Origin of the sequence: Streptomyces sp. NBC_00209 (assembly GCF_045206345.1) — a bacterium.
Classification (GTDB): domain Bacteria; phylum Actinomycetota; class Actinomycetes; order Streptomycetales; family Streptomycetaceae; genus Streptomyces.
Genome location: NZ_CP108121.1, coordinates 4322781 through 4380451 on the forward strand (window position 1 = coordinate 4322781; position 57671 = coordinate 4380451).

The window sequence follows — 57671 nt, forward strand, 5'->3', positions numbered from 1 at the left end:
CGGAAGAACGCGTGCGCGCTGTTGCCGATCAAGTTGATGGTCGTCTCGAAGCCCGCGAAGAGGATCACGAAGCACATCGCGGCGGCCTCGTTCTCGGTGAGGTGTTCGCCGTGGTCGCTCGCCCGGATCAGTGCTGAGATCAGGTCGTCGCCGGGGTTCTCCCGCTTGCGGTGGATCAGCTCCGCGAGGTAGGCGCGGATCTTCTTCACGGACCGGGCGACCCCACCGCGCGGGCCGCCGCCGTGCCGGATCATCATGCCTGCCCAGTCCCTGAAGTCGTCCTGATCCTCCTCAGGTACGCCGAGCAGATCGCAAATGGCGTAGATGGGAAGCGGAAAGGCGAAGTCATGGATCAGATCCGCCTCCCCCTTCTCCGCGAAGTCATCGATGAGCCGGTCCGCCAACTCCTGTACGCGAGGCCCGAAGGCGGCGATCGTCCGGGGCGTGAACGCCTTGGACACCAGTCGACGCAGCCTTGTGTGGTCGGGCGGGTCGATGTTCAGCAGATGCGTCATGAGGTTGGCACTGCGCTCGCCCGGGATGCCGGTCTTGCTCTTGCCCTGGGCGTCCTTCGCGTGGTGTGCCGGATTCTTCGAGAGACGGCTGTCCGCGAGGGCCTGCCGCGCGTCCGCGTAACGGGTGACGAGCCATGCCTCCACCCCGCTCGGCAGGGTTGTCCGGTGTACGGGGCTGTGCTCCCTCAGCCAGGCGTAGGCGGGGTACGGGTCGGTGGCGAACGCCCAGGTGAAGAGTTCGGGCGGCGGGGTGCGGTTCACAACGACGACGGTATCCGGCCCCGTGGCTCCGGTCGTGCCGCAGTTGGCCGCGGGACGAGGCCGACGATCGCTCCACACGAACGAGTGATGGGCCGCCTCTTTCCACAGAAAGTGCTCGTATGCGCAGCATATTCTCTTCTGAAAATGGCACCGGCCTCACAGCGCTTGGTAGAGCGCCATGAGGCCGAAACCTTCCCGGCGGTGCATCAACACCCCGGGGACGGAACAGTCTCGGAGGACTGAACATGCCCATTGTGGCACGCCTACGCCTGCCCACTTCAGCTGTGATCGTCGTGGCGAAGTACGCACGAGTCTCCACCGGAGAGCAACTCGACGGCTTCGGCCTCGAAGACCAGAACCAGATCTCCAACGGTTGGCTCGCCCGTCATCCTGAGGCCACGGTCTACGACGAGTACGTGGACGAGGCCGTATCCGGTGCGCTGGAGAGCCGACCCGAGATGGACCGCCTCGTCCATGACGCGCGGCGAGGGTACTTCAACCGCATCCTCGTCCCCGCAGTGGACCGAATCGGCCGCACGGCGCGTGCCGCGTACCAGTGGGCCTGGGACATGGCAGACCTGGGTGTCCATTTCCTCTCGGCCAGTGAGGACATCGACACCAGCACGGAGACCGGATGGTCCCAGTTCGTGCGGCACGTCACCCTGTCCGAAATGGAGTGGCGGCGCATCAGGGAACGGACATGCGCCGGTCGCGAACTGAAGATCAGCTACGGAGGCTGGCCCGGCGGCCCCGCCCCGTACGGCTACAGGCTCGCGAAGGACACGACGGTGGTTGGCGGGCGGCAGAAGACGTTCAGTGTTCTGGTCACCGATGACTACGAGTCCAGGGTGCTCTTCGCTGCCACCGAGTGCATCGTCGACCGGTGCATGAACATTTCCGAGGCGGCGGAGGAACTGAACGCGCGGGGCCTCCTCACCCGCAGCGGCGTGCCGTGGGCTGCGGCGAATCTCCGCAACCGCCTGCACAGCGAGACCATCCACTGCGGCTACGTCGTCTATCGCAAGACCAACCGAGGTGCCGGTAAGAACAACACTCGGCTCCGCGAGGACGGCAGCCCCGTCCATGGTGACCCGGTCAGGATCGGTGTTCCGCCCATTCTGTCCGAGGAGCGCGCCGGACTGCTCATGGAGACGCTCAGAAGGATCGGGTTCCAGAACGGCCGCATCGACGACCGGATCTATCCCCTGAGCGGCCGGATCGACAGTCTCTGCGGGTCGGTCTACACCGGCATGGGGCGGGGGAGCAGGAAAGCGCGCGGCTACCGCTGCAAGGGCTCGTCCGGTGAGGAGGGTTCCTGCCAAGAGCCGCACTTCGACGCGGCGGAGTTCGAAGCTGCGGTCTGGGCCGAACTGGCCCAGCTCATGGAGGAGAAGGACCAACTGCGGGCGATGGCAGCCGGATGCCTCAGCAGCCTGCAGGGGGACAGGGAGAAGTACGAGAAACGGGTGCTGCTTCTTGCCGACGACATCGCGGTGCGAGAGAACCTCATTCACCGGCAAGTGCCCGCATACCTGGAGGCCGGCATCGATCCCCTGGTGCTCAAGGCCGGGCTCAAGGTGATGGAGGAGGAGCTGGAGGAGTACAGAAGGCAGAAGGACGTCGGCGAACAATGGCTGCGGACACAAGCGGATCACCAGCGGCAGGCGCGGAAACTTGCCGCCATCGCGAGCAATGCTCGCGAGTGCCTCGACAGCATGACACTGGACGAGCGCAAGGACCTGTGCGAGTTCCTCAACGTCCGTGTCACACCCCGGGCGATGGGGAAGGCGGCCAGATCGGGCATCAGGTGCGAGGTCAGGGAGTGGCATCACGAAACGGGGACTCTGGTGCCTCCCGACCCGACGGGTGAGGAGTGGGAGGCGGTTATGGCGATGTTGCGCGGGTTCCTCCCCGAGAAGTCGAAGAAGCACTTCATCTCGAAGTACGACGTCCGCGTGCAGTTCTCCGGCATGCTCCACAGGTTGCGGAGCGGCTTGTCATGGGTCGAGATGCCGCTCACCTGGGGTCCGATCAACCCTATGAGGGAGCGCCAGCTCTTCTGGTGGAAGCGGGGAGCCTGGCCGGAGATCATGGCCGTTCTGGGAGCGGACCACCGAGGTGTGGAGGCGTACCGGCATGCCGTGCTGCCGCAGCTCACGGTCACCGTTCAACCGCGTGAGGGTCTGCCGGTGCAAGGGCGCGGAGAGGCTCTCGATGCCAGGCCGGCGTTGTGATGCGGCAGGTCCGGGCCTTCTCCGTAGCTGTGAAGCGAGGCATGTGCAAGCCGGCGAAAGTGACCCTCCGTCAACTCTGTGACTTTCGCGTGATCTCTACTGCATCGACTTGTGACTCACGTTCGAGTTTCGCTAGGTTCACCGTTCGACTCTCCAGTCGCTTGTCAGTCACACGGAAGGCATCTCCCATGGGCTCCGCGAACGGCAGACACCGCCGCCCTCGTCAGGCACCCGCCATCGTGGTCGCCGCAGGCGTCACCGGCTCGGCCATCGCCATCCCGCTGCTCGGCGCGGCGAGCGCACACGCCGCGGACACCGCGACCTGGGACCGGGTGGCCGACTGCGAGAGCGGCGGCATGTGGAGCGCCGACCTCGGCAACGGCTCCTACGGCGGTCTCCAGTTCACACCGGAGCTGTGGAAGGCGTACGGCGGTGAGGCGTACGCCGAGCGCGCCGACCTCGCCAGCCGCTCGCAGCAGATCGCGGTGGCCGAGCGGGTCCTGGCCGCCAAGGGCCCGAAGGCGTGGCCGAGCTGTGCGGTGATCTCCGGGCTCACCAAGGCCGCCGGCAAGGCGGATGTGGACCCGGGCGACAAGGACGAGGACGAGCCCGCCCGGAGCGCCGACTCGGGCCTCGACGCCGGTCTCGGCGCCGACCCGGTGGACGACGCCTCCTCGGACTCGTCGGCCACCCCCTCGGACGAGGCGTCCGGCGGGGCCACCACGGGCAAGGGGGCCGGCAAGGGCTCCGGCAAGCACGCGGGCAAGAGCGCCGAGGAGAAGGCGGATGCCTCCGCCTCCCCGTCGGGCGATCCTTCGGCCGACCCCTCCGGCACCCCGTCCGCCTCGGACGACCCGTCCACCACGCCCTCGGCCGACTCCTCCGCGGACCCCTCGGCCGGCGCGACGGACGACGCGCGGGCGCAGGGCGGCAAGCACCGGGGCACCCCGGCCGCCGACGACGCCGCCGGGACGGCCGACGGGCGCGACGCGGGCCGGCACGCCTCGCGGGGTGACGGCGACGCACGCGACAGCGCCACGGGGCCGGCTGACGGCACGTACACCGTACGGGCGGGGGACAACCTCTGGGCGATCGCCGACGCGCAGGACCTGCCCGGCGGCTGGCCCGAGCTGTACGAGGCGAACAAGGACGAGGTGGGCTCCGACCCGGACCTCATCCTGCCCGGCCAGAACCTCGATCTGGGCCTGGGTGGCCTGGCCCCGGACAAGGTCGCCGAGAGCGCCGGATGAGCCGTTAGAGCCCTCTGCGCTTTGGGTGGTTTAAGAGGCCCATGTCCCACTTTTGACCGAGTGAGACATGGGTCTCTTCGCGTGAACTCACGCCCCTTGTCCGGGAGGTCCCGCCGCATCCGTTCCGACCTGCATAAATGAGGGTTCATCGGATGCTCTTACGGGATGATTATCCGGTATGTCCTTCTTTGAATATGACCAGTGGGTGTGATTACGGTCAGAACCGCTCGCACCGCGGGCCCCGTCGACCGTCACGCCGAATCCTGCCGTCGGTCGAAGGGAACAGACGCGAAAGCGCCGTAGGCAGGAGCGGGGGACCCAGGTAGGCGCTGGGCCTGATCGTCGGGAGACGACTCGGGGCCGGCTAGGGGTGAAGTCGCGCCAGGGGCGCGGCCGGGCAACTCACTTGGCCCGAACCCGACAGCTCACCTCGCAGGCGTCGGTGAGGAGAAGACTCGATGCTGCTCAACCGCAAGGGCAACAAGCACCGCCGCCCCTCCAAGGCCATCCGTGTCGCGACGCTCGCCGGTGTCGCCGGTGCCGCCGTCGCCGTGCCGCTGATGGGCGCGACCAACGCCTCCGCCGCCTCCGTCTCCACGTGGGACGCGGTCGCCCAGTGCGAGTCCGGCGGCAACTGGTCGATCAACACCGGCAACGGCTACTACGGCGGCCTGCAGTTCTCCCAGTCCAGCTGGGCCGCCGCCGGCGGTACGCAGTACGCGCCCCGCGCCGACCTGGCCACCAAGGCCCAGCAGATCGCCACCGCCGAGAAGCTCCTCGACCTGCAGGGCCCGGGCGCCTGGTCCTGCGCCGGTGCCGGCAACCTGACCAACGACGGTGTCGACCCGGGCGTCGACACCGGCTCCGGTGCCGCGAAGCAGGAGGCCGCCCCCAAGCAGGAGGCCGCCCCGAAGAAGACCGAGCGCACCGAGGCCCCGGCCACCAACCGCTCCGACCGCTCGGACGCGCCGAAGAAGACGGTCACCACCCCCACCGGCAAGAAGGTCGCCAAGGGTGACGGCGAGTACAAGGTCGTCACCGGTGACACGCTGAGCAAGATCGCCGCCGAGCACCACGTCAAGGGCGGCTGGGAGCGGCTGTTCAAGCTGAACAAGGGCATCGTCCAGGACGCCGACCTGATCTACCCGGGCCAGCAGCTCCACCTGACGAAGTAACGAAGCAACCGCGATCCCTCCTCGCTGATCGCTCAGGCCGCCCCGGCCCGGCACGCACCTTCCCCCCGTGTGTGCCGGGCCGGGGCACGCCGCGTTGAGGGTGCCGGGCGGCCGGTGATCGTTCAACTGTTGTAGTTACTTGTCAGTAATTACCTGGTCTTTCAGACCGGTATGCCCGCTCTTGGTTCCTTTTTCGTCCCAGGGGACGGGCGGTCGGCCGACGCAGACGGCCGGGCCGGTTAGGCTCTTGTCGCAAGGCCAAAGCGACCCTGCACAACCAGCGTCATATCCCAGAAGGAGATGCCTCGTGCCGTCCATCGACGTCGTCGTAGCCCGGGAAATCCTCGACTCCCGGGGCAACCCCACGGTCGAGGTCGAGGTCGGCCTCGACGACGGCAGCACCGGTCGTGCTGCTGTTCCGTCCGGCGCCTCCACCGGCGCGTTCGAGGCCATTGAGCTTCGTGACGGCGACCCCAACCGTTACCAGGGCAAGGGCGTCGAGAAGGCCGTCCTCGCCGTGATCGAGCAGATCGGCCCGGAGCTCGTCGGCTACGACGCCACCGAGCAGCGCCTCATCGACCAGGCGATGTTCGACCTGGACGCCACGGAGAACAAGGGCTCGCTCGGCGCCAACGCCATCCTCGGCGTCTCCCTCGCCGTCGCCCACGCCGCCTCCGAGGCCAGCGACCTCCCGCTGTTCCGCTACCTCGGCGGCCCGAACGCGCACCTGCTGCCCGTTCCGATGATGAACATCCTGAACGGCGGCTCGCACGCCGACTCCAACGTGGACATCCAGGAGTTCATGATCGCGCCGATCGGCGCCGAGTCCTTCTCCGAGGCCCTGCGCTGGGGCGCCGAGGTCTACCACACGCTGAAGAAGGTCCTGAAGACCAAGGGCCTGTCCACCGGCCTCGGCGACGAGGGCGGCTTCGCGCCGAACCTGGAGTCCAACCGCGCCGCCCTCGACCTCATCATCGAGGCCATCAAGGAGGCCGGTTACGCCCCGGGCAAGGACATCGCGCTCGCGCTCGACGTCGCCGCCTCGGAGTTCTACAAGGACGGCACGTACGAGTTCGAGGGCAAGTCCCGCTCGGCCGCCGAGATGACCGAGTACTACGAGGAGCTCGTCTCCGCGTACCCGCTGGTCTCCATCGAGGACCCGCTGTACGAGGACGACTGGGCCGGCTGGAAGATCATCACCGACAAGCTGGGCGCCAAGGTCCAGATCGTCGGCGACGACCTCTTCGTCACCAACCCGGAGCGCCTGGCCCGCGGCATCGAGGAGGGCTCCGCCAACGCCCTGCTCGTCAAGGTCAACCAGATCGGTTCGCTGACCGAGACCCTGGACGCCGTCGAGCTGGCCCAGCGCAACGGCTTCAAGTGCATGATGTCGCACCGCTCCGGCGAGACCGAGGACGTCACCATCGCCGACCTCGCCGTCGCCGTGAACTGCGGTCAGATCAAGACCGGCGCCCCGGCCCGCTCGGACCGCGTCGCCAAGTACAACCAGCTGCTGCGCATCGAGGAGATCCTCGACGACGCCGCGGTGTACGCGGGCCGCTCGGCGTTCCCGCGGTTTCGCCCCGCGAACTGACGAACACAGCAAGGGCTGACCACAGCCCGGCAGGGCGACCGCCCCCGCCTCCGTCCGTCCCCGCGCCCGGTCACGTACCGTGTGCGGGGACGGACGTCGTAATGGGGAGGCGGGAACATGGCCGTGAAGGACAGGGACCGGTTCTCCACCGCGACCCGGCTGCGGCTGCTCGGTGAGCAGACCGCCGCCCGCGTCTACCGGTCCCAGAACCGGCGCCAGGCCCGTCGCTCCCGGCTCACCGGCCGGGCCGCCTTCCTGGCCCTGGTCGTCTGCTCCCTGGTCGTCGCCCTCGCGTATCCGATGCGGCAGTACGTGTCGCAGCGCGACGAGATCGCCGACCAGCGCAGGCTGGCCCGCGAGGCCGAGGCGCGCACCGAGGAGCTGCGGGACCAGAAGGCCCGGCTCCAGGACGACGCGTACATCAAGCGGCTGGCCCGCGAGCACCTGCACTACGTTCTTCCCGGGGAGACCGGCTACACCGTGGTCGACCCCGACGCGGCCAAGGAGCGCAACGGGAAGCCGGCCGAGACGGACCGGCCCTGGCACTCCAACCTGTGGGACGGCGTCGACAGCGCCGACCGCGGCTGATGCCCGTCCCCACCCCCGTACCTCTGCAGAACCCGTGGTTCGAGCAGTCCGATCAGCACCCTAGGCAGGCATGGAAACGCCCCCTCCCCAGACCGAGCCCACCGTCCCCACCGAGGCGGACATCGCCGCGTTCCGGCAGCAGCTGGGCCGCCCGCCGCGCGGGCTGCGCGCCATCGCGCACCGCTGCCCGTGCGGCAACCCGGACGTGGTCGAGACGCAGCCCCGGCTGGAGGACGGCACGCCGTTCCCGACGACGTTCTACCTGACGTGCCCCCGCGCCGCGTCGGCGATCGGCACGCTGGAGGCGAACGGGGTCATGAAGGAGATGACCGAGCGCCTGGGCAAGGACCCGGAGCTCGCGGCGGCCTACCGGGCGGCGCACGAGGACTACATCGCGCGGCGCGACGCCATCGAGGTCCTGGAGGGCTTCCCGAGCGCCGGCGGCATGCCGGACCGGGTGAAGTGCCTGCACGTGCTCGTCGGGCACTCGCTGGCGGCCGGTCCCGGGGTCAACCCGCTGGGCGACGAGGCGATCGCGATGCTCCCGGAGTGGTGGCGCAAGGGGCCGTGCGTGTCGCCGTGCGGCGAGCAGGGTACGGACGAGGGCTGAGGGGGCGGCAGACATGACGCGCGTGGCCGCCATCGACTGCGGCACCAATTCGATCCGCCTGCTGGTCGCCGAGGCCGACCCGGTCACCGGGGAGCTCGTCGAGTACGCCCGGCGCATGGAGGTCGTGCGGCTGGGGCAGGGCGTCGACCGGACCGGCCGGCTCGCCCCCGAGGCGCTGGAGCGCACGTTCGCCGTCTGCCGGCAGTACGCGGCGGTGATCGAGGAGCACGGCGCCGAGAAGGTGCGCTTCGTCGCCACCTCCGCCTCCCGGGACGCGGAGAACCGGGACGACTTCGTGCGCGGGGTGCTGGACATCCTGGGCGTCGAGCCCGAGGTGATCAGCGGGGACCAGGAGGCCGCGTTCTCGTTCGCCGGGGCGACCAAGGAGCTGACCGGGCGCGACGACCTCGCGAAGCCGTACCTGGTCGTGGACATCGGCGGCGGCTCCACCGAGCTCGTCGTGGGCGACGACCGGGTGCGGGCCGCCCGGTCCGTGGACATCGGCTGCGTCCGGATGACCGAGCGCCACCTCGTGCGCGACGGCGTCTTCGCCGATCCGCCCTCGTCCGAGGGGATCGACGCGGTCCGCGCCGACGTGGCCGCCGCCCTGGACCTGGCGGAGGAGACCGTGCCGCTCGCCTCGGCGGCCACGCTGGTGGGCCTGGCGGGGACGGTCACCACGGTGGCCGCGATAGCGCTGGGCCTGGAGGAGTACGACTCCGAGGCGATCCACCACTCCCGCGTCTCCCTGGAGCAGGTCCGGGAGATCACCGCGCGGCTGCTGGCCTCGACCCATGCGGAGCGCGCGGCGATCAGCGCGATGCACCCGGGCCGGGTCGATGTGATCCCGTCCGGTGCGCTGATCCTGCAGGCCGTGATGGAGCGGACCGGGGCGCGCGAGGTCGTGGTGAGCGAGCACGACATTCTGGACGGAATCGCCTTTTCGCTGGCGTGAGCCGGGCGCTCATGCGTTGCCCCGCCCGCACCGTTGAGAGGGCGGGACGTGCCTGGTGGGGCGGCTTTCGGGCCGCCTCGCCACCAACTTCGTGAACTTCTTCACAAGGAATTGCCCACCCCGGGCCCCTCTTCTGCTCCGGATGGGTCGCGCAGGAGGTGAGCGGGGTCACTCGGGGGCCGGACCGACAGGTTCCGGGAGTGTGACGTCCGGATGGACCGGGAGGCCCCTTCGCCCGGGGCCGAGGGCCAAGGGCCAGCTCGCAGGCGGTGAACAACGTTCACCACTGTAACGGGATTCCCGGTGTGGGCCATGACCTGGGTCACGTGGGCGGCGAACTATAGCAGAGGGTGGCCACAACCTTGTGAAGGGGCTCACGAGCATGCCCCCCGAGTGGGGTGGATACTCGATGGCATGAGCACCACGGAGCGTCCCAGGATCCTCGTAGTAGGCGGTGGGTACGTAGGTCTGTACGCAGCTCGGCGCATCCTCAAGAAGATGCGCTACGGCGAGGCGACCGTCACGGTCGTCGACCCCCGGTCGTACATGACCTATCAGCCCTTCCTCCCCGAAGCTGCCGCCGGCAGCATCTCCCCTCGGCATGTCGTCGTCCCGCTGCGACGCGTCCTGCCCAAGGCCGAGGTGCTCACCGGTCGCGTCACCACGATCGACCAGGACCGCAAGGTCGCCACGGTCGCGCCGCTCGTCGGCGAGGCTTACGAGCTGCCCTTCGACTACCTGGTCATCGCGCTCGGCGCGGTCTCCCGCACCTTCCCGATCCCCGGCCTCGCCGAGCAGGGCATCGGTATGAAGGGCATCGAGGAGGCCATCGGCCTGCGCAACCACGTCCTGGAGCAGCTGGACAAGGCCGACTCCACGACGGACGAGGACGTCCGCCGCCGGGCTCTCACCTTCGTCTTCGTGGGCGGCGGGTTCGCCGGTGCGGAGACCATCGGCGAGGTCGAGGACATGGCCCGCGACGCGGCCAAGTACTACACCAACGTGAAGCGCGAGGACATGCGCTTCATCCTGGTCGACGCCGCCGACAAGATCCTCCCCGAGGTCGGTCCGAAGCTCGGGACCTGGGGCCGCGAGCACCTGGAGTCCCGTGGTGTCGAGGTCTTCCTCTCGACCTCCATGGACTCCTGCGTCGACGGCCACGTGGTGCTGAAGAACGGCCTGGAGGTCGACTCCAACACCATCGTGTGGACCGCCGGTGTGAAGCCGAACCCGGCGCTGGCCCGCTTCGGTCTGCCGCTCGGCCCCCGCGGCCACGTGGACACCACCGAGAAGCTCCAGGTGCAGGGCACCGACTACATCTGGGCCGCGGGCGACAACGCCCAGGTCCCGGACATGGTCGGCCGCAAGGCGGGCAACCCCAACGCCTGGTGCCCGCCGAACGCCCAGCACGCGCTGCGTCAGGCCAGGGTCCTCGGCGACAACGTGATCTCCGGGATGCGCGGCTTCCCGCAGGCCGACTACAGCCACGCCAACAAGGGCGCGGTCGCCGGTCTGGGCCTGCACAAGGGCGTGGCGATGATCGTCATGGGCAAGATGAAGATCAAGCTCAAGGGCCGCCTCGCCTGGTACATGCACCGTGGCTACCACGGTCTGGCGATGCCGACCTGGAACCGCAAGATCCGGATCTTCGCCGACTGGACCCTCGCGATGTTCCTCAAGCGCGAGGTCGTCTCCCTCGGCGCCATGGAGACGCCGCGCGAGGAGTTCTACGAGGCCGCCAAGCCGGCCCCCGCGCCGGCCGCCGCCAAGCCCGTGGGCGAGAAGGCCAAGGCTTCCTAGCCCGCCGCTCCCGCCGGAGCGAGCAGTACGACGCCCGAAGGGGCCGTCCGCCATCCGTGGTGCGGACGGCCCCTTCGGCGTATCCGGGTACGAAAGGGCGCCGCGGGGAAAGGGCCGCACCCCCGGCGGATGCGTGTGCCGTGCACGCATTTTGCCGTTCCCTTGCCCGGTAGCGGGATGACCGGGCCGCCGCAGACTGTTGTGGGGGATGAACCACGCCAAGGCGCCCCGGGTGCCGGGGCGTGGTCCGGGACATGTGTGGGCATGTCTGGGCACGTCGGGAAACACCGTCACGGAGGTGTGCGCCATGGCAGACGCCGCATCGCGGCTGACCGCTCTCGCCCAGCAGTTGCTGGGCCAACCCCTACCGGTCCGCGTCCGGGCCTGGGACGGCAGCGAATCAGGACCGCCCGGAGCCCCCGTCCTCGTCATCAGGAACCGCCGGGCCCTGCGCCGGCTGCTGTGGAAGCCGGGCGAACTGGGCCTGGCCCGCGCCTGGGTGGCCGGCGAACTCGACATCGAGGGCGACCTCTACGAGACCCTGGACCTGATGGCCGGACTCATCTGGGAGCGCACCGCCGACGCGTCGGGCGGCCTCCAGGCCCTGCGCGACCCGAAGTCGCGCGCCGCCGCCGCGGACCTGCTGAAGCTGTCCGGGCCCTGGCTGCCGCCCGCCCCGCCGCCCGAGGAGGTGCGCCGCCGCAGCGGTCCCCTGCACACCAGACGCAGCGACAAGGAGGCCATCAGCCACCACTACGACGTGGGCAATGATTTCTACGAACTGGTGCTGGGTCCGTCCATGGTCTACTCCTGCGCCTACTGGGAGGACGCCGGGACCCTGGAGGGCGCCCAGCGCGACAAGCTCGACCTCGTCTGCCGCAAACTGGCCCTCAAGGAGGGCGACCGCCTGCTGGACGTCGGCTGCGGCTGGGGCTCCATGGCCATCCACGCCGCCCGCGAGTACGGCGCCCACGTCACCGGCGTCACCCTCTCCACCGAACAGGCCGCCTACGCCCGGAAGCGCATCGCCGACGCGGGCCTGACCGACCGCGTGGAGATCCGGGTCCAGGACTACCGGGACGTCCGCGACGGGCCCTACGACGCCATCTCGTCCATCGGCATGGCGGAGCACGTCGGCTCCGTCCGCTACCGGGAGTACGCCGACGACCTCTTCGCCCTCCTCAGGCCCGGCGGGCGCCTCCTCAACCACCAGATCGGGCGCCGCCCGGAGAGGGACGAGTCGGCGTACGAGATCGACGCGTTCATCGACGCCTACGTCTTCCCGGACGGGGAACTGGCCCCGGTCGGCCGGACCCTCGCCCTCCTGGAGGAGGCCGGCTTCGAGGCCCGGGACGTCGAGGCGCTGCGCGAGCACTACGCGCTGACCCTGCGCCAGTGGGTCGCCAACCTGGAGCGGGGCTGGGGGAGCGCCGTGAAGATGGTCTCGCCCGGCCGGGCCCGCGTCTGGCGGCTCTACATGGCCGCCTCCGCGCTCTCCTTCGAGCGCAACAAGATCGGCGTCAACCAGATCCTCGCGGTGCGCCCGGAGACGGACGGCGCCTCGCGCATGCCGCTGCGCGCCCGGGCCTGGAAGGCCGACGGGACCGCCTGAGCGCCGTGGAACACGGAAGGGGCCGGTGTCCGCGGACACCGGCCCCTTCCCTCGTACCGCTCCGGTTACTCGGTCTTGATGGCCGTCAGCATGTTGAGTTTCGCGGCGCTGCGGGCGGGCCACAGGGCGGCGAGCACGCCGACCGCACCGGCCAGGAGCAGGAAGACCGCGATCCGGCCCCACGGGATGACCAGCACGTACTGCGGGATGCTCGCGGCGACGGTCTGCCCGATCGCCCAGCCGAGGAACAGCCCGAGCCCGATGCCGACGAGTGCGCCGAACAGCGCGATCACCACCGCCTCCAGCCGGATCATCCGCTTCACCCGGCGCCGGTCCAGGCCGATCGCCCGCAGCATGCCGATCTCCTGCTGCCGCTCGAACACCGACATGGCCAGGGTGTTGACGACCCCGAGCACCGCGATGATCAGCGCCATGCCGAGCAGGCCGTACATGATGTTCATCGCGAGGTTGACGCCGCCGCCGAACATGTCCCGGATGTCCTGACGGTCCATGATGCTCATGCCCGGGTTGTCGCCCAGCGCGTCCACCAGCGCCTGCTCGTGGGCCGCGCTCGCGCCGCCGCCGGTCTTCACCCAGACCTCCTGGATGTCGCCCTTGCCCTCGTGCGGGGCGACGGTGGCGCGGGGGATCAGGACCGGCGAGAGGAACTCGTTGTCCTTGTAGAGCGCGCCGACCTCCAGCGTCTCCTTCTTCTTGTCCTTGTACGTGACCGAGACGGTGTCCCCGGGCTTCCAGCCGTGCGACTTCGCGGTCTTCTCGGCGACCGCGATCTGCCCCTTCTCCAGGGTGTCCAGGGAGCCCGCGACGGTGTCGACGGTGAGCACCCGCTGCACGTCGCCCGGGGTGACGCCGGAGGCCGAGACGCCCTGCCCGCCGATCGTCAGCCAGACGGCCTGCTGGGGCGAGGCGGCGGTGACGCCCTCGGCCTTCTCCAGGGCGGTCAGCGCCGACTCGTCGAGCGCGTCACCGCTGGCCATCGAGACCATGTAGTCGGCCTTGATGTTGTCCGTGGTCACCTTGTCGACCGCCTGGCCGAGGGTGACGCCGAGCACCGAGATCCCGGTGACGAGGGTGAGGCCGATCGCCAGCGCGGACGCGGTGGCACCGGTGCGCCGGGGGTTGCGGACGGCGTTCTGCGCGGCGAGCTTGCCGGAGACCCCGAACAGCCGGCGCAGCAGCGGGCGGACCAGGGCGATCGCCGGGCGGGACAGCAGCGGAATGAGGACGATGACGCCGATCAGCGCGAGGAACGTACCGCCCGCGATGAGCAGCTGGCCGTCCGACCCGGCCTTGGCCGCGCCGCCGACGATGGCCGCCGTGCCCAGCAGCGTGATGACGCCGCCGATCGTGTTGCGTACGACGAGGGACTTGACCGTGGCCACCGCGTGCGCGCTGTTCATCGCGGCGACCGGGGGGATCTTCGCGGCCCGGCGGGCGGGCAGCCAGGCGGCCAGCACGGTGATCAGGACGCCGACGGCGAACGCGGCGATCACGGTGACCGGGGCGATGACCAGCGGCCCGGCCGGGATCTTGCCGCCGAGCAGGCTCATCGCGGAGCGCAGCCCGGTCGCGAGGGCGCAGCCCAGCGCGAAGCCGACGACGGAGGCGATGAGGCCGACCACGGCCGCCTCCAGGAGCACCGAGCGCTTGACCTGACGGCGCGACGCGCCGACGGCGCGCATCAGGGCCAGCTCCTTGGTGCGCTGGGCGACCAGCATGGTGAAGGTGTTGGCGATCAGGAAGACGCCGACGAAGAGGGCGACCCCGGCGAAGGCGAGCAGCAGCTTGTTGAGGTCGCTGAGCCCCGCCTCGATGTCCGACGCCTGCTCGTTTGCGCGCGCCTCGCCGGTCTTGGCCTCGGCGTCCTTCGGCAGCAGCGGCTTCACGGCCGCCAGCAGCTCCTGGTCGGAGGCGCCGGGCGCGGCGGCGACGGAGACGTCCTTGAACTCGCCGGGGCGCAGGAACAGCTGCTGCGCGACCGGGGTGTCGAACAGGACCAGGCTGCCGCCGGCGTTGACCGCGCCGTCCTCGGTGGTGAACACCCCGGACAGGGTGTACTCCTTCACCGGCCCGTTGGTGGCGACACGGACCTTGTCGCCGACCTCGTACTTCCCCTTCTCCGCCGTGTCGCGGTCCAGCGCGATGCCGCCGGGCTCGGTGGGGCCCGCGCCGTCGGTGAAGGCGTACGCGGGGTCCTTGCCGTCCTTGCCGGGGGCGAAGTTGGAGCCGGAGTTGGACCAGCCGTTGCCGATGAGCTTGCCGTCGGGGTCGGCGACCCCGGCGAAGCCGTCGACCCGGCCGGTGACGGACGCGACGCCGTCCAGGGCCCGGATCTTCTTCAGGGTGGCCTCGCCGACGGCGGGGGTCTCCGTGTCGCGCTGGTCGGCCTGGGTGGTGACGGCTACGGCGATGTCGTCGTAGCTCTTGGCCGACTGGTTGCGGAAGGCGTTGCCGAGGGTGTCGGTGAAGACCAGGGTGCCGGAGACGAAGGCCACGCCGAGCATCACGGCGAGGATCGTCATCAGCAGTCTGGCCTTGTGCGCGAGCACATTGCGCAGGGCGGTACGGAACATGTCAGTCAGTCCTGGGTGTCTGCCGGCCCGGGGAGCCAGGCGCCGGAGGAAGGGGTACGAAGCGCCGGTACGGGCCGGCTCAGCTGGTGCGGCCCTTGGCGTCGAACGCCTTCATCCGGTCCAGCACCCCGTCGGCGGTGGGGTGGATCATCTGGTCGACGATCGCCCCGTCGGCCAGGAAGATGACCCGGTCCGCGTAGGAGGCGGCTACCGGGTCGTGGGTCACCATCACCACGGTCTGGCCCAGTTCGCGCACGGAGTTGCGGAGGAAGCCCAGGACCTCGGCGCCGGAGCGGGAGTCGAGGTTGCCGGTCGGTTCGTCCCCGAAGATGATCTCGGGCTGCGAGGCCAGGGCGCGGGCCACCGCCACGCGCTGCTGCTGGCCGCCGGAGAGCTCGGTGGGGCGGTGCTTCAGCCGGTCGGAGAGGCCCACCATGTCGATGACCCGGTGCAGCCACTCCTGGTTGGGCTTGCGGCCCGCGATGTCCATCGGGAGCGTGATGTTCTCCAGGGCGGTGAGCGTCGGCAGCAGGTTGAACGCCTGGAAGATGAAGCCGATCTTGTCCCGCCGCAGCTGCGTGAGCTGCTTGTCCTTGAGCGAGCCCAGCTCCGTCTCGCCGATGCGCACCGAACCGCCGCTGAAGCTGTCGAGGCCGGCCACGCAGTGCATCAGCGTGGACTTGCCGGAGCCCGACGGGCCCATGATCGCGGTGAACTCGCCCTGCGGGAAGTCCACGGTGACCCGGTCGAGAGCGGTCACCCGGGTCTCGCCCTCGCCGTAGACCTTGGACAGTTCCGTGGCGCGGGCGGCCACCGCGGTGGCGCGGTGAGCGGTGGACGTGGTGGTCACAGCAGACTCCAGGGTGGGGTGCGTACGGGACGGGGCCCGCCCGGCGGCCCGCCGCGTCGGCGTGGGCCCCGGGTCAGGGGTACCACTCCATCGTCCCCGCCGGACGGCCCCCGGTCGTCACTCCCGGTGCCCGTTCCCGGGGCCCTCTTGAGTCGCACGACCCACCCTTCGGCGTCCTCCTCCGGTATGACATCCACCTTCGCGCGGCTTAGGGGGCCTTGTTCGGCGCCCCCGTCGACCCGCGCGGCACCAACCGCGCCGTCCTGTCCTCGCACCCCTCCGCGCCACCGTCCGTGACCAGGGACAGCAGGGTCCGGGCCGCGAGCGCCCCGTACGCCGGGATGTCGCGGCTCAGTGCGGTCAGCGGGGGGCGGACGACCCGGGAGAGCTGGGAGTCGTCCCAGGCGACGAGCGAGAGGTCGCCCGGCACGTCGAGCCCCATCTCCTGGGCGACCGAGAGCCCGGCGACGGCCATGATGTCGTTGTCGTACACGATCGCGGTGGGCCGCCCGGGCGAGCTGACCAGGCGGCGCGTGGCGTGCGCCCCGTCGTCGCCGGAGTAGCCCGTGTGTACGACGACCGGCTCGCCGAGGCCCAGTTCGGCGCAGACCTCGCGCTGGGCCCGGTCCCGCAGCGCGGTGTGGTTCAGCTCCGGCATCCCGGCGACCCGGGCGACCGAGCGGTGGCCGAGGGCGGCGAGATACGCGAAGGTGTCGCGGACCGCCGCCGCGTCGTCGGACCACACGGCGGGCAGCGGGCCGGACGCGGAGGGGTGGCCGATCGCCACGGCGGGCAGGCCGAGTCCGGCGACGCCCTCGATGCGGGGGTCGGCGCCGCGCAGATCGGTGAGGAAGACGCCGTCCACCCGGCCCTCGCCCCACCAGCGGCGGTAGACCTCCAGCTCCTGGGCCGGGTCCGTGACGACCTGGAGGAGCAGGGCGCAGCCGCGCGGCGAGAGCTCGGACTCGATGCCGCTGATCAGCTCCATGAAGAACGGCTCGACGCCGAGCAGCCGGGCGGGCCGGCACAGTGCGAGGCCCACCGCGTCGGCCCTGGCCCGGGTGAGGGCGCGGGCCGCGCTGTTGGGGCGCCAGCCGATCTCCTGCGCGATGGCCTTGATGGCGGACCGGGTCGCGGGGGAGACGCCCGGCCGGTCGTTCAGCGCGTAGGACACGGCGACCTTGGACACCCCGGCGCGGGCCGCGATGTCGGCGATCGTGGGGCGGTGCTTGGGCATGTGACCTCGCTTAACCGGTTCGTGCAGCGTGCGCATCCTAGCCGTCGCGACGGGCGCGCGCGGCCCTCTCCGCCGACCGTGATCGCGCAACGCACCTGCGCCGTACATGAAATGGGAGCGCTCCCGCACCCTTGACAGGGGCATGGGGTGGCCTTAACTTCACGGCACTTACCCGGTTCAGTAACTCCGCTCGGCAGGGACGGCGGGGAGAAGGAGGGACGATGGGCACGGGATTCCGGGGACGGATCGCGACCACGCTCGCCGTGATCGCACTCGCCGCCACCGCGTGCACGGGGGGCGGCTCATCGGGCGGCTCGGGCGGCTCCGGCGGTGGGGGAGGCGGCGCCCTTCCCCGTAACGAGACGCTCTACACCACCGGCACCCAGTGGGGGCCGCCGGCCAACTACAACCCGCTGCACAACTGGGACCACGCCACCGGCACCAAGGGCCTCGTCTACGAGACCCTGTTCCACTTCGACCCCAACGCGGGCAAGCTCACGCCCTGGCTCGCCGAGTCGGGCAGCTGGACCGGGGACAAGACCTACGAGGTGAAGCTGCGCCCCGGCATCAAGTGGTCCGACGGCAAGCCCCTCACCGCGAAGGACGTCGCCTACTCCTACGGGATCGGGAAGATCGAGGCGTCCGCCTTCCACAGCCTGTGGAGCTGGCTCTCCGGCGCCGAGGCGGTGGACGCCACCACGGTCCGCTTCACCTTCAAGGAGGCCCGCTACCAGGAGTGGGACTTCACGCTCTACGGGCAGCCCGTCGTTCCCGAACACATCTGGGGCAAACGCTCCGAGAAGGAGATCCTGGACGGCGTCAACGACAAGCCCGTCGGCACCGGCGCGTACACGCTCAAGAGCCACACCCAGGACCGGGTCGTCTGGCAGCGGCGCGACGACTGGTGGGGCGTCAAGGCGCTCTCCATGAAGCCCGCTCCCCGCTACATCGTGGACGTCTCCAACCCCAGCAACGAGGTCGTCATCGGCCAGCTCGGCCAGAACCAGCTGGACCTGAGCAACAACTTCCTGCCCGGCGCCGCCTCCCTGGTCAAGAGCAAGAAGGTCGTCTCGTACTACGACGAGCCGCCCTACATGCTCTCCGCCAACACCGCCTGGCTGGTGCCCAACACCACGAAGAAGCCGATGGACGACGCGGCCTTCCGCCGGGCGCTCGCCGCCTCCGTCGACACCGGGAAGATCGTCAAGGGCGTGTACGGGGGCCTGGTCAAGGGAGCCGACCCGACCGGGCTGCTCCCGCAGTGGGACACGTACATCGACAAGGGCCTCGTCGCGAGCGAGGGCTTCACCTTCGACACCGCCAAGGCCAAGCAGATCCTCGCGGACGCCGGCTACAAGGACACCGACGGTGACGGGCTGGTCGAGAACAAGGACGGCTCGAAGATCAGCCTGAAGCTGGCCGTGCCCACCGGCTGGACCGACTGGATGGAGGCCGCCAAGGTCATCGCCTCGTCCGCCAAGGCCGCCGGGATCAAGGTCACCACCGAGTTCCCCGACGCCAACGCCCTCAACGAGCAGCGCGGCAAGGGCAACTTCGACCTCGTCGTCAACAACGAGCGCCAGCTCTCCAGCACCCCGTGGACGTACTACGAGTACATGTTCCAGCTGCCCGTCCAGAAGCAGCAGAACACCGTCAACTTCGGCCGCTACGAGAACGAGGACGCCTGGAAGCTCGTCCAGCAGCTCGGCGCGGTGAAGACCGACGACACCGAGGGCATGAAGAAGGTCATCTCGAAGATCCAGGACATCCAGCTGAAGGAGATGCCCGTCATCCCCCTCTGGTACAACGGCCTGTGGGCCCAGTCCACCACCGGCACCTGGACCAACTGGCCCTCGGACGCGCCCGGAGCGCCCAAGTACGCCCCCGCGATGTGGCGCAACTGGCTGGAGATGGGCGGCTTTGAAGCGCTCACGCAGCTGAAGCCCGCCAAGTGACACGGCAGTTCTGAGAGCGGCCGGCACCCGAGGGGCTCTTCCCCCAGCCGGCCGCTCCCATTCCACGACCGCCCCGCCGTGCGCGCCGACCTGACCGCCGACCGCACGGCGGGGCTCTCTCCGGGGAGCCCTCTTGCGCCGCTACTTCGCCCGCAAACTACTCATCTACGCGCTGACCTTCGTCGTCGCCGTCACCGTCAACTGGATGATCCCGCGCTTCATGCCCGGCGACCCGGTCGCCGCCATGGTGGCCCGCGCCCGGGTCTCCCAGCCCGAGGCCGTCGAGGCCATGCGCGCCTACTACAACAACCTCTTCGGCTTCGACGAGCCCGTCTGGCAGCAGTACCTGCACTTCTGGAGTGCCCTCCTCCAGGGCGACTTCGGTCTTTCCATCTGGGTGTTCCCCAAACCCGTCGCCGACGTCCTGCTCGACGCACTCCCGTACACCCTCGGGCTGATGATCCCGGCCGTCCTGCTCAGCTGGTTCGTCGGGAACTGGGCCGGGGCACTCGCCGCCCGGCGCAAGGTGCTCGACAACACCGTGCTCCCGGCCGGCTACCTGCTCACCGCCATGCCCTACATGTGGATCGCCGTCATCCTCGCCTGGGCGCTCGGCTCCAAGGCCGGCTGGTTCCCGCTCTCCGGCGGCTACAGCCTCGACATCCAGCCCACCTGGTCCTTCGACTTCGCGGCGGACCTGTTCCAGCACTGGGTGCTGCCGTTCCTGTCGCTCTTCCTCGTCGCGCTCGGCGGCTGGGCCATCGGCATGCGCAACATGATCATCTACGAGCTGGAGTCGGACTACTCGAACTACCTCTCGGCCCTCGGCGCACCCCAGCGCCTCATCCGCCGCTACGCCTTCCGCAACGCCGTCCTGCCCCAGATCACCGGGCTCGCCCTCCAACTGGGCGTCCTGGTCGCCGGAGCGCTCGTCACGGAGATCGTCTTCGCGTACCCCGGACTCGGCTCGCTCATCCTCGCCGCCATCCAGAACCAGGACTTCTTCCTGCTCCAGGGCGCGTTCCTGTTCATCGTCATCGGCGTCCTGATCGCCAACTTCCTCATCGACATCGTGTACGTCGTGGTCGATCCCCGTACCCGTACCGGCATGGCTGGAGGCCAGTCATGAGTACCGTGCCCGAACCGGCCACCGAGCCCGCCGCGCCCTCCGCCCCCGCCGCCCGGCCCGGCCGCGAGACGCTGCACTACGCCGTCCGCAACCCGAAACTGCTCATCGGGTTCACCGTCGTCGTGCTGCTCCTGCTCGTCGGGATCATCGGCCCCCCGCTCCTCGACAACGCCGACCCCAACGAGTACGTCGGCCCGCAGGCCGCCCCGCCCGACTCCACGTACTGGATGGGGACCACCACCTTCGGGCAGGACGTCTACGCCCAGTTCGTGCACGGGCTGCGCTCGACGTTCCTGGTCGGTGTCGTCGGCGGGGCCATCGCCGCCGTGATCGCCATGCTCGTCGGCTTCCTGGCCGGCTACCGAGGGGGTGCCGTGGACGAGATCCTCAACATGCTCACCAACGTCGTCCTGGTGCTGCCCGCGCTCGCCGTCCTGCTCATCATCAACGCGTACCTCGGGGTCCGCTCGGTGCCCGTGCAGGGCCTGTTCATCGGGCTCACCTCCTGGCCGTGGGCGGCCCGGGCCATCCGGGCGCAGACCTTCTCGCTGCGCACCCGTGAGTTCGTGGACCTCGCCCGGCTCAGCGGCAGCGGCACCTGGCGGATCATCTTCCGCGAGATCGCGCCCAACATGAGCTCGTACCTCTTCATGATGTTCATCCTGCTGTTCGGCGGCTCGGTCCTGATCGCCTCCTCGCTCGACTTCATCGGGCTCGGCCCCACCGAGGGCGTCTCGCTCGGGCTGATGCTCCAGAGCGCCCAGCAGTGGAGCGCCCTCCAACTCGGCATGTGGTGGTGGTTCGTTCCGCCCGGCGCCGGGATCACCGCGATCGTCGGAGCGCTGTACGTCGCCAACGTCGGCCTCGACGAGGTCTTCAACCCCAAGCTGCGGGAGGCATGACCATGACCGCGACCGCTCTCCGGGAGGTCTGAGCGCATGACCCTGACCGTGACCGACCTCCGGGTCCACTACCGCACCCTGCGCGGTGAGGTGCGGGCCCTGGACGGCGTCTCCTTCGACCTCGCCGACGGGGAGATCCTGGGCCTCGCCGGTGAGTCCGGGTGCGGCAAGAGCACGCTCGGCAAGTCGCTGATCCGCCTCGACGGCCGGATGCGGCACGCGGGCGGCACCGTGACGCTGGACGGCGACGACGTGCCCGTGGCCGACGACCGGGCGATGAACGCCTTCCGCTTCCACCGGATCTCGCTCGTCCCGCAGTACTCCATGAGCGCCCTCAACCCGACCCGCCGCATCGGCCGCATGATCCGCGAGCTGCTCGCGTCGCGCGGCGTGAGCGTGGACACCGCCGAACTGCACCGCAGGCTCGATCTGGTGGGCCTGGACCACGACGTCCTGGACCGCTACCCGATCGAGCTGTCCGGCGGCATGAAGCAGCGCACCGTCATGGTGATCTCCACCCTGCTCGACCCGTCCGTCCTCATCGCCGACGAGGTCACCTCCGCGCTCGACGTCTCCACCCAGCGCGCGGTCGTCGGGGCACTCACCGGGCTGCGCGACAAGGGCCTGGTCACCAGCATGATCTTCGTGACCCACGACCTCGGGCTCACCTCGCACATCGCGGACTCGATCATGGTCATGTACGCGGGCAAGCTCGCCGAGAAGGCGCCCACGAAGACCCTGACGACCGCGCCCCGCCACCCGTACACCAAGCTCCTGCTCGGCGCGCTCCCCGAGGTCGGGGCCCGGCACGCCGACCGGCCCCTCACGGGCATCGCCGGAGCCCCGCCCTCGCTCCTGAACCCCCCGGCCGGCTGCCGCTTCCGCGACCGCTGCCCCGTCGCGGACGAGCGCTGCGCCGAGGAGCCCCCGGTGATCGAGATCGCCCCCCGCCACTCCGTCGCATGCTGGAAGGTCTGATGCTGACCCTCGACCACGTCACCAAGACCTACCGGGCCGGGGCGTTCGGCGGCGGCTCCGTCACCGCCGTCGACCGGGTCTCCTTCACGGCCGCGCCCGGCGAGGTCGTCTCCCTCATCGGTGAGAGCGGCAGCGGCAAGTCCACGATCGGCCGCATGATCCTCGGCCTCACCGGTGTCAGCTCCGGCACCCTCACCCTGGACGGGCAGCGGGTGCGGCCGGGCAAGGACTTCTACCGCCGCGTCCAGGGCGTCTTCCAGGACCCCTTCTCCTGCTACAACCCCGTCTTCCGCGCCGACCGCGTCTTCGACCTGGTCCGCCGCGCGTACCACCCGGGCGTCCGCGACGCGGAGTGGGCCGACCGCGTCGAGAAGGCGGTACGCGATGTGCGCCTGGACCCCGCACAGGTCCTCGGCCGCTACCCGCACCAGCTCAGCGGCGGCCAGCTGCAACGGCTCCTCATCGCCCGCGCCCTCCTGCTCGACCTGAGCTTCCTGGTCGCCGACGAGATCACCAGCATGCTCGACGCCTCCACCCGCATCGACGTCCTCAACCTCCTCGCCGGGCTCAAGGAACGCGGCCTCGGCGTCCTCTACATCACGCACGACCTCGCGCTGGGCACGTACCTCGCGGAGAAGACGGTGGTGCTGCGCCGGGGCCGGGTGGTCGAACGCGGCGACACCCAGAAGGTGTTCGGCAACCCCCGCCACCCGTACACCCGCACCCTGCTCGCCGCCGTGCCCCGCCTCAACGAGCCGTGGGACCCTCCGGAGCCGGTGCGGTCGTGTGCCTTCCACGAGGGGGGCGGACCGGCCACCACCGACCTGTACGAGACCGAGCCGGACCACTTCGTCGCCTGTGCCCAGCTCCCCGACTGCGGAAGGACCTCCGCGTGACCCTTCGCCACCTGCCCCTGCACGACGGCTGGACGCTCCGCCCGGCCGGACCCGTGCCCTCCGGGCTCCCCACAGGAGGCGTTCCCGACGGCATCCCCGCCACCGTTCCCGGTTGCGTCCACACGGACCTGCTGGCCGCCGGGCTCATCGAGGATCCGTACCTGGACGACAACGAGACCCGGCTCGGCTGGATCGGCCGCACCGACTGGACGTACCGCACCACCTTCGACTGGACGCCGGACGGCCACGACCACGCCGCCCTGTGCTTCGACGGCCTCGACACGGTCGCGACGATCCTGCTCAACGGCACGGAGATCGGCCGGACGGCGAATCAGCACCGCTCGTACCGTTTTCCGGTGCGCGAACTTTTGAACGAGGGTGAAAACACCCTCGACGTCACTTTCACCGCGCCGTACACCTACGCCGAGGAACTGCGCGACCGCCTCGGCGACCGCCCCGGCGCGTACGCGGAGCCGTACGCCTTCATCCGCAAGATGGCCTGCAACTTCGGCTGGGACTGGGGCCCCACGCTGGTCACGTCCGGCATCTGGCGCCCGGTCGCCCTGGAGACGTGGAGCGGTCCGCGCATCGCGTCCGTGAAACTGCTGCCCGACCTGGACCCGGAGGGCGTGCCGTTCCTGACCGCCGAGCTGGAGATCGAGCACGACGGCCTCGAAGCGGTCTCGGGCTCGGTCGGGGTGGTCGGTGCGGCGGCCCTCTTCATCCTCTCCGAGGACGAGCACCGCGTGAGGGCCAGCCTCTCCGTCCCGCAGGCCGAGCCCTGGTGGCCGCACAGCCACGGTGAACAGCCGCTGTACGAGGTGGAGGTCCGCGTCGGCGACCACGTCCGCCACCTGCGCACGGGGTTCCGGTCCGTCACGCTCGAACAGGAGGCGTTCCGGATCTCCGTGAACGACCGGCCGGTCTTCGTGCGCGGGGTGAACTGGATACCCGAGGACTGCTTCCCGTCCCGCCTCACGCGGCAGCAGCTCTCCGACCGCCTCGACCAGGCCGTCGCCGCCCATGTCAACCTCGTCCGGGTGTGGGGCGGCGGGCTCTACGAGAGCGACGACTTCTACGAACTGTGCGACGAGAAGGGGCTCCTGGTCTGGCAGGACTTCCCGTTCGCCTGTGCCGCGTACCCGGAGGAGCAGCCGCTGTGGGACGAGGTGGCGGCCGAGGCGCGTGAGAACGTCACCCGTCTGGCCCCGCACCCTTCCCTGGTCCTGTGGTGCGGAAACAACGAGAACCTGGAGGGCCACGCCGACTGGGGCTGGCAGAAGGAGCTCGGCGACCGCACCTGGGGGCACGGCTACTACCACCGGCTGCTGCCCGGGATCGTCGCCGAGACCGACCCGACGCGCCCGTACTGGCCGGGATCGCCGTACTCCGGCAGCCCCGACGTCCACCCACAGGACCCGGAGCGGGGCACGATCCACATCTGGGACGTGTGGAACCGCGCCGACTACCGCGCGTACGCCGACCGGGTGCCGCGCTTCGTCGCGGAGTTCGGCTTCCAGGGGCCGCCCGCCTACGCCACACTGCGCCGCGCGGTCAGCGGCCCGCTCACCCCCGGCGCCCCGCTCCTGGCCCACCACCAGAAGGCCGAGGACGGCGACGCGAAGCTGCTGCGCGGCCTGGGTGACCATCTGCCGCAGCCCGGCGCGGACTTCGACGACTGGCACTGGCTCACCCAGCTCAACCAGGCCCGCGCCGTCGCGTTCGGCATCCGCCACTTCCGCTCCCACGCCCCGTACTGCATGGGCACGATCGTCTGGCAGCTCAACGACTGCTGGCCGGTCGTCTCCTGGTCGGCGGTCGACGGCGACGGCCGCCGCAAGCCCCTCTGGCACGCGCTGCGTTCGGTGTACGAGGACCACCTGATCGCCGTCCGCGACGGCTCCGTCCACCTGGTCAACGACACGGCGACCCCGTGGGCGGGCACCCTGCGCCTGACCCGGCACGCCCTGGACGGCACGGTCCTGGCCGAGGAGGCCCTGCCGGTGACCACGGCCGCCCGCGCCACGACGGGCGTCCCGCTGCCCGCCTCGCTCGCGACGCCGGCCGACCCGGCCCGCGAGGTCCTCGTCGCCCGCCTGGACGACACCAGGACCCTGTACTTCTACGAGGAGGACACGCGACTCGCCCTGCCCCCGGCGCGCTACGGGGTGACGGTGGCGACGGAGGAGGGCGCGGACGCCGGGACCCCCACGTACCGCGTCGAGGTGACGGCGGAGACCCTTCTCCGGGACCTCTGCCTCTTCCCCGACCGCCTCCACCCGGACGCCGAGGCCGACACCATGCTCGTCACGCTCCTCCCGGGCGAGAGCACCACGATCCGGGTCACGGGCGCGGTGCTGGAGGACCCCTCAGCGCTGGCGACTCGCCCGGTGCTGCGGTGCGTGAACGACCTGATCGCAACCTAAAATCAGCCACGAGGTGGCGCGCCCCTGGCGATCGGTGGCGCGCCCCTGGCGAAACGACTGTGTCGATGCGGCGACTTTCCGTCAATTCGCCCGGCACCCCTGCACCGCCGCCATCTTGCCCGGGCATGTGGGTATGCCCCCGACGTGCGCTGACGGGGACTCAAGAGATCGATAAATAAGACAACATCGAGCCACTGTTCGGCTGATCACCCCGAGCCCCCCGGATAGGGTCATGTGCCAACGCGGAGCCGCGCCAAGCCCGGATGGTGGAATGCAGACACGGCGAGCTTAAACCTCGCTGCCCCTCGGGGGCGTACCGGTTCGAGTCCGGTTCCGGGCACCATCGCGTACGAGGTCCCACGCAATCACGGACCCGGAACCAGCCGCCCCGGACCATGGAAACGGCGACGCCGGACAGCGGGAGTCCACGGGCTGAGAAACCCGATCGGGTTCGGGGCGTCCTCCTGGCAGATTGGGCGTGTGACCGATCCGGAGCAGTTCAAACGCGACCTGCGGCTCTATCTTCAGGACGCCCGTGACGCCTTCCTCTGGAAGCTCGAAGGGCTGTCCGAGTACGACGTCCGGCGCCCCCTCACTCCCACGGGGACCAATCTGCTCGGGCTCGTCAAACATGTGACCGGGGCCGAGGGGTTCTACCTCGGGACCGTGTTCGGGCGGCCCGTCGACGCCCCGGCCCTCTGGATCGCCGGGGACGCCGAGCCGAACGCCGACCTGTGGGCCACGCCCGACGAGTCCCGTGCGGAGATCACCGGGCGGTACCGCCGGGTGTGGGCGCACTCCGACGCGACCGTCGAGGCGTTCGGGCTGGACGCGATGGGGGTCCTTCCCGGGGAGGACGGGCCCGCGCTGTCGCTGCACCGCGTCCTCGTCCACCTCGTCGCCGAGACCCAGCGCCATGCCGGGCACGCCGACGTCGTCCGGGAGCTGATCGACGGGGCGACCGGGCTGCGGCGGGGGAGCGACGACATGGCGCCCGGGGACGAGGCATGGTGGCGCCGCCACCGGGAAAGGGTGGAGAGCGCGGCCCGCGAAGCGGGCGGACATACCGCAGGGTGACCGTGCGCGGTCGGTGCCCGGTGGAAAGATCCTCCTTCGGCACTAGGCAGATTGCTTTGCCTACCCATTACTCTTGTGGGAAGGCCACGCTGGGTGGCCATGGAGGAGTGAGATGAGGAGCAGCAACCCGGTCTTCTCGCGACGGGGCTTCAGCCGCGACAACGGTTACGCGGGCTTCAACGCGGCGCCGCAGGCCGGGGCCCCCGCAGCGGGTGCCAACCCGTACGCGCAGGGCACCGCACCGAACCCGTACGCGACGAACCCCTACGCCCCCACGGGCGCCCCCGCGCCCGCCCGTACCGGCGCGATGACGATTGACGACGTCGTCACCCGCACGGCGATGACGCTGGGCACGGTCGTGCTCGGTGCCGTGCTCGCCTGGGCGCTGCTGCCGGTGGACGAGGCGAACCTCAACAAGTCGTACGGCATCGCCATCGGCGCCGCGCTCATCGCGTTCGTGCTGTCGATGGTCCAGTCCTTCAAGCGCAAGCCCGTACCCGCGCTGATCCTCGCGTATGCCGCCTTCGAGGGTGTCTTCCTCGGCGTCATCTCCAGCGCGGTCAGCACGTACATCGGGCCCGGCGTCGTGATGCAGGCGGTGATGGGCACCATGTGTGTCTTCGCCGGTGTGCTGTTCGCGTACAAGATGCGCTGGATCCGCGTCACCCGCCGGTTCTACGGCTTCGTGATGGCCGCCGCCATGGGCTTCCTGCTCCTGATGGTCGTCAACCTGCTGTTCGCCGCCTTCGGCGGCGGTGACGGCCTCGGCTTCCGCAGCGGTGGCCTCGGCATCCTCTTCGGCGTCATCGGCATCATCCTCGGCGCCTGCTTCCTGGCCCTCGACTTCAAGCAGGTCGAGGACGGCATCGCGTACGGCGCTCCGCGCGAGGAGTCCTGGCTGGCCGCCTTCGGCCTCACCATGACCCTGGTGTGGATCTACCTGGAGATGCTGCGCCTGCTCTCCATCCTCAGCGGCGACGACTGATCGCCCCCGGCGCACACGGAAGCGGCCCGCGGTCTCCCTCCGGAGGCCGCGGGCCGCTTCCGTGTGTACGGCGATAGGGTCGCGGGGTGCTCGATACGACCCCCCTGATCATCGCCGTGGACCGATTCGCCGACCGGCTGCGCGCCGCCCCGCAGAGCAGGCTGCAGCGGGGAGCGGCGGCCCAGGGCCTCGCCGCCGCGCGCGAGCTGTCGGCGCGGGCCCAGCGCGCCGAGGAGCCCGGCCGGGAGCCCAGGGTCATGCCGGACGCCGGGGTCTTCGCCGTCGGTGACCAGCTCGCCGTCGCCGGCCGGGACCTGGCCGTGGCACTGGAAACGGCCCCGTCCGAGGAGCTGGACGAGGCCGTGCGATGCGTCGAGGAAGCGGCCGCGCGGGCCTTCGCTTAGGGCGCGCGGCGCGCAGGGAGGCGGCAGCCTCCCCGTAGGACCGGGGACCGACGTCGGTGCGGGCTCAGAAGCTCGCTATGACGCGGTCGGCGAGTATGTACACGTTCTCCCTGCCGCACGAGAACGTCAGCGCGTACGCCCCCGAGACGCCGGAGCCGCCCAGCAGGACCGGGTGCTCGCCCGCGCGCAGCGACTCGGCCAGGCGCTCGGCCGTCTCGCGGTGGCCGGGGGTCATACAGAGCGTCGTACCGTCGGCGAACACGTACACGTCGAGCGTGCCGAGCGGGCCCGGGCGCACGTCGGACAGCTCCGTGCGGCTGTCCGCCAGCTCCTCCAGGCGGTTCACGGTGCGCTCGTGGTCGGTGACGACGGGCGTCTGTACGGGGACGAAGTCCGGGTGCGAGGGGTGGCGACGGCGGGCCGCGGCCAGCTCGGGGGAGTCCTCGGCGAACTCCGTCTCCGGCAGCTCCGCCAGCTCGGTCAGCTCGTCCAGGGCCTCGGCCGCGTCGAGGTCCATCGACTCCAGACCGGCGAAGTCGCTCTGGCGCGGCATGAAGAACGGGGCGTCCTCGCCGAGACCGGCCAGCCCGCCCAGCAGGGACGGGGCGTCGGCGGCGTCGCGCGCCTCCTGCGAGGCCCAGAACGCGCGGGCCTCGGCCAGCTCCCGCTCGCGCTCCTCGGCCAGCGCCTCGGTGACGGCCGCGCGTATTTCTTCGGCGGAGGTGGTGTCGTGGCGGGTCTGAGGGGGTACAGCCGCTATACGGGAGTGACCGTCGGCCAGCTCCTTCCGGAGCGCCGAGACCTGCCTGCGCAGCCCGTGAGCGGCGTGCAGAGCGGCGGCACCCACAGCCGTGGCAGCGGCGGTGGTCAGCAACAGGGCAATAGGCATGGCGCTCACTGACATACTCCCGGTTTCAATCGATCCCCCGACTTCCTACATCAGCTTGTGCCCTGACGGCACCATGTGTCAGTGCATTACGTCACGAAATGGACAGGACTTTGGGCCCTGTGTAAACCACTGTTGTAGGTGTGACCTGCACAAACGACTCTCCCCCAGGAGATAGATCACATCCTGGGGGAGATTCGGTCACGGTCGGGGCTCGGTGGCCCTCAGGGCCCCGAAACCCGTTCTGATCAGCTCGGACGCTCGATTCAGCTCAGACGCTCGATGACCATGGCCATGCCCTGGCCGCCACCGACGCACATCGTCTCCAGACCGAACTGCTTGTCGTGGAACTGGAGGCTGTTGATCAGCGTGCCGGTGATCCGGGCGCCGGTCATGCCGAAGGGGTGGCCGACGGCGATGGCGCCGCCGTTGACGTTGACCTTCTCCAGCGGCAGGCCGAGGTCGCGGTAGGACGGGATGACCTGGGCGGCGAACGCCTCGTTGATCTCGGCGAGGTCGATGTCGCCGACGGTCAGCCCGGCCCGCTTCAGCGCCTGCTTGCTGGCCTCGACGGGACCGTAGCCCATGATCTCGGGGGAGAGCCCGGAGACGCCGGTGGAGACGATCCGGGCGAGCGGGGTCAGACCCAGCTCGCGCGCCTTGGTGTCGGACATGATCACGAGCGCGGCGGCGCCGTCGTTGAGCGGGCAGCAGTTGCCCGCCGTGACCAGGCCGTCCGGGCGGAAGACCGGCTTCAGGCCCTGGACGCCCTCCAGCGTGACGCCCGCGCGCGGGCCGTCGTCCTTGGCGACGACGGTGCCGTCCGGCGTGGTCACCGGGGTGATCTCGCGCTCCCAGAAGCCGTTCTTCAGGGCCTCCTCGGCGAGGTTCTGCGACCGTACGCCGAACTCGTCCATGTCCTGACGCGTCACGCCCTTCAGCCGGGCCAGGTTCTCCGCGGTCTGGCCCATCGAGATGTAGGCGTCCGGGACCAGGCCGTCCTCGCGCGGGTCGTGCCAGCTCGCACCGGACTCCTCGGCGCGGGCCGCGGTACGGGCCTCGGCGTCCGCGAAGAGCGGGTTGTGCGTGTCCGGCAGGCTGTCCGAGTTGCCCTTGGCGAAGCGGGACACCATCTCGACACCGGCCGAGATGAAGACGTCGCCCTCACCGGCCTTGATGGCGTGCAGGGCCATGCGGCTGGTCTGCAGGGAGGACGAGCAGTAGCGGGTGACCGTGCAGCCGGGAAGGTGGTCCATCCCCATCTGCACGGCGATGATGCGGCCCAGGTTGTTGCCCTGCTCGCCGCCGGGCAGACCGCAGCCGAGCATCAGGTCGTCGATGTCCTTCGGGTCCAGCTCGGGGACCTTGGCCAGGGCGGTCTGGATGATCGTCGCGGTCAGGTCGTCCGCGCGCAGGTCCTTGAGCGAACCCTTGAAGGCCCGGCCGATGGGCGAACGGGCGGCAGAGACGATCACGGCTTCGGGCATCACGCGGCTCCATGGGGGCTGAGGGCGGACCGGCTGCCTGAGGGATCCGGCAGACCCGGCGGTACGGCACGACTGCTCTGGAAATTACCCGGACGTAGCGCCCGGGTCACCCGACCCGGCATGTGATGCGGGCCTCTTTTCTAAGCGAGCGCTCAGTCAAGGGTCCCCTTTCCGGGGCGCCCGCTCGGCCGGCGGACCCACGCGTGCCTCGGCGCACCGTCCGCGTCCGTGTCCGGCCGGTGGTCGAGGCGCGTCGAGCCCCCGGGCTCCGGGTGCGGGTGCGGGTGCGGCTCCGTGGCGGCGGGCAGACGCCGCCGCCTGCGGTGCTTGAGCAGGGCCCAGGGCGCCCGGGCCCCCGTGACCTCCGTACCGGCCTCCTTGGCCGCCTGGGAGGCCGCCTTGGCCACCGGCAGCATGTCCTCGCGCCGGGCGCCGTCCAGCCGGTCCGACTCCGGCCACAGGCCGAGCACCGCGCACAGCGTCGGCAGCAGCGCCATGGCCGCGGTCGCGTACCCCTCGGCCGACGGGTGGTAGTTGTCCGGGCCGAACAGCTCCCGCGGGTTCTCCTCGAACTCCGGGCCCAGCAGGTCGCCCAGCGACACCGTGCGCCCGCCCTGCTCCACCGCGCCGATCGTCTGCGCGGCCGCCAGCTGCCGGCTCACCCGCCGGGCCACCCAGCGCAACGGCTGGTACACCGGCTCGATCGTCCCCAGGTCCGGACAGGTCCCGACGACGACCTCCGCCCCGGCCGTCCGCAGCCTGCGCACCGCCGTCGTCAGACAGCGCACCGACTGGGTCGCGGGCATCCGGTGCGTCACATCGTTCGCCCCGATCATGATCACGCACACGTCCGGCGTCCGCGCCGGGTCCGCGAGCAGCAGCGAGACCTGCCGCTCCAGATCGTCCGACCGGGCACCCGGCAGCGCGACGTTGCGCAGATCCACCGGCCGCTCGGACACCGCCGCGAGCCCCGAGGCCAGCAGCGCCCCCGGGGTCTGCCCGGTCCGCCGCACCCCCTGCCCGGCCGCCGTGGAGTCCCCGAGCAGCCCGAGGCGCAAGGGCTCCGCGGGGCCCGTGAACGCCACTCCGTACCGTCCGTCCGCGCTCGGCGGTACCGGGGCGGTACCGCCGCCCACCTGCCGCTTCGCCAGCTGGACCTCCGCCAGCAGGACGCCCACCGCCGCGGCGCCCAGCAGTCCGATGCTGCCCCCGCCGTAGGCCGCGCCCGCCGCGATCCGCCGTGCCACTCTCGCCGTCGACACAGTCCGGTCCACCTCCTCGTCCCACGTACCGCAGTAGAGCCGTACACAGTGCTACCTGCCCGCTACCGCCCGTCGTTCAATCGCGCCGCCCAATCCCGTGCCCGTACGCATACGCTTGCCGGACCATCTCGGAGACCCCGGAGTACACGGTGCAATTCCACGATTCGATGATCAGTCTCGTAGGCAACACCCCGCTGGTGAGGCTGCGCAGTGTCACGGCCGGCATCCAGGCGACGGTCCTGGCCAAGGTCGAGTACTTCAACCCCGGCGGGTCGGTCAAGGACCGCATCGCCCTGCGCATGATCGAGGCCGCCGAACAGAGCGGCGAGCTGAAGCCCGGTGGCACGATCGTCGAGCCGACGAGCGGCAACACGGGCGTGGGCCTGGCGATCGTCGCGCAGCAGAAGGGCTACAAGTGCGTCTTCGTCTGCCCGGACAAGGTGTCCACGGACAAGATCAACGTACTGCGCGCCTACGGAGCCGAGGTCGTCGTCTGCCCCACGGCGGTCGATCCCGAGCACCCCGACTCGTACTACAACGTCTCCGACCGGCTGGTCCGTGAGACGCCGGGCGCCTGGAAGCCCGACCAGTACTCCAACCCGAACAACCCGCGCTCGCACTACGAGACCACCGGTCCCGAGCTGTGGGAGCAGACGGAGGGGAAGATCACCCACTTCGTGGCGGGCGTCGGGACCGGCGGCACGATCAGCGGCACCGGCCGCTATCTCAAGGAGGCCAGCGGCGGCAGGGTCCAGGTCGTCGGCGCCGACCCGGAGGGCTCCGTCTACTCCGGCGGCTCCGGCCGGCCGTATCTCGTGGAGGGCGTCGGCGAGGACTTCTGGCCCTCCGCGTACGACCGGACGGTCACCGACGAGATCGTCGCCGTCTCCGACAAGGACTCGTTCCAGATGACCCGCCGGCTCGCCAAGGAGGAGGGGCTGCTCGTCGGCGGCTCCTGCGGCATGGCGGTCGTGGGCGCCCTGGAGGTCGCGAAGCGGCTCGGGCCCGAGGACGTGGTCGTCGTCCTGCTCCCGGACAGCGGGCGCGGCTACCTGTCGAAGATCTTCAACGACGAGTGGATGGCGGACTACGGCTTCCTGGAGGACAGCGGACCCTCGGCGCGGGTCGCGGACGTCCTGAACCACAAGGAGGGGCCGATCCCGACCCTCGTCCACATGCACCCGGAGGAGACGGTCGGCGAGGCGATCGACGTGCTGCGCGAGTACGGCGTCTCGCAGATGCCGATCGTGAAGCCCGGCGCGGGCCACCCGGACGTGATGGCCGCCGAGGTCATCGGCTCGGTCGTGGAGCGCGAGCTGCTGAACGCCCTGTTCGCCCAGCGTGCCTCGCTCAGCGACCCGCTGGAGAAGCACATGTCGCCGCCGCTGCCGCAGGTCGGCTCCGGCGAGCCGGTCGAGGACCTGATGGCGGTGCTCGGCGGCACCGGCGCGGCGGACGCGGCGATCGTGCTGGTGGAGGGCAGGCCGAAGGGTGTCGTCAGCCGCCAGGACCTGCTGGCGTACCTGGCGAAGGACGCCCCGGCCGCAGCGAAGTAGCCGGGTGGCCGCGCCCTTCGCGAAAACGGTACGTGCGTGTCACGTGGGCGCAGCACCGGCTTAACACGGCTCGGGCACATTGGTGGATGTCGGCAGGGAAACCCGCCGGCACCGGAACGGCGACAACGGACTACGGAGCGGCTCCCGGACCTCCACCGTCGCCCGGACGCGTCACCCGGACCTGACCCGGACCGCGTCCTTCGCGGGGACCGCTGTCGTCCCGGCCCCTGGGAAACCGGGGGTGCGGCGGTCCCCGCGACTACCGTTCCACGCGCGGCTCCGGCGCGTTCCCACCCGCGGCCCAGCTCGCCAGCAGGGCGATGCGCTCGGCGGTCTCCGAACCGGGCTCCGGGGTGTAGACGACCAGCGAGAGATCCGGCTCACCGGGCACCGCCAGCGTCTCGTACGGCAGCGTCAGCGCGCCCACCACGGGGTGGGCCATCCGCTTCACCCCGTACGTCTTCGCCTTCACCTGGTGGTCCGCCCACAAACGCCGGAAGTCCTCGCTCTTCAGCGACAACTCACCGACCAGCGCCGCGAGCTCCTTGTCATCCTGGTGCAGCCCCGCGTCCAGCCGCAGGTGGGCGACCGTCTCCGCCGCCACCGCCGGCCAGTCCGGGTACAGCTCCCGCGCCCCCGGGTCCAGGAACGCCTGGCGCGGCATGTTCCGCTCGGCGGCCGGCATCCGGGAGAAGCCGGAGAGGGCGTCCCCCAGCGCGTTCCACGCCAGCACGTCCATCCGGCGGCCCAGCACGAAGGCGGGCGCCCGGTCGAACAGGTCGAGCAGCAGCCGCAGCCCCGGGCGCACCCGGCGGGCCGTGGGTTCCGTACGGGCGGGCGTCCGGCGGGCGGGGGTCCTGCGGGCGTCGGGGCGCGCCACCGTCCGCAGATACGCGTGCTCCGTCTCATCCAGCCGCAGCACCCGGGCTACCGCGTCGAGCACCGCGTCCGAGACGCTGGGCCCGCGCCCCTGCTCCAGCCGGATGTAGTAGTCGACGCTCACCCCGGCGAGCTGCGCCACCTCCTCGCGCCGCAGCCCGGGCACCCGCCTGCGTCCGTACGAGGTGAGCCCCACGTCCTCCGGGCTGATGCGGGCACGCCGTGAGCGCAGGAAGTCTCCGAGTTCGCCGTCCATGGCCCGATCGTAGAAGAACCGTTTCCGCCCAGCCTGGTACTGGCAGACCCAGGAACAACGCATCCCTGGGTGGGAGGCCCGGCCCGGCGCAGAGTGGTGCCCGAGCCCGAACGGAACACCACACCAGGGAGCAACCCATGCCGTACGAGACCCTCGCCGGCCGCACCGCCGTCATCACCGGAGCCGCCAGCGGCATGGGCGCGGCGACCGCCCGGCTGCTCGCCGCGCAGGGCGTGCGGGTGGCGCTGCTGGCCCGCCGCGCGGAGCGGCTGGAAGAGCTGGCCGCGAAGATCACCGCGGACGGCGGTCAGGCCCTCGCCGTCGCCGCCGACGTCACCGATCAGGCGTCCGTGGACGCGGCGGCGGAGCGCGTGCACGCCGTGTTCGGCCCGGTGGACCTCGTCGTCAACGCGGCCGGGGTGATGCTGCCGAACCCCGTGGACGCGGGGCGCGTGGACGAGTGGCAGCGGATGCTCGACACCAATGTGGCCGGTGCGCTGCGCGTCATCCGGGCCTTCACCGCGGACCTGGTGGCGGCCGCCGCCGAGGGCCGCACCGCCGACCTGGTCAACATCTCCTCGATCGGCGCGCACATCACGTTCCCCGACTACGCGGTCTACGGCGCCACGAAGGCAGCGCTCACCCACCTGTCGGCCTCGCTGCGCACCGAACTCGGCCCGCGCGACGTCCGCGTCACCAACATCGAGCCGGGCCTCACCGACTCGGAGCTGGCCGGGCACGTCGACAACGCGGAGCTCAGCGGCCGGCTGGACGGCATGTTCGAGGCGCTGGGCTGCCTCTCGTCCGACGAGATCGCGGACCTCATCGCCTACACCACGAGCCGCGCCCGCCACATCAACCTGCGCCAGCTGGTCGTGCTGCCGACCCGTCAGGCGTGAGGCTCAGTCCTCCCAGTCGGAGGCCGTCCGCCGCTCCTCGCGGCCCCGGAACAGCCGCCTGCCGTGGCCGGCCTGGAAGGCGTTGACGCCGACGATCCCGAGCCAGGCCACGACGAGCCCGCCGATGCCCGCGTTCGCGGCGCCGATCGCGGACAGCGGGACGGCCAGGACCAGCGAGACGATGCCGAAGCCGTAGCGCTCGCCGAAGTTCCCGGGCGGCCGCTCCGGAGTGCGCGCGCCCCGCACGACGGCGGTCCGCTCCTCGGCGAGATGTCGCCGGACCCTGCGGTCGAGCGTGGAGTCGAGCCGCTGCTCCACCTTCTCCAGGAACGACTCGACGAGCGCGGAGTCGTAGTCGGCCCCCAGCTCGCTGCGGGCCTGCAAAGTCGCCTTGAGCTCCCTGTCGAGCTCGGTGTCGGGTGCGTCCATGGTGTTTACGGTACGGAGTCGGGGCGGCCAGGGCAGTGGGGCTAGCCCCCCGGTTGATCCGCCCGGCTCGCCCGGCTGCATATGGACATGCAGGCGCCTTGCTGGCTGAATGGATTCGTCGGCGCCGGGCCGTGGCGCGGCGGACCTACCGAGGGGACAGGATGAGCGGGAGCAGCCCGGCCGCGCGGTTGCAGGAGCTGTTCGAGGGGCGTCGGCTCACACCCACGCAGCGGCGCATCGCGCACTCGATGGTGCGCAGGGCCGGAGACGCCCCGTTCCTCTCCAGCGTCGAGCTCGCCGAGCTGGCCGGGGTCAGCCAGCCCTCCGTCACCCGGTTCGCCGTAGCCCTCGGCTTCGACGGCTACCCCGCGCTGCGCAAGCACCTGCGCGAGGTCGCCCCGGCCGGGGCGGAGGCGGGTGAGGGGGGCGAGACGTACAACGAGTACCAGCAGGCGGTGCTCGGGGAGATCGAGAACCTGCGCCACCTGGCCGCACTCCTCGCCGATCCGGGCCCCGTCGAGCGGGCGGGCCGACTGCTCGCCGCGTCCCGTCCGCTGCCGGTGCTCGGGCTGCGCGCGGCGTCCTCGCAGGCGCGCGGGTTCGGGTACTTCGCGGCGAAGGTGCATCCGGACATCCGGGTGCTGGACGAGGGCGGCAGCATGCTGCACGACCGGATCGACGCCGCCCGGCGGGCCGGGGCGACCGCGCTGATCTGCTTCGCGCTGCCCCGCCACCCCCGCGAGGTCGTGGACGCCCTGGCGTACGCGCGGGGCCGGGGGCTCACGGTGGTGTCGGTGGCCGACTCCGCGTTCGCGCCGGTGGCCCGCCACAGCGACCTGCTCATCCCGGCCGCCGTCGGCACCGGCCTCGCCTTCGACACCGCCTGCGCCCCGATGCTGCTGGGCCGGGTCCTCCTGGAGGCCATGTGCGACGACCTCCCCGACGCCCAGTCCCGTTTGGAGGAGTTCGACGCGGGGGCGGCGGCGCGGGGGTTGTTCGTGGAGTGACCCGGGGCGGGGGTGCGGGCCGCGGGCGGCCCGCACCCCCGGAGCCGCCCGCTCAGACCTCCAGCTCCGCCTCGATCTTCTTCAGCTGGTGGCGGGCCATGGCCAGGTTGGCGCGGCTGCTGTCGAGGACCAGGTAGAGGAACAGGCCGTTGTTGCCGCGGGTCTTGAGGAGGCGGATCAGGTGGTACTGGGTGCCCAGGGTGATCAGGATGTCCTCGATCTCGTCCTTGATGCCCAGGTGCTCCATGGTGCGGAGCTTGGCGCGTACGACGTCGGTGTTGCCGGCCGCCGCGACCTCCAGGTTGAATTCCTTGCCGCCGCCGAGGGTGCCCAGCGCCATGCCGCTCGTGAAGTCCACGAGGGCGACACCGGTGGTCCCCTCGATGGACGACATCGCTTCCTTCAGTGACGCTTCGGTGTTCGCCATGAGTGGTGCTCCCTTTCTCTGACCGGCCACTGCGGCCGGTTCCGTTGCGTGGTGCGGGTGATGCCGGTGGTTTCGGTGAGGCTCAGGTAGGGCGTTGCGGGAGGGCGCCCGGCTGCTGCGCGGCGCGGGGCGCGGGGGCCGGCTGCGGGGCCCGCGCCAGGGCGCGGTCGATCAGTTCGCCGATACGGGAGCCGGCCCGGCGGCCCTCCAGATGGAGCCGGCCGACGTTGATCCGGTCCTCGGCGAGCAGGGTCAGGACGGCCTGGGAGCCGGCCGCGTATGTCGCGATGTAGCCGGTCTCGCCGCGCACGAGGAGTTCGCGGAAGCCGTTCCGCCCGGTCGCCTCGGTCATCCGGATCGCGACGCCGAGCGCGGCGGCGGTGAGCGCGGCGACCCCCTCGGCCTCCACGCCCGGGGTGTCGTGCGCCAGGACGAGCCCGTCGGTGCTGGCCGCCAGGGCGCCCGAAAGGAGCGGGACGCGTGCCCGTAACCGTTGGAGTTCGGCGAGGACGTCCTGCGCTTCGGCTTCGGGCACCATCAGCTGTCTCCTTCCGGCACGCTGTCTGAGCGCGCGTATCACAGGGCCTCCAATGCGTCTCGGAGCCGGCGCAGCAGGGCGACGTCGGGGTCGGCCGTGACCTCGGGAAGCGCGATCCGGCCCGGGCCCGGGGCGCCCGGGGCCGCCGGCGCGACCGGCTCGACCAGACCGGCCGCCGCGAGCCGCCGCAGGTCGACCAGGACGTGGAACGCCGACCTGCCGAGCTCCTGCGCGATGCCGGTGGCCGTACGCACCCCGTCCACGCGCTCCAGCACGCGGCCCCGGCCCGCCGGCACGGGCGCGTCGGACGGCCGGTCCGTCCGCGTCAGCGGGGCCGTGTCCACCGCGGCGTCCGGCCAGATCCGGTCCAGCAGCTCGCGGCGCCGCAGGGTCTCGCGCTGCACGGCGTCCACCGGGACCGGCCGCACGGGGCCGATCCAGTGCGCGACCCCGTACCGGAAGCGCGCGGGGGTCCGGGTCGGCGCGAGGGCGAAGAAGGCCGCGTCGTACAGGGCGCCCAGGTGGCACAGCTCCAGCGCGCCGCCCGGCACCCGGCCGCTGTCCACGAGATGCCGGCCGACCCGCTGCCCGGCCCCCGCCTCGGCGACCGCGTCCCACCAGCCCTCGCGGCGCAGCGCACCGCCCCGGGTCAGCAGGACCTCGATCCCGGGCGTCGCCGGGGACTCGGCGTGGACGACCTTGCCGTCGGCGAGGTACAGCGTGCCCCGGTCGCGCATCAGGGCACCGGTGGCCCGTTCGGCGGCCAGCCGCTGGAGCATCGGGGAGAGGACGGGGGCGGCGGTCGCGTCCGCGAGGGCGGCGGCGGTCATGCGAGGACCAGCCGCTCGGCGATCTCGCCGATGCGTATCCGGGCCAGCGCGAGGTTGCCCTCGGCGCGGTCCAGCCACAGGTGGAGGAAGACGCTGCTGTCGAAGTCCGTCTCCACGAACCGGAGGATGTGGTACCCGGCACGGGTGGTGACGATGACGTCCTCGACCGGGGGAGCGCTCCCGGTCCCGCCCGCCGTAGGCTCCGGCGAGCCGAGGGCGAAGGCGGGCTGCTCGGCCGCCATCCGCGCCACCTCCGCCGTCTCCGCCGCGGTGGCCTCGTGATCGCCGTTGGGCGAGTCGCCGACGGTGCCGAGGGCCAGACCGCTCGTCCAGTCGACAACGGCGGCGCCCCTGGCACCGGGCAGTCTCATGACGTCGAGCAGGCACTCGTCGATTCCGGGCACGCGTATTCCCCTCCGACACGGTGTTCGGCTGTGACCCAGAGGTTACGCATCGTGCTCGCTCCTGGTGGAGGTTCTGGCATTTTCCATCGGTACATGCGGGTGGCTGGGGGAGAATGCCCCGCCATGCGCGGCTTCTGACGTGCCGGGAAGCCCTGCGGCCCCGCCTGTTGACTGGACGTATTCATCCGCCCAAGATGTGAATAGAAAAATCACAGTCGCGAGGAGGCACCGCCATGTCTGGACCCCGCCCCGTACGGGCGCCGCGCGGTACGGAACTGACCGCCCTGGGATGGCAGCAGGAAGCCGCCCTGCGGATGCTCCAGAACAACCTCGACCCCGAGGTCGCCGAGCACCCCGACAAGCTCGTCGTCTACGGCGGCACCGGCAAGGCGGCCCGCGACTGGCGCTCCTTCGACGCGATGGTCCGCACGCTGCGCACGCTCAAGCAGGACGAGACGATGCTCGTCCAGTCCGGGCGGCCGGTCGGCGTCATGCAGACGCACGAGTGGGCGCCGCGCGTCCTGATCGCCAACTCCAACCTGGTCGGCGACTGGGCGAACTGGGAGGAGTTCCGCCGCCTGGAGGCGCTCGGGCTCACCATGTACGGCCAGATGACCGCCGGTTCCTGGATCTACATCGGCACCCAGGGCATCCTCCAGGGCACGTACGAGACCTTCGCCGCCGTCGCCGCGAAGAAGTTCGGCGGGACGCTGGCCGGGACGATCACCCTGACCGCCGGGCTCGGCGGGATGGGCGGCGCCCAGCCGCTCGCCGTGACCATGAACGACGGCGTCGCGATCTGCGTCGACTGCGACCCGCGCGCCATCGAGCGCCGCATCGAGCACCGCTACCTGGATGTGAGGGCCGACTCCCCGGAGCACGCGCTCCAGCTCGCCGTCGAGGCCCGGGACGCCCGCCGCCCGCTCTCCATCGGCCTCCTGGGCAACGCGGCGGAGCTGCTGCCCCGGATGCTCGCCGAGGGCGCCCCCGTCGACATCGTCACCGACCAGACCAGCGCGCACGACCCGCTGGCCTACCTGCCGGCCGGCGTCGACTTCGACGACATGGCCTCGTACGCCGCCGAGAAGCCCGCCGACTTCACCAGCCGCGCCCGCGAGTCGATGGCCCGGCACGTCGAGGCGATGGTCGGCTTCATGGACGCCGGCGCGGAGGTCTTCGACTACGGCAACTCGATCCGGGGCGAGGCGCGGCTCGCCGGATACGAGCGCGCCTTCGACTTCCCCGGCTTCGTCCCCGCCTACATCCGGCCGCTGTTCTGCGAGGGGAAGGGCCCGTTCCGCTGGGCGGCCCTGTCCGGCGAGGCGTCCGACATCCACAAGACGGACAAGGCGCTGCTCGAACTCTTCCCGGAGAACGAGTCCCTGCACCGCTGGATCAAGATGGCCGGCGAGCGCGTCCACTTCCAGGGCCTGCCCGCCCGCATCTGCTGGCTCGGCTACGGCGAACGCGACCGGGCAGGCGAGCGCTTCAACGACATGGTGGCGAGCGGCGAACTCGCGGCGCCGCTGGCGATCGGGCGCGACCACCTGGACTGCGGGTCCGTCGCCTCCCCGTACCGCGAGACGGAGGCCATGCTCGACGGCTCCGACGCGATCGCCGACTGGCCGCTGCTGAACGCCATGGTCAACGTGGCGTCCGGCGCCTCCTGGGTCTCCCTCCACCACGGCGGCGGGGTCGGCATGGGCCGGTCCATCCACGCCGGACAGGTGACCGTCGCGGACGGGACGCCGCTGGCCGGCGAGAAGATCCGGCGGGTGCTGACGAATGACCCGGGCATGGGGGTGATCCGGCACGTGGACGCGGGGTATGACGCGGCGGACGCGGTGGCTTCGGACAAGGGTGTGCGGGTGCCGATGAGGGAGGACGGCGCGTGACGGCCGGCCGGCCGGCCGAGGGAGCCTCCTTCCAGACCATGTGGGCCGAGCTCGCGCCCCTGGGGCGGCACCCCGGCAGCGGGGGATATCGGCGGTACGCGTGGACCGGGGCCGACGCCGATTGCCGGGCGTGGTTCCGGGCGCAGGCCGAGGCGCGCGGGCTGACCCTGGAGACCGACCGGAACGGCAACCAGTGGGCCTGGCTCGGGGACCCGCTCGCCGGGGACGCCGTCGTCACCGGCTCGCACCTCGACTCCGTGCCCGACGGCGGCGCCTTCGACGGGCCGCTCGGCGTCGTCTCCTCGTTCGCCGCGCTCGATGAACTCCACCGCAGGGGAGTGGAGTTCACCAAGCCGCTGGCCGTCGCCAACTTCGGTGACGAGGAGGGCGCCCGGTTCGGCCTCGCCTGCGTCGGCTCCCGGCTCGCCGCGGGGCAGCTGACCGTCGAGGCCGCGCACCGGCTGCGCGACGCGGACGGCGTCACCCTCCCGCAGGCCATGGCCGCCGCCGGACACGACCCCGACGCCATCGGCCCCGACCCCGAACGGCTCGCCCGGATCGGCGCCTTCGTGGAGCTCCACGTCGAGCAGGGCCGCGCCCTCGACCTCTCCGGCGACCCCGTCGGCATCGCCTCCGCGATCTGGCCGCACGGGCGCTGGCGGTTCGACTTCCGGGGCGAGGCCAACCACGCGGGCACCACCCGGCTCGCCGACCGCCGCGACCCGATGCTCACGTACGCCGAAACCGTCATCGCCGCCCGGCGGGAGGCGGAACTCGCGGGCGCCCTCGCCACCTTCGGCAAGGTCGCCGTCGAGCCCAACGGGGTCAACGCGATCCCGTCCCTCGTGCGTGGCTGGCTCGACTCGCGCGCCGCCGACCAGGACACCCTGGACACGGTCGTCGCCGCCGTCGAGCGCGCCGCCCGGGAGCACGCGGAGCGGGCCGGCATCGACCTCGACGTCGTCCGCGAGTCGTTCACGCCCGTGGTCGAGTTCCGGCACGCCCTGCGCGACGAACTGTCCACCCTGCTCAAGGGCTCCGCCCACGGCACCGGGCGCCCGGTCCCCGTGCTCGGCACCGGCGCCGGGCACGACGCGGGTATTTTGTCCGCTTCGGTCCCGACCGCCATGCTGTTCGTACGGAACCCGACCGGGATCTCGCACTCGCCGGCCGAACACGCCGCCGAGGACGACTGCGTGGCCGGGGTCACCGCACTCGCCGACGTACTGGAAGGTCTCGCGTGCCGCTGACGACGGAGGCGACGGGCACCCCCGTCACCGAGACGTACTGGCTGTCCCACGCCTGGCTCGGCACCCATGTCGAGCCGGGCGTCGCCCTGGACGTGTCCGACGGGCGGATCGCCCGCGTACGCACCGGAGTGGACGCGGCGCCGCCCGGCGCCACCGCGCTGCGCGGGCTCACCCTGCCCGGCCTGGCCAACACCCACTCGCACGCCTTCCACCGCGCCCTGCGCTCCACCGTCCAGGTCGGCTCGGGCACCTTCTGGACCTGGCGCGAGACCATGTACCAGGTCGCGTCCCGGCTCACGCCCGACAGCTACTACGCGCTCGCCCGCGCCGTGTACGCGGAGATGGCGCTCGCCGGCATCACCGCGGTCGGCGAATTCCACTATCTGCACCACGCGCCCGGCGGCACGCCCTACGACGACCCCAACGCCATGGGCGAGGCGCTGATCGCGGCCGCCCGCGCGGCCGGCATCCGGATCACCCTGCTCGACACCGCCTACCTCTCCGCCGGCTTCGGATCCGGGCCCGACGACTACCGCGAACCCGACCGGCACCAGGCGCGCTTCAGCGACGGGACCGCCGACGCCTGGGCCGAACGCGCCGCCCTCCTCAAGGGCGACGACCACACGGTCATCGGCGCCGCCGTCCACTCCGTGCGGGCGGTCCCGGCCGGGCAGCTCTCCACCGTCGCCCGCTGGGCCGAGGAGCGGCAGGCCCCCCTGCACGTCCACCTCTCCGAGCAGACCGCCGAGAACGACGCCTGCCTCGCCGCCCACGGACGCACCCCGGCCCGGCTCCTCGCCGACCACGGCGTCCTCGGACCCCGCACCACCGGCGTCCACAACACCCACCTCACCGACGAGGACATCGCCCTCATCGGCTCCACGTCCACCGGCACCTGCATGTGCCCGACGACCGAACGGGACCTCGCCGACGGCATCGGCCCCGCGGCCGCCCTCCAGCACGCCGGCTCCCCGCTCTCGCTCGGCAGCGACAGCCACGCGGTGATCGACCTCTTCGAGGAGGCCCGTGCGATGGAGCTCGACGAACGCCTGCGCACCCGCAGTCGCGGACACTGGACGGCCGCCGCCCTGCTGCGCGCCGCCTCCGCCGACGGCCACGCCGCGCTCGGCCGGCCCGAAGCGGGCGTCCTCGAAGCAGGCGCCCCCGCCGACCTGGTGACCCTCGCGCTCGACTCCGTCAGGACAGCGGGACCGGTGCCGCGGCTGGCAGCGGAGACCGCCGTATTCGCCGCCTCCGCCGCTGATGTCCGCCACACCGTGGTAGCGGGGCGCCACCTCGTACGCGACGGGCGGCACACGCTGGTGGACGACGTCCCGCAAGCGCTCGCGCAGGCCATCGGCGCGCTGCGGCCCTGAGTCGCACCCCGGCGCACACCCCCCGGCTCCCACGCAAGGAGAGCAGTCCCCCGATGACGACGACCGCCATCACCCACATCTCCGCACTGGTCACCAACGCCCCCTCCCTCGGCGACGAGTCCCCCCTCGGACTGATCCAGGACGCCGCCGTCGTCATCGAGGGCGACCGCGTCGTCTGGACCGGTGCGTCCAGCAAAGCACCCGCCACCGACAACGCCGTCGACGCGGGCGGCCGGGCCGTGATCCCCGGCTTCGTGGACTCCCACTCCCACCTGGTCTTCGCGGGCGACCGCACCCAGGAGTTCAACGCCCGGATGTCCGGCCGCCCCTACAGCGCGGGCGGCATCCGCACCACCGTCGCCGCCACCCGCGCCGCGACCGACGAACAGCTCTCCGCCAACGTCGCCCGCTACCTCGCCGAGGCGCTGCGCCAGGGCACCACCACCTTCGAGACCAAGTCCGGCTACGGCCTCACGGTCGAGGACGAGGCCCGCGCCCTGCGCATCGCCGCCCGCCACACCGACGAGGTCACCTTCCTCGGCGCCCACATCGTCTCCCCGGACTACGCCGACGACCCCGCCGGATACGTGGACCTGGTCACCGGGCCGATGCTCGACGCCTGCGCCCCGTACGCCCGCTGGATCGACGTCTTCTGCGAGCGCGGCGCCTTCGACGGCGACCAGGCGCGGGCGATCCTCACCGCGGGCCGGGCGCGGGGCCTGCACCCCCGGGTCCACGCCAACCAGCTCGGCCACGGCCCCGGCGTCCAGCTCGCCGTGGAGCTCGACGCCGCGTCCGCCGACCACTGCACCCACCTCACCGACGCGGACGTCGACGCCCTGGCCCAGTCGGACACCGTCGCGACGCTGCTGCCCGGCGCCGAGTTCTCCACCCGCGCCGCCTGGCCGGACGCCCGCAGGCTGCTCGACGCGGGCGCCACCGTCGCCCTGTCCACGGACTGCAACCCGGGCTCCTCGTTCACCTCGTCCGTGCCGTTCTGCGTCGCCCTCGCCGTGCGCGACATGGGCATGACCCCGGACGAGGCCCTCTGGTCCGCCACGGCGGGCGGTGCGGCGGCCCTGCGGCGCGACGACGTCGGCCGCCTCGCCCCGGGCGCCCGTGCCGACCTGGTGATCCTGGACGCGCCCAGCCACGTCCACCTCGCGTACCGGCCGGGCGTGCCGCTGGTCCGCGAGGTGTGGCGGGCCGGCGCACGCGTGGCCTGACCTCCGGAAGGACCCCGGAACGCGGAAGGACCTGCCCCGTCCGGGGCAGGTCCTTTCCGGCTGTCCGCGCGCACGGGGCGCGGAGCGCGTCTCACTCGTCCAGCGTCAGGCCCTTGCGGAGCTTGACCAGGGTGCGCGAGAGCAGTCTCGACACGTGCATCTGGGAGATGCCCAGCTCCTCGCCGATCTCCGACTGCGTCATGTTGGCGACGAAGCGGAGCGAGAGGATCTTGCGGTCGCGGCCCGGCAGCGAGGCGATGAGCGGCTTCAGGGACTCGACGTACTCGATGCCTTCGAGCCCGTGGTCCTCGTAGCCGATCCGGTCGGCCAGCGCGCCCTCGTGCTCGTCCTCCTCGGGCTTGGCGTCGAGCGAGCTCGCGGTGTACGCGTTGCTCGCTGCCATGCCCTCCACGACCTCGTCACGGGTGAGGCCGAGGCGGTCGGCGAGCTCGCCCACGGTGGGCGCCCGGTCGAGCTGCTGGGCGAGCTCGTCGCCCGCCTTGGCCAGGTCGAGCCGCAGCTCCTGCAGGCGGCGCGGGACGCGCACGGACCAGCTGGTGTCGCGGAAGAAACGCTTGATCTCGCCGACGATGGTCGGCATCGCGAAGGTCGGGAACTCGACGCCCCGGCTGAGCTCGAAGCGGTCGATCGCCTTGATCAGGCCGATCGTGCCGACCTGGACGATGTCCTCCATCGGCTCGCTGCGGGAGCGGAAGCGGGACGCGGCGAACTTGACCAGGGCCAGGTTCAGCTCGACGAGGGTGTTGCGTACGTAGGAGTACTCCGGCGTGCCCTCTTCGAGGGTCTCCAGCCGGGTGAAGAGCGTCTTCGACAGGGCCCTGGCGTCCAGCGCCCCCACCTCGGTGTAGGGCGGGATCTCGGGAAGTCCTTCGAGTCCGTCGAGCGCTTCGGTGTGTGATTCGGTCAGTCCCTGAGGACATGCCGACGGCGCGTTGTGGGTACGCGGTACGTCGAGCCGGGGTGACATGCGGTCTCCTCCATCGTTCTCGGCATATGGCTGCCGATGCCCATACGTGTTCCTGCGGTGAAGCGGCGCCTCCGAAGCCGGTCGCGTTTTTGGGGTCCCCCTACCCTTACCCGCTAGCCATGACTCGGTACAACCTCCAATTGCCCTCCTATGTCCGCTTTGTTGAGGTCTCTGGCTACCGCGTGGCGCAGGGAACGCGTACTGTTCCAAGAACATCAGTGACAGCTGTGCACGCATCCGCACGTGCGGTGATGCGGACAGTGACGAGCGGTGAAGAGGGACGGGCATGGACCGCGGGACGGTCGGCAGTGCGAACCGGGGTCGGCTTCAGGTCGAGGTCCGGACCGAGGGGCGCAGCGAGGTGGTGACGCCCGTGGGTGAGCTCGATCACCACACGGCGGATCTGCTGCGCGAGCCGCTGGAGAGCGCGGTCGAACAGGGGCGTGCGCGCCTGGTGGTCGACTGCTCGCGACTCGATTTCTGTGATTCCACCGGGCTGAACGTGCTGCTCGGTGCACGCCTCAGGGCGGAGGCAGCCGGGGGAGGGGTTCATTTGGCCGCGATGCAGCCCGTGGTGGCGCGGGTCTTCGAGATCACGGGGGCCGAGGCGGTATTCACCGTCCACGGCTCCCTCGCCGAGGCCCTGGAGACCTGACCGGGCCTCGCTCCGGCGTCCCCGGCCGCCTCGTCCGTCGCGTGGGTTACGCGATCCGCGAAGCGGTAAGGGGTGTCGTCGCGGTTCGGCCGGGCAGGAGATCTTCCGGCGAGCCCGGGTGGCCTGGCCCTCCGTGCCTGTGCGGTTCCTGTATCAGTGTGCGTACCGGTATGTGTATCGGTATGTGCAGTCGTATCTGTTCAATGGTTCGTGTCCGTCCAAGGGCGACATGGTGAATCGGTGAGGTGAAGCGCTGATGAGCACCACCCGGCAGCATCCGCCGGGCGACCTCGGCCGCGAGCCGGAGGGCGCGGGCGTTTCCTCCGCAGAGCCCGTCCGGCCGGCCGAGGACGCCGAGCGGCAGTGGCGCACGCTGTCGTTGCGGGAGGCCACCGGCATTGTGCCGACGGCCCGTGATTTCGCCCGCCAGGCGCTCCACGACTGGGGCTGGCTCCCCGCGGCCGGCGCCGACCGCCGCGCAGCCGCGGAGGACGTCCTGCTGGTCGTCTCCGAGCTGGTCACCAACGCGTGCCTGCACGCGGGCGGCCCCGATGAGCTCCGGATCGCCCACAGCGCCAAGGCGCTCCGCGTGGAGGTCGCCGACGGCGGTGCGGGCCAGCCCGCGCCGCGCACGCCGCACCGGGCCGGGCGGCCCGGCGGCCACGGCATGTTCATCGTGCAGCGGCTCTGCCTGGACTGGGGAGTCGTACGGGTGCCGGGCGAGCCCGGCAAGACCGTGTGGGCGGAGCTCGCCGCTCCGGCGTAACGGTCTCCCGAAGCGCAAGGCGTACGGAAGGGGCCCCGCACCGACGAATCGGTGCGGGGCCCCTTCTCTGTTTTCCCGTACGGGATACGGAATCAGTGCACGTCGCCCATGTGCTGGGCGACCTTCTTGCGGTACATCCAGATGCCCACACCGGCGATGAGGGCGAGAACCACCTCGAAGACGACGGACCCCGTGGTGTTCAGGTCGACGCCGACGGGCGGGGCCGTGAGCAGCCCGGTCAGCGAGTCGCCGGCGGTCACGGCGAGGAACCACACGCCCATCATCTGCGAGCTGTACTTCGCCGGGGCCATCTTCGTGGTCACCGACAGGCCGACCGGCGAGAGGCACAGCTCCGCGACGGTCTGGATGAAGTAGATCGCGACCAGCCACATCGGGCTGACCCGGCCGCCGTTGTCGGCGGTGTCGATCAGCGGGATCAGGAAGACGACGAAGGAGATGCCGATCAGCACGAGGCTGGAGGCGAACTTGACGGCGGTGCTCGGCTCCTTGCCGCGCTTGTTCAGCCACAGCCAGCCCGAGGCGACCACGGGGGCGATCGCCATGATGAAGATCGGGTTCAGCGACTGGTACCAGGACGTCGGGAAGTCGAAGCCGAGCAGGTGGTTCGTGGTCGAGTTCTCGCCGAAGATCGACAGGGTCGAGCCGTTCTGGTCGTAGATCATCCAGAAGACGGCGGCGACCACGAAGAACCACACGTAGCCCGAGAGCTTGGACTGCTCGGTCGACGTCAGCTCCTTGTCGCGCTTCATGCGCAGCAGGACCGCGACCGGAATGACCAGACCGGCGATGCTCAGCGGCACCGTGGCCCAGTCGGCGAAGTTGCCGGTGACGGCCATCAGGCCGTACACGACGGCCGCGACAGCCAGCCAGATCAGGCCCTTGCGCAGGGCGGACTGCTTCTCCCGCTCGGTGGCGGGCGTCGACACGACGTCGCTCTGCGGGCTCAGGTGGCGGGTGCCGAGCATGAACTGGGCGAGGCCCAGGGCCATGCCGACCGCCGCGAGCGCGAAGCCGAAGTGCCAGTTGACCTTCTCGCCGACGGTGCCGATGGTCAGCGGGGCGAGGAAGGCGCCCACGTTGATGCCGATGTAGAAGAGCGTGAAGCCACCGTCACGGCGCGGGTCCTTCGGGCCGTCGTAGAGGTGGCCGACCATCGTGGAGATGTTGGCCTTCAGCAGCCCGGAACCGAGCGCCACGAGCACCAGGCCCGCGAAGAAGGTCGCCGAGTTCGGCACGGCGAGCGTGATGTGGCCGAGGATGACGACGGCGCCGCCGACGGCGACCGTTTTGCGCGGCCCCCAGAAGCGGTCGGCCACCCAGCCGCCGGGCATGGTGAGCAGGTACACCATCGCCATGTAGACCGAGTAGATCGCCGTCGCGGTGGTCGCACTCATGTGCATGCCGCCGGGCGCGATCAGGTACAGCGGGAGCAGTGCCTTCATGCCGTAGAAGCTGTAACGCTCCCACATCTCGGTCATGAAGAGCGTGGCCAGGCCCCGGGGGTGGCCGAAGAAGGTCTTCTCGCCACCAGCGGTGCTCGACGGGTCCTTCGTCAGGCTGGACGCCATGATCGATCCTTGTGTGCTCGGGACGCGGCGCCTCGAAGAAGCGGGTACGCCCGGTGGGGGGAGGCCGGCACCGCCGCGGGTACGCCCCTCCGCGACGGGATCCACACCCGGAGCGCCGCCATCGGCGGTCCGGGCCCGGCCCACAGGTCATTCACTGAACTTCCGGGCCGGCGGGTACCGGCCCCGCACACAAAAGAGACCCTTGGCGCTCAGAGCTGCCCAAAGGTCCTTGAGTAGTGCAATAGGCGTTGAGACACCATACGACACGACAGAGCCCGATATGAAAGGACTTGAGACATGGATCACAGGTCCAGGGGCAACCACACTCGCATATTCGAAGGTCTTCCCCGTAACGGCGCCCAGTCCCGCAGGGCTCATGGATCGCCTCCCGGGCTGTCCACCGCGCGGACTACCATCAGTGCATGACCCGTGTACTGCTCGCCGAGGACGACGCATCCATCTCGGAGCCGCTGGCCCGCGCCCTGCGGCGGGAGGGTTACGAGGTCGAGGTGCGGGAAGACGGACCGACCGCGCTCGACGCCGGACTCCAGGGCGGCATCGACCTCGTCGTGCTCGACCTGGGGCTGCCCGGGATGGACGGCCTCGAAGTCGCCCGCCGGCTGCGTGCCGAGGGTCACACCGTGCCGGTCCTGGTCCTGACTGCCCGCGCGGACGAGGTGGACACGGTCGTCGGGCTCGACGCGGGCGCCGACGACTACGTCACCAAGCCCTTCCGCCTCGCCGAGCTCCTCGCCCGGGTCCGCGCCCTGCTGCGGCGCGGCGCCACCGAGCCCGCCCCCCAGCCCGCCACGCACGGCGTCCGCATCGACGTCGAATCGCACCGGGCCTGGATGGGCGAGGAGGAATTGCAGCTCACCGCGAAGGAGTTCGACCTCCTGCGGGTCCTCGTCCGGGACGCGGGCCGGGTCGTCACCCGCGACCAGCTGATGCGCGAGGTCTGGGACACCACGTGGTGGTCGTCCACCAAGACGCTCGACATGCACATCTCCTGGCTCCGCAAGAAGCTCGGCGACGACGCGGCGAACCCGCGCTACATCGCCACGGTCCGGGGCGTCGGCTTCCGCTTCGAGAAGAGCTAGCGCCTGTAGCGTCCCTGCTATCCGCCGCCCGAGCCGACTGACGTACAGAAGCAGGCATGCGCCGACGACTGATCAATTCGACCCTCGCCGTCGTGCTCGTGGTGATCGCCGTCTTCGGCGTCTCCCTCGTCATCGTCGAGACCCGCACCATCAGCAGCAGCGCCCAGGAGAGCGTCGACTCCGAGGCGCTGCGGCTGATCAGCGTCATCGAGAGCCGGCTCCTGGGCTCCGAGCGGATCAACCCCGCGGTGCTGGCCGAGCAGATCGACGACAAGCGCTACGCCCTGGTCAAGATGCCGGGACGCGCCCCCATCGAGGTCGGCGTGCGCCCCGGCGGCAGTGTGATCACCGCCACGGAGACGGGCGAGCACGGCGAGACGGTCACCGTCGAGGAGTCCCGCTCCGCCGTCACCCGCGAGGTCGGCCGCACGCTGATGATCATCGGCGCGGTGGCGCTGCTGGCCATCGTCTCCGCCGTCCTCCTCGCCGTACGCCAGGCCAACAAGCTGGCCTCGCCGCTCACCGACCTCGCGGAGACCGCCGAACGCCTGGGCTCCGGCGACCCCCGCCCGCGCCACAAGCGGTACGGGGTGCCCGAGCTGGACCGCGTCGCCGACGTCCTGGACTCCTCCGCCGAGCGGATCGCCCGGATGCTCACCGCCGAACGCCGGCTCGCCGCGGACGCCTCCCACCAACTGCGTACGCCGCTCACGGCCCTGTCCATGCGGATCGAGGAGATCTCGCTGACCGACGACCCGGAGACCGTGAAGGAGGAGGCGCACATCGCCCTCGCCCAGGTCGAACGGCTCACGGACGTGGTGGAGCGGCTGCTGACCAATGCCCGGGACCCCCGGACGGGCTCGGCGGTCGTCTTCGACCTGGACGAGGTCGTCAAGCAGCAGATCGAGGAGTGGCGCCCGGCCTACCGGGGCGAGGGACGCGCCATCGTCTGCTCCGGCAAGCAGGGGCTGAGCGCCGTCGGCACCCCGGGAGCGGTCGCCCAGGTCCTGGCCGCGCTGATCGAGAACTCCCTGATGCACGGCGGCGGTACGGTCGCGCTGCGCACGAGGGTCACCGGCAACCAGGCGGTCATCGAGGTCACGGACGAGGGCCCCGGCGTCCCGGCGGACCTGGGCGCCCGGATCTTCGAGCGGACCATCAGCGGCCGCAACTCCACGGGCATCGGCCTCGCGGTCGCCCGCGACCTCGCCGAGGCGGACGGCGGCCGCCTGGAACTCCTCCAGCAGCAGCCCCCGGTCTTCGCCCTCTTCCTGAGCCGCATGGCCCAGCCAAGAGAAGAACCGGAACGCCCGGTGCGGTGAGCTGGATCGAGCCCGTCCGGCGATTGAGGACAAAACGTCCACCCGGACGCCCCGGGCGCTACCGCCGAGCCGGGTCCGCCTCGACCCGCACCGCGGGCGAGGGCGCCGGCACCGTCACCAGGCCCTCTTTGTCGGCGACGCCCTCCGAGGGCTCGGGCAGCGCCTTGAACACCCACGTCCGGTACGACCAGAACCGGAACAGCGTCGCGATCCCGATCCCCACGATCTTGAACACGTTGCTCTGGACCGGGGTGTCCCAGCCGAACCCGTACGTCGCCACGTACAGCACACCCGTCTCGATCACCGCGCCCACCGCGCTGAACAGCAGGAACAGGGTCAGCTCACGGGTGCGGCCGGACTTGTCGCGGTCGCGGTAGGTCCAGTAGCGGAAGCCCACGTAGTTGCAGAGGATCGCCACGAACGTGGCGAGCAGCCCGGCCCGCACGGTCGGGATGTCCGTGTAGCGCCACAGCAGGTTGGATACGGCGATGTTGACCACCAGGCCGACCGCGCCGACCACGCCGAACTTGGCGACCTCCCGGGCCAGCAGCTCCAGCCGGGCCCGCAGTGCGCCTCGCTCGCTCATGTGATCGCTCAGTCCGTCCGTAGGTCCCGCTCCATGTTCCGTCAACCCGGCCATGCTAACCAGGACACCCGCCGGACGCCTGTGCGTACGGGGACGTGTGGGGCGGGCGCTGCCCCGCCCACGGGCGTGGGCGGGCGGTGCGGATACCCTGGGAGCGTGACGTTCCCGGTAGTCGGCATGGTCGGTGGCGGTCAGCTCGCCCGTATGACCCACGAGGCGGGTATCCCCCTCGGCATCAAGTTCAAGCTCCTCAGCGACACCGCTCAGGACTCCGCGGCCCAGGTGGCGGGCGAGGTCGTCGTCGGCGACTATCGCGACCTGGAGACGCTGAGGGCCTTCGCGCGCGGCTGTGACGTGATCACCTTCGATCACGAGCACGTGCCCACCGAGCATCTGCGGGCCCTGGAGGCGGACGGCATCCCCGTGCGCCCCGGCCCCGACGCTCTGGTGCACGCCCAGGACAAGGGGGTGATGCGCGCGAAGCTCACCGAGATCGGCGCGCCCTGCCCCCGCCACCGCATCGTGAAGGACCCGGCCGACGCGGCCGCCTTCGCCGAGGAGGCGGGAGGCTTCCCGGTCATCCTTAAGACCGTGCGCGGCGGCTACGACGGCAAGGGCGTCTGGGTGGTCCACTCCGAGGCGGACGCGGCCGAGCCGTTCCGGGCCGGCGTCCCGGTGCTCGCCGAGGAGAAGGTCGACTTCGTACGGGAGCTGGCGGCCAACATCGTCCGCTCGCCGCACGGCCAGGCCGTGGCCTACCCGGTGGTCGAGTCCGTCCAGGTCGACGGCGTCTGCGACACGGTGATCGCCCCGGCGCCCGAGCTGGACGAGGGCCTGGCGGGCGAGGCACAGCAGCTCGCGCTGCGCATCGCCTCCGAGCTGGGCGTCGTCGGGCACCTCGCGGTGGAGCTGTTCGAGACGCGGGACGGCCGCATCCTGGTCAACGAGCTGGCCATGCGCCCGCACAACTCCGGGCACTGGACCATGGACGGCGCGATCACCTCGCAGTTCGCCAACCACGTCCGGGCGGTCCTCGACCTCCCCCTCGGCGACCCGCGCCCCCGCGCCCCCTGGACGGTCATGTGCAACGTCCTCGGCGGCGACTACCCGGACATGTACCAGGGCTACCTGCACTGCATGGCGCGCGACCCGCAGCTCAAGATCCACATGTACGGCAAGGACGTGAAGCCCGGTCGCAAGATCGGCCACGTCAACACCTACGGCGACGATCTGGCGGACGTGCGCGAGCGCGCCCGGCACGCGGCCGACTACCTGCGAGGAACGATCACCGAATGACTTCCCCCGCCTCCGCCGCACCGGTCGTCGGCATCGTCATGGGCTCGGACTCCGACTGGCCCGTCATGGAAGCGGCGGCCAAGGCCCTGGACGAGTTCGGCATCCCGTACGAGGTCGACGTCGTCTCCGCCCACCGCATGCCCCGCGAGATGATCGCGTACGGCGAGAACGCGGCGGGCCGCGGCCTCAAGGCGATCATCGCGGGCGCGGGCGGCGCCGCCCACCTGCCCGGCATGCTCGCCTCGGTCACCCCGCTGCCGGTCATCGGCGTGCCGGTCCCGCTGAAGTACCTGGACGGCATGGACAGCCTGATGTCCATCGTCCAGATGCCCGCCGGCATCCCCGTCGCCACGGTCTCCATCGCCGGCGCGCGCAACGCCGGCCTGCTGGCCGTCCGCGTCCTGGCCGCCGCCGACCCCGAGCTCCAGGGCCGGATGACGGAGTTCCTGGGCGACCTCAACGACCAGGCGACCGAGAAGGGCAAGCGGCTGCGCCAGAAGGCGGCGGGCGCGGAGTCCTTCGGCTTCGGAAAGCAGGCACCATGACGGACCGACTGGACCGGGCCCGGGAACTCCTCGCCGAGTACCCGGTGGCCGACGGCCACAACGACCTGCCGTGGGCGTTGCGCGAGCAGGTCGACTACGACCTCGCCGTACGCGACATCGCCACCGACCAGTCGGCCCACCTGCACACCGACATCCCCCGGCTCCGTGCCGGGGGCGTCGGCGCCCAGTTCTGGTCCGTCTACGTGCGCTCCGACCTCGCGGGCGACGCCGCCGTCAGCGCGACCCTGGAACAGATCGACGTCGTCGCCGAGCTCCTGGAGCGCTACCCGGCCGACCTCCGGCGCGCCCTGACCGCCGACGACATGGAGGCCGCCCGCGCCGAGGGCCGGATCGCCTCCCTGATGGGCGCCGAGGGCGGCCACTCCATCGCCGACTCGCTGGGCACCCTGCGCGGACTCCACGCGCTGGGCGTCCGCTACATGACGCTCACCCACAACGACAACATCGCCTGGGCGGACTCCGCGACCGACGAGCCCGGTGTGGGCGGCCTCTCGCCGTTCGGCCACGAGGTCGTCCGCGAGATGAACCGCACCGGCATGCTGGTCGACCTCTCGCACGTCGCGGCGACGACCATGCGGGACGCGCTCGCCACCTCCGTCGCGCCGGTGATGTTCTCGCACTCCTCGTCGCGCGCCATCTGCGACCACCCGCGCAACATCCCCGACGACGTCCTCGCGCAGCTCCCGGCCAACGGCGGCATCGCCATGGCCACCTTCGTACCGAAGTTCGTCCTGCCGGAGGCCGTCGCCTGGACGCAGGCCGCCGACGAGAACCTGCGCGCGCAGGGGCTGCACCACCTGGACACCACCGAGCGCGCGATGAAGCTGCACGCCGCGTTCGAGGCGGCGAACCCGCGCCCGGTCGCGACCGTGGCCACCATCGCCGACCACCTCGACCACATGCGCGAGGTCGCGGGCGTCGACCACATCGGCATCGGCGGCGACTACGACGGCACCGCGTTCCTCCCGCAGGGCCTGGGGAGCGTCGCCGGCTACCCGAACCTGATCGCGGAGCTGCTGCGCCGCAACTGGTCCGCCGCCGACCTGGCCAAGCTCACCTGGCAGAACGCCGTACGGGTGCTGCGCGCCGCCGAGGACGTGGCGCGGGACCTGCGCACCCGGCGCGGCCCGTCGCACGCCACGATCGAACAGCTGGACGCCTCGGCGGCCTGAGCCACCGGGGCGCCCGCCCGATCAGCAGGCGCAGAGACAGAACGGGTGCCCCGCCGGGTCCGCGTAGACCCGGAAGGTGCGCTCCCGGTCGTCGGCCTCCAGCACCGCCGCGCCCAGCGCCAGCACCTCCCGCTCCGCCGCGTCCAGATCGTCCACGGTCAGGTCCAGGTGGAACTGCTGCGAGGCGTCGGCGCTCGGCCACTTCGGCGGTACGAAGCCGGGCGCGGCCTGGAAGGCGAGCGGGGCGCCCGCGCCTCCCTTGAGGTCCACCCAGTCCTCCTGCTGCTCGACCGTGCCGCCGATCAGCGCCGCGTAGAAGTTCGCCAGGGCGACGGGATCGGGGCAGTCCAGGACGACGGCACCCACTGCGGCCAGAGCCATGTTGCTTCCTCCTCGGGACGGACGGACAGGCGGTTACCGGTATACCCCGTCCCGGGGGAGTCAGGCCGTCGGGCGGCCCATCGCGCGGTAGGTCCAGCCGGCCTCGCGCCACGCGACGGGGTCGAGCGCGTTGCGTCCGTCGAGGATGATCCGGTGGCCCGCGACCGCGCCCAGCGCCTCCGCGTCCAAAGCGCGGAACTCGCTCCACTCCGTCAGGTGCAGTACGACGTCCGCGCCGCGCACCGCGTCGAGCGCGCTCTCCGCGTAACCGAGGGTGGGGAAGATGCGGCGGGCGTTCTCCATGCCCTTCGGGTCGAAGACGGTGACCTGGCCGCCCTGGAGGTGGATCTGCCCGGCCACGTTGAGCGCGGGCGAGTCGCGTACGTCGTCCGAGTCCGGCTTGAAGGTGGCGCCGAGCACGGCGACCCGCTTGCCGAGGAAGGAGTCGCCGCCCACGGCCTCCCGGGCCAGCTCGACCATGTGGCCGCGGCGGCGCATGTTGATCGAGTCGACCTCGCGCAGGAACGTCAGCGCCTGGTCGGCGCCCAGCTCACCGGCGCGGGCCATGAAGGCGCGGATGTCCTTCGGGAGGCAGCCGCCGCCGAAGCCGATGCCGGCCCGCAGGAACTTCTTGCCGATGCGCTCGTCGTGGCCGATCGCCTCGGCCAGCTTCGCCACGTCGCCGTCGGCGGCCTCGCAGACCTCGGCCATGGCGTTGATGAACGAGATCTTGGTGGCGAGGAAGGAGTTGGCGGCGGTCTTCACCAGTTCGGCGGTCGGGTAGTCCGTCACGACGAACGGGGAGCCCTCGGCGACCGGGACGGCGTAGACCTCGCGCAGCAGCTTCTCGGCCCGCTCGCTCGTCACACCGACGACGATGCGGTCCGGGTGCAGGGTGTCGTCCACCGCGAAGCCCTCGCGCAGGAACTCCGGGTTCCAGGCCAGCTCCGCGTCGGTGCCCACGGGGGCCAGCTCCACGAGTCGGGCGGCGAGGCGGGAGGCGGAGCCGACGGGCACGGTGGACTTGCCGACGACGAGGGCGGGGCGGGTCAGCAGCGGCGCCAGCGAGTCGAAGGCGCTCTCGACGTAGGACATGTCACAGGCGTACTCGCCGTGCTTCTGCGGGGTGTTGGTGCAGACGAAGTGCACATCGCCGAACTCGGCGACCTCCTCCCAGGAGGTGGTGAACCGCAGCCGTCCGGTGGAGCCCTCGATGCCCGCGACGTGCCGCTGGAGCATCTCCTCAAGACCGGGCTCGTACATCGGGACCCGGCCGGCGGACAGCATCTCGATCTTCTCGGGCACGACGTCGAGGCCCAGGACCTCGAAGCCGAGCTCCGCCATGGCCGCGGCGTGCGTGGCGCCGAGATAGCCGGTGCCGATCACGGTGATCCTGAGGGCCATGAAGTGCTCCTGTGAGATGCGGACGGAGATGCGGTGAACGAGCATAGTCCCGCCCGTCGGACCTCCTCTTTCCGGCTGTCGCGCAGCTCACGGCCCGAGCGCATATGCCGGGGGAGGGTCGAACACCTAAAATTGGGTTACTTAACGGTAGTTAGCATCCTGGGGAGTGAGCGTCTTGGCGGGTTCGACCGATTTCGACCTGTACCGTCCGGCCGAGGAGCACGACATGCTCCGTGAGACGGTGCGTGCGCTCGCCGAGGCGAAGATCGCCCCGTTCGCGGCCGCGGTCGATGAGGAGGCCCGCTTCCCGCAGGAGGCGCTGGACGCCCTCACCGCCGCCGATCTGCACGCGGTCCACGTACCGGAGGAGTACGGAGGCGCCGGCGCCGACGCGCTCGCCACGGTCATCGTGATCGAGGAGGTGGCCCGCGCCTGCGTGTCCTCCTCCCTGATCCCGGCCGTGAACAAGCTCGGCTCGCTCCCGGTCGTCCTGTCCGGGTCCGAGGCCCTGAAGAAGAAGTACCTGGGCCCGCTGGCCAAGGGCGACGGCATGTTCTCGTACTGCCTCTCCGAGCCGGACGCGGGCTCCGACGCCGCCGGCATGAAGACCCGCGCCGTGCGCGACGGCGACTTCTGGGTGCTCAACGGCGTGAAGCGCTGGATCACCAACGCGGGCGTCTCCGAGTACTACACGGTCATGGCCGTCACGGACCCGGAGAAGCGCTCCAAGGGCATCTCGGCCTTCGTCGTGGAGAAGTCCGACGAGGGCGTCTCCTTCGGCGCCCCCGAGAAGAAGCTCGGCATCAAGGGTTCCCCGACCCGCGAGGTCTACTTCGACAACGTCCGCATCCCCGCCGACCGGATGATCGGCGAGGAGGGCACCGGCTTCGCCACCGCGATGAAGACCCTGGACCACACCCGCATCACCATCGCGGCCCAGGCCCTCGGCGTCGCTCAGGGCGCGCTGGACTACGCCAAGGGGTACGTCCAGGAGCGCAAGCAGTTCGGCAAGCCGATCGGGGACTTCCAGGGCGTCCAGTTCATGCTGGCCGACATGGCCATGAAGCTGGAGGCCGCCCGCCAGCTCACGTACTCGGCCGCCGCCAAGTCCGAGCGCCTCGACGGCGACCTCACCTTCTTCGGCGCCGCCGCCAAGTGCTTCGCGTCGGACGTCGCGATGGAGGTCACCACGGACGCGGTCCAGCTCCTCGG

Annotated in this window: 51 protein-coding genes, 1 tRNA gene and 1 riboswitch (2 of these 53 cut by a window edge); of the genes, 34 read left to right on the forward strand and 18 right to left on the reverse strand. The window is 71.1% G+C overall.

Annotated elements, in window-relative coordinates; translation table 11 throughout:
- A protein-coding gene (locus tag OG867_RS19720; protein WP_406287100.1) for a cytochrome P450 crosses the window boundary here: on the reverse strand, positions 1-776 show its 5' portion. It extends 475 nt beyond the left edge of the window; 776 of the gene's 1251 nt are visible here — the first part of the coding sequence; its start codon is at positions 774-776; its stop codon lies beyond the left edge, outside the window.
- A gap of 245 nt (positions 777-1021) precedes the next feature.
- Between OG867_RS19720 and OG867_RS19725 the strand changes: the two genes are divergently transcribed.
- The 9 genes from OG867_RS19725 to OG867_RS19765 all read left to right on the forward strand — a co-directional run bounded on the left by OG867_RS19725 (position 1022) and on the right by OG867_RS19765 (position 12594).
- Positions 1022-3010: a recombinase family protein gene (locus tag OG867_RS19725; RefSeq protein ID WP_406287103.1), complete on the forward strand. Its 1989-nt coding sequence runs from the start codon at positions 1022-1024 to the stop codon at positions 3008-3010.
- 188 nt (positions 3011-3198) lie between these two features.
- Positions 3199-4260 carry a transglycosylase family protein gene (locus tag OG867_RS19730; protein ID WP_406287106.1) on the forward strand — a complete coding sequence of 354 codons (1062 nt, stop codon included), beginning with the start codon at positions 3199-3201 and terminating at the stop codon, positions 4258-4260.
- A 285-nt stretch (positions 4261-4545) separates the two neighbouring features.
- A riboswitch (cyclic di-AMP (ydaO/yuaA leader) is annotated at positions 4546-4714 on the forward strand.
- Positions 4715-4718: 4 nt separating this feature from the next.
- Positions 4719-5435: a transglycosylase family protein gene (locus OG867_RS19735; protein WP_328900512.1), complete on the forward strand. Its 717-nt coding sequence runs from the start codon at positions 4719-4721 to the stop codon at positions 5433-5435.
- Between the two features lie 307 nt (positions 5436-5742).
- A complete protein-coding gene (gene eno / locus OG867_RS19740) occupies positions 5743-7029 on the forward strand; it encodes a phosphopyruvate hydratase (RefSeq protein ID WP_406287108.1) in 1287 nt (428 codons plus the stop codon).
- A gap of 117 nt (positions 7030-7146) precedes the next feature.
- Entirely contained in the window at positions 7147-7617 is a 471-nt protein-coding gene (locus OG867_RS19745) for a septum formation initiator family protein (protein ID WP_328900510.1), read from the forward strand.
- Between the two features lie 70 nt (positions 7618-7687).
- A complete protein-coding gene (locus OG867_RS19750; RefSeq protein ID WP_328900509.1) occupies positions 7688-8227 on the forward strand; it encodes a DUF501 domain-containing protein in 540 nt (179 codons plus the stop codon).
- A 13-nt stretch (positions 8228-8240) separates the two neighbouring features.
- Complete coding sequence (locus tag OG867_RS19755; RefSeq protein ID WP_328900508.1) at positions 8241-9182, forward strand: Ppx/GppA phosphatase family protein; 942 nt, start codon at positions 8241-8243, stop codon at positions 9180-9182.
- A 414-nt stretch (positions 9183-9596) separates the two neighbouring features.
- Complete coding sequence (locus OG867_RS19760) at positions 9597-10982, forward strand: NAD(P)/FAD-dependent oxidoreductase (protein ID WP_026171645.1); 1386 nt, start codon at positions 9597-9599, stop codon at positions 10980-10982.
- A 307-nt stretch (positions 10983-11289) separates the two neighbouring features.
- The gene (locus tag OG867_RS19765; RefSeq protein WP_328900507.1) at positions 11290-12594 is read left to right on the forward strand and encodes a cyclopropane-fatty-acyl-phospholipid synthase family protein; all 1305 of its coding nucleotides are present in this window, start codon (positions 11290-11292) and stop codon (positions 12592-12594) included.
- 65 nt (positions 12595-12659) lie between these two features.
- Here OG867_RS19765 and OG867_RS19770 read toward each other — a convergent pair whose 3' ends face one another.
- From OG867_RS19770 to OG867_RS19780, 3 genes are all read right to left on the reverse strand, one after another.
- Positions 12660-15188, reverse strand: a complete 2529-nt coding sequence (locus OG867_RS19770; RefSeq protein WP_406287112.1) for an ABC transporter permease — start codon at positions 15186-15188, stop codon at positions 12660-12662.
- A gap of 79 nt (positions 15189-15267) precedes the next feature.
- Positions 15268-16038, reverse strand: a complete 771-nt coding sequence (locus tag OG867_RS19775; RefSeq protein ID WP_406287115.1) for an ABC transporter ATP-binding protein — start codon at positions 16036-16038, stop codon at positions 15268-15270.
- Positions 16039-16246: 208 nt separating this feature from the next.
- Positions 16247-17275 (reverse strand): LacI family DNA-binding transcriptional regulator, encoded by a 1029-nt coding sequence (locus OG867_RS19780; RefSeq protein ID WP_406287117.1) that lies wholly within the window; start codon positions 17273-17275, stop codon positions 16247-16249.
- A gap of 221 nt (positions 17276-17496) precedes the next feature.
- Here OG867_RS19780 and OG867_RS19785 point away from each other — a divergent pair, with 221 nt between their 5' ends.
- The 10 genes from OG867_RS19785 to OG867_RS19830 all read left to right on the forward strand — a co-directional run bounded on the left by OG867_RS19785 (position 17497) and on the right by OG867_RS19830 (position 28027).
- Positions 17497-19230, forward strand: coding sequence for an ABC transporter substrate-binding protein (locus tag OG867_RS19785; protein WP_406287119.1), 1734 nt, complete (start codon positions 17497-17499; stop codon positions 19228-19230).
- Positions 19231-19363: 133 nt separating this feature from the next.
- Positions 19364-20359 (forward strand): ABC transporter permease, encoded by a 996-nt coding sequence (locus OG867_RS19790; protein ID WP_018104064.1) that lies wholly within the window; start codon positions 19364-19366, stop codon positions 20357-20359.
- Positions 20356-21261, forward strand: a complete 906-nt coding sequence (locus OG867_RS19795) for an ABC transporter permease (protein WP_328900501.1) — start codon at positions 20356-20358, stop codon at positions 21259-21261. Before OG867_RS19790 ends, OG867_RS19795 begins: the two co-directional genes overlap by 4 nt.
- A 36-nt stretch (positions 21262-21297) precedes the next feature.
- A complete protein-coding gene (locus OG867_RS19800; RefSeq protein ID WP_406287122.1) occupies positions 21298-22239 on the forward strand; it encodes an ABC transporter ATP-binding protein in 942 nt (313 codons plus the stop codon).
- On the forward strand, positions 22224-23135 hold the full coding sequence (locus tag OG867_RS19805; protein ID WP_406287125.1) for an ATP-binding cassette domain-containing protein: 912 nt from the start codon (positions 22224-22226) through the stop codon (positions 23133-23135). Before OG867_RS19800 ends, OG867_RS19805 begins: the two co-directional genes overlap by 16 nt.
- A complete protein-coding gene (locus OG867_RS19810) occupies positions 23132-25561 on the forward strand; it encodes a glycoside hydrolase family 2 protein (RefSeq protein WP_406287127.1) in 2430 nt (809 codons plus the stop codon). Before OG867_RS19805 ends, OG867_RS19810 begins: the two co-directional genes overlap by 4 nt.
- Before the next feature lie 257 nt (positions 25562-25818).
- Positions 25819-25904: transfer RNA gene (locus OG867_RS19815), tRNA-Leu, on the forward strand.
- Between the two features lie 137 nt (positions 25905-26041).
- Positions 26042-26638, forward strand: coding sequence for a DinB family protein (locus OG867_RS19820; RefSeq protein ID WP_406287129.1), 597 nt, complete (start codon positions 26042-26044; stop codon positions 26636-26638).
- A gap of 112 nt (positions 26639-26750) precedes the next feature.
- Positions 26751-27623 carry a Bax inhibitor-1/YccA family protein gene (locus OG867_RS19825; protein WP_406287131.1) on the forward strand — a complete coding sequence of 291 codons (873 nt, stop codon included), beginning with the start codon at positions 26751-26753 and terminating at the stop codon, positions 27621-27623.
- An 86-nt stretch (positions 27624-27709) separates the two neighbouring features.
- Entirely contained in the window at positions 27710-28027 is a 318-nt protein-coding gene (locus OG867_RS19830) for a hypothetical protein (protein WP_161212733.1), read from the forward strand.
- 64 nt (positions 28028-28091) lie between these two features.
- On the opposite strand, the gene OG867_RS19835 is transcribed toward OG867_RS19830, so the two are convergent.
- From OG867_RS19835 to OG867_RS19845, 3 genes are all read right to left on the reverse strand, one after another.
- A complete protein-coding gene (locus OG867_RS19835) occupies positions 28092-28901 on the reverse strand; it encodes a hypothetical protein (RefSeq protein WP_406291062.1) in 810 nt (269 codons plus the stop codon).
- Between the two features lie 278 nt (positions 28902-29179).
- Positions 29180-30400, reverse strand: coding sequence for an acetyl-CoA C-acetyltransferase (locus tag OG867_RS19840; protein ID WP_406287133.1), 1221 nt, complete (start codon positions 30398-30400; stop codon positions 29180-29182).
- Between the two features lie 152 nt (positions 30401-30552).
- Positions 30553-31647, reverse strand: a complete 1095-nt coding sequence (locus OG867_RS19845; RefSeq protein ID WP_328904350.1) for an SGNH/GDSL hydrolase family protein — start codon at positions 31645-31647, stop codon at positions 30553-30555.
- Positions 31648-31811: 164 nt separating this feature from the next.
- Between OG867_RS19845 and OG867_RS19850 the strand changes: the two genes are divergently transcribed.
- The gene (locus OG867_RS19850) at positions 31812-33218 is read left to right on the forward strand and encodes a cystathionine beta-synthase (RefSeq protein ID WP_328900494.1); all 1407 of its coding nucleotides are present in this window, start codon (positions 31812-31814) and stop codon (positions 33216-33218) included.
- A 259-nt stretch (positions 33219-33477) separates the two neighbouring features.
- Here the strand turns inward: OG867_RS19850 and OG867_RS19855 are convergent, their stop codons facing one another.
- Positions 33478-34353 carry a helix-turn-helix transcriptional regulator gene (locus OG867_RS19855; protein WP_406287136.1) on the reverse strand — a complete coding sequence of 292 codons (876 nt, stop codon included), beginning with the start codon at positions 34351-34353 and terminating at the stop codon, positions 33478-33480.
- Between the two features lie 137 nt (positions 34354-34490).
- Between OG867_RS19855 and OG867_RS19860 the strand changes: the two genes are divergently transcribed.
- Positions 34491-35252 (forward strand): SDR family oxidoreductase, encoded by a 762-nt coding sequence (locus tag OG867_RS19860; protein WP_328900492.1) that lies wholly within the window; start codon positions 34491-34493, stop codon positions 35250-35252.
- 3 nt (positions 35253-35255) lie between these two features.
- On the opposite strand, the gene OG867_RS19865 is transcribed toward OG867_RS19860, so the two are convergent.
- Positions 35256-35681 (reverse strand): hypothetical protein, encoded by a 426-nt coding sequence (locus tag OG867_RS19865; protein ID WP_328900491.1) that lies wholly within the window; start codon positions 35679-35681, stop codon positions 35256-35258.
- A gap of 161 nt (positions 35682-35842) precedes the next feature.
- On the opposite strand from OG867_RS19865, the gene OG867_RS19870 reads away from it, so the two are divergent.
- Complete coding sequence (locus OG867_RS19870; RefSeq protein WP_328900490.1) at positions 35843-36688, forward strand: MurR/RpiR family transcriptional regulator; 846 nt, start codon at positions 35843-35845, stop codon at positions 36686-36688.
- 52 nt (positions 36689-36740) lie between these two features.
- Here OG867_RS19870 and OG867_RS19875 read toward each other — a convergent pair whose 3' ends face one another.
- From OG867_RS19875 to OG867_RS19890, 4 genes are all read right to left on the reverse strand, one after another.
- Positions 36741-37115, reverse strand: coding sequence for a hypothetical protein (locus OG867_RS19875; protein ID WP_406287140.1), 375 nt, complete (start codon positions 37113-37115; stop codon positions 36741-36743).
- Between the two features lie 82 nt (positions 37116-37197).
- A complete protein-coding gene (locus tag OG867_RS19880) occupies positions 37198-37653 on the reverse strand; it encodes a roadblock/LC7 domain-containing protein (protein ID WP_328900488.1) in 456 nt (151 codons plus the stop codon).
- Positions 37654-37691: 38 nt separating this feature from the next.
- Positions 37692-38483 (reverse strand): transcriptional regulator, encoded by a 792-nt coding sequence (locus tag OG867_RS19885; RefSeq protein ID WP_406287143.1) that lies wholly within the window; start codon positions 38481-38483, stop codon positions 37692-37694.
- Complete coding sequence (locus OG867_RS19890; protein WP_328900486.1) at positions 38480-38887, reverse strand: hypothetical protein; 408 nt, start codon at positions 38885-38887, stop codon at positions 38480-38482. Before OG867_RS19890 ends, OG867_RS19885 begins: the two co-directional genes overlap by 4 nt.
- Positions 38888-39120: 233 nt before the next feature.
- Between OG867_RS19890 and hutU the strand changes: the two genes are divergently transcribed.
- From hutU to hutI, 4 genes are read left to right on the forward strand one after another with little or no spacing between them, the layout of a single operon-like run.
- The gene (gene hutU / locus OG867_RS19895; protein WP_328900485.1) at positions 39121-40782 is read left to right on the forward strand and encodes a urocanate hydratase; all 1662 of its coding nucleotides are present in this window, start codon (positions 39121-39123) and stop codon (positions 40780-40782) included.
- Positions 40783-40820: 38 nt separating this feature from the next.
- Positions 40821-42032, forward strand: a complete 1212-nt coding sequence (locus tag OG867_RS19900) for an allantoate amidohydrolase (protein ID WP_406291064.1) — start codon at positions 40821-40823, stop codon at positions 42030-42032.
- Positions 42023-43408 (forward strand): formimidoylglutamate deiminase, encoded by a 1386-nt coding sequence (locus OG867_RS19905; RefSeq protein WP_406287146.1) that lies wholly within the window; start codon positions 42023-42025, stop codon positions 43406-43408. The genes OG867_RS19900 and OG867_RS19905 overlap by 10 nt, the downstream gene beginning before the upstream one ends.
- A 53-nt stretch (positions 43409-43461) precedes the next feature.
- Positions 43462-44634: an imidazolonepropionase gene (gene hutI, locus OG867_RS19910; protein WP_406287149.1), complete on the forward strand. Its 1173-nt coding sequence runs from the start codon at positions 43462-43464 to the stop codon at positions 44632-44634.
- A gap of 91 nt (positions 44635-44725) precedes the next feature.
- On the opposite strand, the gene OG867_RS19915 is transcribed toward hutI, so the two are convergent.
- Positions 44726-45622, reverse strand: coding sequence for an RNA polymerase sigma factor SigF (locus OG867_RS19915; RefSeq protein WP_328900482.1), 897 nt, complete (start codon positions 45620-45622; stop codon positions 44726-44728).
- Positions 45623-45908: 286 nt separating this feature from the next.
- Between OG867_RS19915 and OG867_RS19920 the strand changes: the two genes are divergently transcribed.
- The gene (locus tag OG867_RS19920; RefSeq protein WP_406287151.1) at positions 45909-46277 is read left to right on the forward strand and encodes an STAS domain-containing protein; all 369 of its coding nucleotides are present in this window, start codon (positions 45909-45911) and stop codon (positions 46275-46277) included.
- 256 nt (positions 46278-46533) lie between these two features.
- Positions 46534-47043, forward strand: a complete 510-nt coding sequence (locus OG867_RS19925; protein WP_406287153.1) for an ATP-binding protein — start codon at positions 46534-46536, stop codon at positions 47041-47043.
- Between the two features lie 92 nt (positions 47044-47135).
- On the opposite strand, the gene OG867_RS19930 is transcribed toward OG867_RS19925, so the two are convergent.
- Positions 47136-48632 (reverse strand): peptide MFS transporter, encoded by a 1497-nt coding sequence (locus OG867_RS19930; protein ID WP_406287155.1) that lies wholly within the window; start codon positions 48630-48632, stop codon positions 47136-47138.
- Positions 48633-49054: 422 nt separating this feature from the next.
- Here OG867_RS19930 and OG867_RS19935 point away from each other — a divergent pair, with 422 nt between their 5' ends.
- The gene (locus tag OG867_RS19935) at positions 49055-49732 is read left to right on the forward strand and encodes a response regulator transcription factor (protein WP_018104033.1); all 678 of its coding nucleotides are present in this window, start codon (positions 49055-49057) and stop codon (positions 49730-49732) included.
- Between the two features lie 56 nt (positions 49733-49788).
- On the forward strand, positions 49789-51054 hold the full coding sequence (locus OG867_RS19940) for an ATP-binding protein (RefSeq protein ID WP_406287157.1): 1266 nt from the start codon (positions 49789-49791) through the stop codon (positions 51052-51054).
- A gap of 58 nt (positions 51055-51112) precedes the next feature.
- Here the strand turns inward: OG867_RS19940 and OG867_RS19945 are convergent, their stop codons facing one another.
- The gene (locus OG867_RS19945; RefSeq protein WP_406287159.1) at positions 51113-51640 is read right to left on the reverse strand and encodes a GtrA family protein; all 528 of its coding nucleotides are present in this window, start codon (positions 51638-51640) and stop codon (positions 51113-51115) included.
- Between the two features lie 156 nt (positions 51641-51796).
- Between OG867_RS19945 and OG867_RS19950 the strand changes: the two genes are divergently transcribed.
- From OG867_RS19950 to OG867_RS19960, 3 genes are read left to right on the forward strand one after another with little or no spacing between them, the layout of a single operon-like run.
- Complete coding sequence (locus OG867_RS19950) at positions 51797-52936, forward strand: 5-(carboxyamino)imidazole ribonucleotide synthase (protein WP_406287161.1); 1140 nt, start codon at positions 51797-51799, stop codon at positions 52934-52936.
- On the forward strand, positions 52933-53481 hold the full coding sequence (purE, locus tag OG867_RS19955; RefSeq protein ID WP_366438129.1) for a 5-(carboxyamino)imidazole ribonucleotide mutase: 549 nt from the start codon (positions 52933-52935) through the stop codon (positions 53479-53481). Before OG867_RS19950 ends, purE begins: the two co-directional genes overlap by 4 nt.
- A complete protein-coding gene (locus tag OG867_RS19960; protein WP_406287165.1) occupies positions 53478-54674 on the forward strand; it encodes a dipeptidase in 1197 nt (398 codons plus the stop codon). Before purE ends, OG867_RS19960 begins: the two co-directional genes overlap by 4 nt.
- 21 nt (positions 54675-54695) lie before the next feature.
- Here the strand turns inward: OG867_RS19960 and OG867_RS19965 are convergent, their stop codons facing one another.
- Positions 54696-55055 carry a VOC family protein gene (locus OG867_RS19965; protein ID WP_406287168.1) on the reverse strand — a complete coding sequence of 120 codons (360 nt, stop codon included), beginning with the start codon at positions 55053-55055 and terminating at the stop codon, positions 54696-54698.
- A 60-nt stretch (positions 55056-55115) separates the two neighbouring features.
- Complete coding sequence (locus OG867_RS19970) at positions 55116-56459, reverse strand: UDP-glucose/GDP-mannose dehydrogenase family protein (RefSeq protein WP_328900473.1); 1344 nt, start codon at positions 56457-56459, stop codon at positions 55116-55118.
- 175 nt (positions 56460-56634) lie between these two features.
- Between OG867_RS19970 and OG867_RS19975 the strand changes: the two genes are divergently transcribed.
- Positions 56635-57671, forward strand: partial view of an acyl-CoA dehydrogenase family protein gene (locus OG867_RS19975; protein WP_328904348.1) — the 5' portion only. 121 nt of this gene lie beyond the right edge of the window; only the first 1037 of its 1158 coding nucleotides appear in the window; its start codon is at positions 56635-56637; its stop codon lies off the right edge, out of view.

Excerpts from the sequence above, each read along its gene's own strand:
- OG867_RS19770 (WP_406287112.1), bottom strand. The coding sequence starts at position 15,188 with ATGTTCCGTACCGCCCTGCGCAATGTGCTCGCGCACAAGGCCAGACTG.
- hutI (WP_406287149.1), top strand. The coding sequence starts at position 43,462 with ATGACGACGACCGCCATCACCCACATCTCCGCACTGGTCACCAACGCC.
- OG867_RS19940 (WP_406287157.1), top strand. The coding sequence starts at position 49,789 with ATGCGCCGACGACTGATCAATTCGACCCTCGCCGTCGTGCTCGTGGTG.
- OG867_RS19800 (WP_406287122.1), top strand. The coding sequence starts at position 21,298 with ATGACCCTGACCGTGACCGACCTCCGGGTCCACTACCGCACCCTGCGC.
- purE (WP_366438129.1), top strand. The coding sequence starts at position 52,933 with ATGACTTCCCCCGCCTCCGCCGCACCGGTCGTCGGCATCGTCATGGGC.
- OG867_RS19735 (WP_328900512.1), top strand. The coding sequence starts at position 4,719 with ATGCTGCTCAACCGCAAGGGCAACAAGCACCGCCGCCCCTCCAAGGCC.
- OG867_RS19920 (WP_406287151.1), top strand. The coding sequence starts at position 45,909 with ATGGACCGCGGGACGGTCGGCAGTGCGAACCGGGGTCGGCTTCAGGTC.
- OG867_RS19965 (WP_406287168.1), bottom strand. The coding sequence starts at position 55,055 with ATGGCTCTGGCCGCAGTGGGTGCCGTCGTCCTGGACTGCCCCGATCCC.
- OG867_RS19755 (WP_328900508.1), top strand. The coding sequence starts at position 8,241 with ATGACGCGCGTGGCCGCCATCGACTGCGGCACCAATTCGATCCGCCTG.
- OG867_RS19945 (WP_406287159.1), bottom strand. The coding sequence starts at position 51,640 with ATGAGCGAGCGAGGCGCACTGCGGGCCCGGCTGGAGCTGCTGGCCCGG.
- OG867_RS19855 (WP_406287136.1), bottom strand. The coding sequence starts at position 34,353 with ATGGACGGCGAACTCGGAGACTTCCTGCGCTCACGGCGTGCCCGCATC.
- OG867_RS19935 (WP_018104033.1), top strand. The coding sequence starts at position 49,055 with ATGACCCGTGTACTGCTCGCCGAGGACGACGCATCCATCTCGGAGCCG.
- OG867_RS19930 (WP_406287155.1), bottom strand. The coding sequence starts at position 48,632 with ATGGCGTCCAGCCTGACGAAGGACCCGTCGAGCACCGCTGGTGGCGAG.
- OG867_RS19865 (WP_328900491.1), bottom strand. The coding sequence starts at position 35,681 with ATGGACGCACCCGACACCGAGCTCGACAGGGAGCTCAAGGCGACTTTG.
- OG867_RS19870 (WP_328900490.1), top strand. The coding sequence starts at position 35,843 with ATGAGCGGGAGCAGCCCGGCCGCGCGGTTGCAGGAGCTGTTCGAGGGG.
- OG867_RS19795 (WP_328900501.1), top strand. The coding sequence starts at position 20,356 with ATGAGTACCGTGCCCGAACCGGCCACCGAGCCCGCCGCGCCCTCCGCC.
- OG867_RS19745 (WP_328900510.1), top strand. The coding sequence starts at position 7,147 with ATGGCCGTGAAGGACAGGGACCGGTTCTCCACCGCGACCCGGCTGCGG.
- OG867_RS19765 (WP_328900507.1), top strand. The coding sequence starts at position 11,290 with ATGGCAGACGCCGCATCGCGGCTGACCGCTCTCGCCCAGCAGTTGCTG.
- OG867_RS19925 (WP_406287153.1), top strand. The coding sequence starts at position 46,534 with ATGAGCACCACCCGGCAGCATCCGCCGGGCGACCTCGGCCGCGAGCCG.
- OG867_RS19885 (WP_406287143.1), bottom strand. The coding sequence starts at position 38,483 with ATGACCGCCGCCGCCCTCGCGGACGCGACCGCCGCCCCCGTCCTCTCC.
- OG867_RS19875 (WP_406287140.1), bottom strand. The coding sequence starts at position 37,115 with ATGGCGAACACCGAAGCGTCACTGAAGGAAGCGATGTCGTCCATCGAG.
- OG867_RS19780 (WP_406287117.1), bottom strand. The coding sequence starts at position 17,275 with ATGCCCAAGCACCGCCCCACGATCGCCGACATCGCGGCCCGCGCCGGG.
- OG867_RS19860 (WP_328900492.1), top strand. The coding sequence starts at position 34,491 with ATGCCGTACGAGACCCTCGCCGGCCGCACCGCCGTCATCACCGGAGCC.
- OG867_RS19960 (WP_406287165.1), top strand. The coding sequence starts at position 53,478 with ATGACGGACCGACTGGACCGGGCCCGGGAACTCCTCGCCGAGTACCCG.
- OG867_RS19805 (WP_406287125.1), top strand. The coding sequence starts at position 22,224 with ATGCTGGAAGGTCTGATGCTGACCCTCGACCACGTCACCAAGACCTAC.
- OG867_RS19725 (WP_406287103.1), top strand. The coding sequence starts at position 1,022 with ATGCCCATTGTGGCACGCCTACGCCTGCCCACTTCAGCTGTGATCGTC.
- OG867_RS19760 (WP_026171645.1), top strand. The coding sequence starts at position 9,597 with ATGAGCACCACGGAGCGTCCCAGGATCCTCGTAGTAGGCGGTGGGTAC.
- OG867_RS19840 (WP_406287133.1), bottom strand. The coding sequence starts at position 30,400 with ATGCCCGAAGCCGTGATCGTCTCTGCCGCCCGTTCGCCCATCGGCCGG.
- OG867_RS19785 (WP_406287119.1), top strand. The coding sequence starts at position 17,497 with ATGGGCACGGGATTCCGGGGACGGATCGCGACCACGCTCGCCGTGATC.
- OG867_RS19825 (WP_406287131.1), top strand. The coding sequence starts at position 26,751 with ATGAGGAGCAGCAACCCGGTCTTCTCGCGACGGGGCTTCAGCCGCGAC.
- OG867_RS19750 (WP_328900509.1), top strand. The coding sequence starts at position 7,688 with ATGGAAACGCCCCCTCCCCAGACCGAGCCCACCGTCCCCACCGAGGCG.
- hutU (WP_328900485.1), top strand. The coding sequence starts at position 39,121 with ATGTCTGGACCCCGCCCCGTACGGGCGCCGCGCGGTACGGAACTGACC.
- OG867_RS19880 (WP_328900488.1), bottom strand. The coding sequence starts at position 37,653 with ATGGTGCCCGAAGCCGAAGCGCAGGACGTCCTCGCCGAACTCCAACGG.
- OG867_RS19970 (WP_328900473.1), bottom strand. The coding sequence starts at position 56,459 with ATGGCCCTCAGGATCACCGTGATCGGCACCGGCTATCTCGGCGCCACG.
- OG867_RS19730 (WP_406287106.1), top strand. The coding sequence starts at position 3,199 with ATGGGCTCCGCGAACGGCAGACACCGCCGCCCTCGTCAGGCACCCGCC.
- OG867_RS19915 (WP_328900482.1), bottom strand. The coding sequence starts at position 45,622 with ATGTCACCCCGGCTCGACGTACCGCGTACCCACAACGCGCCGTCGGCA.
- OG867_RS19900 (WP_406291064.1), top strand. The coding sequence starts at position 40,821 with ATGTGGGCCGAGCTCGCGCCCCTGGGGCGGCACCCCGGCAGCGGGGGA.